Origin of the sequence: Erwinia piriflorinigrans CFBP 5888 (genome assembly GCF_001050515.1) — a bacterium.
GTDB classification, from domain to species: Bacteria; Pseudomonadota; Gammaproteobacteria; order Enterobacterales; family Enterobacteriaceae; genus Erwinia; species Erwinia piriflorinigrans.
The window spans coordinates 1-53,445 of the sequence record NZ_CAHS01000022.1 but is presented as its reverse complement, the minus strand read 5'-3'; the positions used below and the strand labels follow the sequence as shown (position 1 = coordinate 53,445).

Below are 53,445 nucleotides of genomic sequence, written 5' to 3'. Positions count from 1 at the left end.
TAGTACCGGCCACCCAAGAGTTTATGCAGGGACTGCGTCAGCTGTGTGATGAACATCATGCGCTGCTGGTGTTGGACGAAGTGCAGAGCGGTATGGGCCGCAGCGGCAAGCTGTTTGCCTGTGAGCATTACGGCGTGCAGCCGGATATCGTGACCAGTGCGAAGGCGCTCGGCGGCGGCTTCCCGGTCAGCGCAATGTTAACCACCCATGAAATTGCTTCGGTAATGGCACCGGGCGTACATGGTACGACCTACGGTGGTAACCCGCTGGCCTGCGCGGTGGCTGAAGCGGCGCTGGATATTATCAATACGCCGGAAGTGCTCGACGGTGTGGCCGCACGGCGGCAACTGTTTGTTGATGCGCTACAGACGCTAAATGCCCAAAGGGATCTGTTCAGCGAAATCCGTGGCATGGGGCTGCTGATTGGCGCAGCGCTGAAGCCACAGTACGCCGATCGCGCACGCGATATTCTTAACGCGGCGGCAGCCGAAGGGGTGATGGTGCTGGTGGCTGGCAATGGCGTGATGCGTTTCGCGCCTTCGCTGGTGATTGAACCTGCCGATATCGCTGAAGGTATGAAACGCTTCGCGGCAGCCGTCGAGAAGGTGCTGGCGTAAACGCGGCGTTAATCTGACCCGGTGGCGACCCTGGCGGGGGCCGCCGCTATGATCGTTTACCTAAGCGATGTACCAGCCAGTGGCCATGATGCGGGCGCTGACGCCAGGCCAGTGATGAAATGGTGTGCATGGTGTTAAGGTGGTCGAGAATGCGCTCGATATGGCCTTCGAGGATAGTGAGCGGGCCATGCTGAAAATTATCCGGTGCCTCAAGCACGTTGTTTTCTGAACCCGGCCCATCATATTCCAGCCGCTGCTGGCAACGTTGCAGGGCTATCTCGCAGGACTGAAGGTAGCGTTCCGCCAGCGAAGAGGTCAGCATAGTATGCTCCCGCGCCATAATCGTCATCGCATTAATATGTTCAACGATAAGCTGGCTGTGGGTGACCCACAGCTTCATATCGGACAGATAGTGGGAATCGAAACCGGGCTCCTGCATCGCCTGGTTCAGGGAGTTATACAGTGCGTTGTGCGCCTGATTAACCTTGATACGCTGGTTGGCCAGCTTGCTGACATCCTGTTCATTGCCCAACAACATCTGCAACGCTTCCTGATAAGCCTCCAGCGCGTCATGTGCGTTCTGGCGCAGCAGCCCGCTCTGCCACTGCGGCCACAGCCAGATATTGCCGCCAAAAGCGATCAGGCAGCCCATCAACGTATCTATCAGACGCGGTAATAAGAAACCCTCCCCGTTCAGCGACAAAAGCTGAAGAGAATAAACGGTGGTCACCGTAAAGCCCACCGTCGCCCAGCCATAGAAATTGCGCAAAATCAGATAACTCACCAGGGTGATGGCCAGCATCACCAGCAGCGTCATTGATTCAGGGGCATGCAGACGCAGAGCCAGCGCCGCCACCGCCAGCCCGGCCAGGGTGCCGAGCGCTCGGTGCTGAATGCGAACGCGGGTGGCACTGTAGCCGTTGAGACTGACAAACATCACGGTCATCAGTATCCAGTACGGCTTTGGCATATTTAAAAACAGCGCCAGCGTACTGGCAAAGGTGAGCATCACTCCGTAGCGTGCGGCGGTTCGCAAAGCGGTGGATTTGAGCGACAGATAACTCTTCAGCGCTGGCAGCAGCGGCAGACGGCGTTGGCGGTCGGCCATCAGATCGCGGCGGTAGAGCGGGCGTTGGGTGCGCAGCACGCGGCCAATTCGGCTGAAATGATAGTAGCAAAAATTACCCACCGGGTTATCTGGATGCTGGCGGACAATCTTCTCCAGCGCCTCGAGCGGCCGCTCCATCGTGAAGCGTTGGGGGAAGCGGTGATACAGAATATCGTCGGCCAGTTCACGCAGGCGTGCGGCGATGCGTTGTGCGTTCCAGCGGATCACCGCCTCGGCGTGACTCTGGCTCACCAGTTTCTTGACGTCTTCAGGCTGATGCAGGCTAACGGCGATATGTTCCTGCAAATCCAGCGCCACCTGGAAAGCGCGCATCAGGGGCTGATAGTGCTGGTTGCGGTTGGCTGCCAGCATATGGATTTGCTGGTAACAGGTGGTAATGAGGTCGACGGCTTTTTGCTGACGGGCGAACAGCGGCGGCATTGCGGTTGAGGGATCGTTCAACTGGTTTAAATGGCGATATTTTGCCTCGCAGTAGTCCGCCAGCTCGTGATACAGCAGGCTAAGCGTTTCGCGCATCGGCTGCTCTTTCCACAGCCAGAACCAAAACCAGTTAAACACCCCGTACCAGATAGTGCCAAGAATATACAGTAGCGGAGGTTGCCACATCGGCACTCTGCCCGCGAGGCTCAGGGTAAAAATGGCGGCAATCAGCGAAGCGGGCATCAGTCGCCCATGCAGTGGGCTTATCTCACCGGTGACTCCCAGCAGCAGCGCCATCGCCAGCAGGATCAGCGGCAGGGGGGCCCCTTGAACTGCGGCATACTGGATAACAAAACTGCTGCCGGCGAACAGGCTACCGCCAACCACCAGGCGTTTGAAGAAGCGTCTGTGCGGCGTATCCAGCCCGGCATTGTTGCAGCAGGCGGGAACCAGAGAGAACAGCAGACCTTTCTGTAAATCACCCAACAGCCAGCCGAGTGCGACCGGTAAACACAGCACCAGCGTTTGCCGCAGGGCATAGTTCACTTCAGGTTGATAGATGATTCTCCGCCACATCAGCCGCACCAAATAAAAAAAGGCGCGACAGAGGCTGGCGCGCCGTGGGTTCAGAAGCGGTTAACGTGTGCCGTAAACGACGATAGTTTTACCGTGTGCAGAAATCAGATTTTGATCTTCCAGCATTTTCAGAATACGACCCACCGTTTCGCGCGAGCACCCGACGATCTGACCGATCTCCTGACGGGTAATTTTGATCTGCATCCCATCGGGGTGCGTCATCGCGTCAGGCTGTTTCGCCAGGTTCAGCAGGGTCTGGGCGATGCGTCCGGTCACATCAAGGAAAGCTAAATTACCCACTTTCTCTGAGGTCACCTGTAGGCGGCGCGCCATTTGTGAAGAGAGGCGCATCAGGATGTCAGGATTGACCTGAATCAGCTGACGGAATTTTTTGTAAGAGATTTCAGCCACTTCACAGGCTGCTTTAGCACGTACCCAAGCACTGCGCTCCTGTCCCTCTTCAAAGAGGCCCAGCTCGCCGATAAAATCTCCCTGGTTGAGGTAGGAGAGGATCATCTCTTTGCCTTCTTCATCCTTGATCAACACTGCCACAGAGCCTTTGACGATGTAGTAAAGGGTCTCTGCCTTTTCACCCTGATGGATCAGCGTGCTTTTGGACGGATATTTGTGAATATGGCAATGTGACAGGAACCATTCTAGAGTCGGGTCTGTTTGCGGTTTGCCGAGAACCATTCGCTGTTATCCTCTGTTGTTATCGTGCCTGAATACATCCTGTTTTTCACGCTGCAAGGGTGATACCGATCTTGCTGTCGCACGTAATAGTAGAATATACGGGGGCTGAATCCCTGCCAGGCGTTGAAATAGTCAAGCGTTCCCATAAAAAGAGACACTGGCCCTCATTCTGCGCTGGCCGCGTGCTGTTGTTCCGCTTTCACCACGCGATGAGGCAGGTGAAATTTTACAGCTCAGTTTGTAGCACAGCTTGAGATGGCTGTCTTCTGTTGTCTCGCTTCAGCATAGTCAGAAAAAGAGAGCATTGCCGTTTTAATGACTGCGGCGTACCCTGCACTAACCGAATGAATTCGAGGATTTTGTTATGCAGGCACGAGTCAAATGGGTTGAAGGGATGACGTTTTTGGGAGAATCCTCATCTGGTCATCAGGTGCTGATGGATGGAAATTCGGGTGACAAAGCGCCGAGTCCGATGGAGATGGTGCTGATGGCGGCCGGAGGGTGCAGTGCCATTGATGTGGTTTCCATTCTGCAGAAGGGCCGCCATCACGTCGCTGACTGTGAAGTGAAACTAACTTCAGAACGTCGCGAAGAGGCCCCGCGTATTTTCACTCATATTAATCTGCATTTTGTTGTCAGCGGCAAAGCGTTGGCAGATAACGCGGTAGCACGTGCGGTCGATCTCTCTGCGGAAAAATACTGCTCGGTGGCGATCATGCTGGGCAAAGGGGTTGAGATGAGCCACAGCTATGAAGTCATCGAACTGAGCTGATCCACATCCCCGTTTAGCCGTGAAGGAAAGAACGTCAGCCGATTTTCTTTCCTTCGATCAGCCGTTTAACCAGTGGCCCCATAATCAGCTCCATCGCCAGCCCCATTTTGCCGCCCGGCACCACAAGCGTGTTGATATGTGAGATAAACGAACCCTGCAACATCGCCAGCAGGTAAGGGAAATCGATATCTTCCAGCCCCTGAAAGTGGATAACCACAAAACTCTCATCCAGCGAAGGGATACCGCGTGCGGCAAACGGGTTGGAGGTGTCCACCGTCGGTACTCGCTGAAAGTTGATATGTGTGCGTGAAAACTGCGGAGTAATAAAGTTGATGTAATCCTCCATGGAGCGCACCACGGAATCCATCACCGCTTCACGCGAGTGGCCACGCTCGCTGGTATCGCGCACCAGTTTCTGGATCCATTCAAGGTTGACGATGGGCACCACGCCAACCAATAAATCCACGCGGTTCGCCACGTTATGCTGCGGTGTGACAACGCCGCCGTGCAAACCCTCATAAAACAGCACATCGGTCGGTTCCGCCAGCGGCTGCCACGGCGTAAAGGTACCGGGCACCTGTTTCCAGGGGACGGCCTCATCATAGGTATGCAGATACTTGCGCGACTTGCCTTTACCGCTGCGGCCATATTCACTAAAGGTGTGCTCAAGTAGCCCAAAATCGTTGGCTTCCGGGCCAAAATAGCTGATGTGCTTGCCCATATCGCGCGCTTTGCGGATCGCCATATCCATTTCCGGGCGGGTAAAGCGATGGAAGCTGTCTCCCTCAACTTCTGCTGCACGCAGGTTAAGCTGCTGGAAAATCTTCCTGAATGCCAGGCTGGTGGTGGTGGTTCCTGCGCCGCTGGAGCCGGTGACGGCAATAACCGGATGTTGAGTCGACATGGCGTACTACTCCCTGCAAAAAACGGGTGGGGCTGCATTGGTAACATGATTTGGCGATCTGTGTCACCCATGCAGCAGGTACAGCGCTGAAATCCAGGCAAAAGCCGGTTAGCCGTGGAAATGCCCGCGCGGCATGATATTGACCGACTCGTGCAGTTCAGACCACACCAGCACGACTTCGCCGCTGCTGAGTTGACGGCGGACGTCGGCGACTTTCTGTTCCAGCGATCGCTCATGTTCGCCGTAATCGGTGCCCTCACGCAGGACAAAGGCTTCAATCAGGTTATCAAGCGTTGCAGAATCGAGTTCTTTCCAGGGAATAATCATCAGTTTTCCAGCCAGGTAGTGAGCCATTGCGGGATGCGTTGCTCCAGCCACATTTGTGGGCTACGCAGCGTTCCGCCAACAAAACCGACGTGCCCGCCATGCTGTGTCAGCTGATATTCAACATTTGACGGCAGCAGGGCAGGGTCGGGGATCACGTCAGGGGTCATAAAAGGGTCATCCTGTGCGTGAATGATCAGCAGCGGCTTACGTATCTCCGGCAACAGCGGCATAGCGCTGCAACGGCGGTAGTAATCGCTGGCATCAATAAAGCCGTGGGCGCGTGCGGTGATCGCATTATCAAATTCGCGCAGCTGGCGCATGGATTCGAGCTGCACCAGGTCGACGGGCAGCGTTCCGGGCCAGGCGCGCAGTTTACGCCGCGCATTCTGCTTCAGCAGGCCGAGCAGATAACGCTGATAGAGGCGGGAAAAGCCTTGCTCCAGCCGCAGACTACAGGGCTCCAGCATCAGCGGAGCGGATACCACCACCCCGGCATCCAGCAGGCAGTCATTCCCCTGTTTGCCCATCAGGCAGGCCAGCATGTTACCGCCCAGCGAGATGCCCACGGCAGCGGTCGGCACGTCGCCCCATTCAGCGCGCAGCCACTGTAAAAAATAGCTGGCATCGTCAGTTTCGCCAGAGTGATAGATGCGGTTCAGACGATTGGGCACGCCGCTACAACCGCGAAAGTGCATCACCACGCCCAGCCAGCCGCGCGCTTTCCACGCCTGCAACAGGCCGTGCGCATAAGGGCTGTGAAAGCTGCCCTCGAGGCCGTGGAACAGCACCACACGCGGCTTATTGCGCGCCTGGGCCGGGTCTTCGCTCCATGCCAGATCAACAAAATCACCGTCAGGCAGCGTCAGGCGCTGCCAGTGCGGTTTTAGCGTCACGCGGCGGCGTACCAGGCGCGGCAGAAGGGTTTGCAGATGCGCATTGCTGGCACCCGTCATCGGGCGAAACGGATTGCCCGCCGGACTGCCAAAAATCATAAGGTCTGAGCTTGTAGGATCCATAGCGCGCTGTTAGCTTCATCAGGTTGTTTATTTTTCCGGTGGGTGAGGAGCACCCGTTCTATGGAACTGAGTCTGTTTTTATCAATGTTAGGCTTTCTCTGGGTTGCTGCCATTACGCCAGGCCCTAATAATATGTTACTCACCGCCTCTGGCGCGAATTTTGGTTTCTTGCGCTCTCTCAGTTTACTGATTGGCATCATGATCGGGATGCAGGTCATGCTGCTGATGGTGGCGTTTGGCGTCGGCGGACTGATCCTGCTTTATCCCTCTTTGCATCTGTTGCTTAAAGTCGCGGGCAGCGTTTATCTGCTGTGGCTGGCGTGGAAAATCGGCAGCGCCGAATATGAACAGCTGGACACCGATAAGGCTCCGGCAGCGCGGATGCCGTTCTGGCAGGGTGGCCTGTTACAGCTGATCAACCCCAAAGCGTGGCTGATGGCGCTGGGAGCCGTTGCCAGCTTTAGCCTGGCGGGGGAGGCCTATCGCACTTCGGTGGTGGCTATCAGTATCGGTATGGCGCTGGTCAACGTGCTGTCCGGGCTTATCTGGCTGGCTTTTGGCACGCTGATTGGCCGTATTTTACGCAGTCGCCGCGCCTGGACGCTGTTTAACCTGTTTATGGGCTTACTGACCGCAGGCTGCGTCCTGCTGATTTGGCGCTAACGGACGCGTCGACCGCAACGGGTCGACACGGCTTAATCCCCTGAAAGGTCACTGCTTAAAGCCGTCGGTTTTAAGCAGGCTGTTCAGCACGCTGAGATCGGTTTCAAACTCCAGCGTGTCATTTTCCAGCAGGCGAAAATGCTGCTGGGCAAAGGCGGATCGCAGCGCTTGCAATGCCTGGAGGCAGTTTTTTTCCACCTCCGGCAACCCGCCATGCAGCTGTGCCTGGGCCGACAGCACCAGCCCGCGTTTAACCACCTTGCCCACCTGCGGCAGATAGCGTTCTAAAAAGGCACTTCCCGGCTTCACATCCTGCGGATCGTTCTGCATGCAGCCCAGAATCAGTTCAGCGTAGCCGATAAGCTCATCCAGTTCCTTTTGCAGTAATTCCGGCAGCCTGGGCTGTGCACTTAACGCGTGCAGTTCCAGCCAGAAGGCGCTGAATTGCGTTTTCTCTGTGGGTTTTTCTGTTGTGGGCTGTGTGCGCTCAGCGTCGCCAAAGGAACGCTCAACCGGCCCTGGTGAGGGTGCTTTGCTTAATCTGCTAAGGTCAGGCCGCTTTCTTTCCCAAAATATTGCCAGCGCCAATAACACAGCAAAGGGGTATAAAAATGCGCGGTGCGAGACGTCGGAATAGATATCCTTATAGGCAAGGGTAGACAGCATCATTATCAGGATGAGCAAAGTGGTATAAGCTTTAAAACGGACACAAACCGCCAGCAGGTAACCGGAGAGGGCCATCCAGTAGGGTGCGGCGAGGAGGTCGCCAAATGCCAGCCATACAGCGCCTTGCGGCAGAACCCAGTAAAAACAGCGTCGGCGATAGATATACAGGTGCAGCAGCATCCCACCACTGGTCCATGCCATCATAAGAGCCGCGCCCTTAGTACCGACATCAGCGGTGGCCTTACTGACATATTCGGCTGACCAGCTAATATCAAAGGCAAGATCGCTAAACCAGAATGCCAGCAACATCATTGCAATCTGGACACACAGCTTCACCAGTCTGGAAGACTTATAGCTTTTGCTGAACGCGTTATCCTGTGCGTTAATCTGATTGTCAGCGGCGTAGGTGCGGTTGAATTCGGCGATGCTCATCCGTTATTCCACCTTTCCCTGTCTCAGCTGTTCCTGAGCACCGGTTGTCGCCAGCACGCGCTGTTTTAGCTCCTGCTCCATCCCCACCAGTTCTTTTTCGACTTCAAGACGGCGGCTGCGCGCATCCGCCGCGATGGTCAGGGTATCTTCCAGCGTGGTCAGCAGGCGGGTTTGCACATCACGCAGCGTTTCGATATCCACCACCGAACGTTCTACCTGGGTAGCGGTTTCTATGCTGCCGGTTTGTAACAGCTCCGCATTGCGCTTTAGCATCTCATTGGTGGTGTCGGCCACCTGTTTTTGCAGCTGCGCTGCCTGACGCTGTGAGTGCAGCGACATGGCCAGCACTATCTGGCTTTTCCACAGGGGAATGGTGGTGAGAATGCTGCTCTGAATTTTCTCCGCCAGCGCCTGGCTGTTGCTTTGCATCAGACGGATTTGAGGGGCCATCTGCACGGCAATGGTGCGTGATATCAACAGGTCGTGCAGACGGCGTTCAAAGCGCTGTATCGCCCCCACCAGGTCGCGTACCCGCTGGGCTTCCATCGCATCTCCACTGGCCAGCGCACTGGCCTTTGCCTCGGAGAGTTCTCCGCTTTCGATCAGCTGCAACTTCTGTTTACCCGCCAGAATATGCAGGCTGATCTGCTGGAAGAAATCGCGGTTGCGCTGAAACAGCTGCTCAAGCGTGGCGATATTACGCAGCAGACCCATCTGTGCTTGCTCAAGCTTCTGCGTCAGCGTATCGACCTGCTGGGTCAGCGTCTGATATTCCAGCACCGTACGTTCAAGGCGGTTAAACAGCCTGCCGAGCAGCGGAATCGAGGTCAGCAGACTCTTTTTTTGCCCCACCACTTCGGGATCGATACTTTTGACTTTTTGCAGCAGGTCGGTGATTTGCTGTCCGATCTCGCCGGCATCTTTTGCCCGCACTTCACTCATCAGCATTTCAGCGAAGCGCGAGATCGCGTTCATGGTGCTGGCACCATAGCCAATCGCCATCAGCGGATCGTTAATATTAATCTGTTCTGTCAGCTCGGCGAGCTGCTTCTGTTCCGCTTCTGTCAGCGTTTTTGCTACGGCGGTGCTATCGATTGGCTCAATGCCAGTGGAGGTATCCGTCACGTCATAATCCTTATGCGAAGCGTGAAATAAGCAATGCGGCTAAAGGTAACAGGAAAAACACCCCGGCAAAACAGGGTTGGCATGGCGAAAGGGAGAAGATCGCTCAATAGAAAACTGAAATTTGACTTAACTGCGTTTATTGCCATTTCCGGCAATCGAATGCATAAAAAGTACTAAGTCACTTTTGATATAAAGAATAATTTTTAATTACTTTATTACAACGACCCCACCCGGTTACAAAGGAACTATTCAGTAGTCACATTTATTATCGGGGCGGGTTATGACGGCTAAATTTGCGGTTTCAATGTTGGCGGCGGCGCTGTCGCTGACGGCGCTTAGCGTACAGGCGGTGGATGTCACCATTGCCTATCAGACCTCGGCAGAGCCGGCGAAAGTGGCGCAGGCCGATGGCACCTTTGCCAAAGAGAGCGGGGCAAAGGTTGACTGGCGCAAATTCGATAGCGGTTCCGGCGTGGTGCGTGCGCTGGCTTCCGGCGATGTGCAGATTGGCAATATCGGCTCCAGCCCGCTGGCCGTGGCCGCCAGCCAGCAGGTGCCGATTGAAGTATTCCTGCTGGCCTCGCAGCTCGGTAGCTCCGAGGCGCTGGTGGTGAAAAAAGAGATCAATCATCCGCAAGACCTGATCGGCAAACGTATCGCCGTCCCCTTTATCTCCACCACCCATTACAGCCTGCTGGCCGCGCTGAAACACTGGGGCATTAAGCCTGAACAGGTGCAGATCATCAATCTGCAACCTCCGGCTATTACCGCCGCCTGGCAGCGCGGCGATATTGACGCTGCTTACGTCTGGGCACCCGCCGTTAACCAGCTGGAGAAACAGGGCAAGGTACTGACCGACTCATCCCAGGTGGCTAAATGGGGCGCACCAACGCTGGATGTGTGGGTGGTGCGCAAAGATTTCGCCGCAAAACATCCTGACGTGGTGTCCGCTTTTGCCCGCAGTGCGCTGGCTGCGCAGAAAACCTATCTTGATAATCCGCAGCAGTGGCTGAAGCAGGATGACTATCTCGGTAAGCTGTCGCGTCTGAGCGGCGTTCCCAGCGCACAGGTGCCCGCGCTGGTGCAGGGTAACACCTATCTTAGCGCAGCACAGCAGGTTGAACAGCTTAACGGCCCGGTGAATCAGGCGATTGTCGACACGGCTAACTTCCTGAAAGAGCAGGGCAAAGTGCCGCAGGTCGCCAGCGACTACCGCAGCTTTGTTACCGACCGTTTCGTTAAACCTCTCGCACAGTAACAGGAGCACGCTGATGCTGTCAGTCTCTCATCTTCGCGCCAGCTATGCCGGAAGGCTGGCATTACAGGATATCAACCTGTCGATCGACAGTGGTGAGCTGGTGGTGGTTCTCGGCCCGTCTGGCTGTGGCAAAACTACGCTGCTGAACCTGATCGCCGGATTTATCCCGGCTGACGCTGGCAGCATCACGCTGGACGGGCGGCCGGTCACCGGGCCGGGTGCCGATCGCGGTGTGGTCTTTCAGCATGAAGGGCTGCTGCCGTGGCGCAACGTGCTGGATAACGTCGCCTTTGGCCTACAGCTGGCCGGGGTAGAGAAAAGCGAGCGGCGCGCCGTGGCGCAGCAGATGCTGAAAAAAGTCGGGCTGGAAGGAGCAGAGAAACGTTTTATCTGGCAGCTTTCCGGCGGAATGCGCCAGCGCGTGGGTATTGCCAGAGCGCTGGCGGCCGATCCGCGCCTGCTGCTGCTGGACGAACCTTTTGGCGCACTGGACGCTTTTACCCGTGAACAGATGCAGGAACTGCTGCTGCGGCTGTGGCGTGACAGCGGCAAACAGATCCTGCTGATCACCCACGACATTGAAGAAGCGGTATTTCTCGCCAGCGAGCTGATCCTGCTGTCACCGGGGCCGGGACGTATCGTGGAGCGTCTGGCGCTGGATTTTGGCCGCCGCTTTGCGGCCGGAGAAGCCTGCCGGGCGATTAAGTCCGACCCGGCATTTATTGAACGCCGTGAATATGTCCTCAGCCGGGTGTTTCAGCAGCGCGAGGTCTTCGCATGAGTTCACTGATTAATGAAAAAATGGCGCAGGGCAAAAGGCAGCTGCGCTGGCCGCTGTCGCGCCAGCTGACCATCAGCCTGGCGACCCTGTTGGTGCTGCTGGTCGTCTGGTGGGCGGTGACCCGGCTTCAGCTGATCGCTCCGCTGTTTCTGCCAGCGCCGCAGCAGGTGTGGCATCAGCTGCTGACCATCGCCAGCCCGACCGGATTTATGGATGCCACTCTGTGGCAGCATCTTGCCGCCAGCCTGACGCGCATTGTGATTGCCCTGCTGGCTGCGGTGGTGATTGGCGTGCCGGTGGGGATTTTAATGGGCCTGAATGCCACGCTGCGCGGCATCCTCGATCCGCTGATTGAGCTTTACCGCCCGGTGCCGCCGCTGGCCTATCTGCCGCTAATGGTTATCTGGTTCGGCATTGGCGAAACCTCAAAAATCTTACTGATTTACCTGGCGATCTTCGCCCCTGTCGCCATGTCGGCGCTCGCCGGGGTAAAAAGCGCCCAGCAGGTGCGCCTGCGCGCCGCCCGTTCGCTGGGAGCCAGCCGTTGGCAGGTACTGTGGTTTGTGGTGCTGCCCGGAGCGCTGCCGGAGATCCTCACCGGCGTGCGTATTGGCCTCGGCGTTGGCTGGTCGACGCTGGTGGCCGCAGAACTGATCGCCGCCACACGTGGACTGGGTTTTATGGTGCAGTCGGCCGGAGAGTTTCTGGCGACCGACGTGGTGCTGGCCGGTATCACGGTTATCGCCTTGATTGCTTTTGCGCTTGAGCTGGGGCTGCGTGCCTTACAGCGTCGCTTAACCCCTTGGCATGGAGAACAACTATGAACGAACGAATCCGCATTCAGGCGCTGGGACCGCATATCGGTGCACTGGTCAGTGATATCAACCTGAGCCGTCCGCTCAGTGATGCACAGTTTGAACAGCTTTATCACGCCCTGATCCGCCATCAGGTGCTGTTTCTGCGCGATCAGCCGCTGACGCCACAGAAGCAGCGCCAGCTGGCGGCGCGCTTTGGCGATCTGCATATCCATCCGGTCTATCCTCATGCACCGGACGTGGAAGAGATTATCGTGCTGGATACCCACGACGATAATCCGCCGGATAACGACAACTGGCACACCGACGTCACCTTTATCGAAACGCCGCCAGCAGGCGCGATCCTCGCCGCAAAGCAGCTGCCCACTAGCGGGGGAGATACGCTGTGGGCCAGCGGCATTGCCGCCTGGGAGGCGCTATCTGCGCCGTTACAGACGCTGCTTGAGGGCCTACAGGGCGAGCATGATTTCAGGAAGTCGTTCCAGGAGTACAAATATCGCAGCAGTGCAGAGGAGCATCAGCGCTGGCAGCAGGCCGTGGCGAAAAACCCGCCGGTGCTGCATCCGGTGGTGCGCACCCATCCGGTTAGCGGCAAAAAAGCGTTATTCGTCAACGAAGGCTTTACCACGCGCCTGGTCGGGCTAAAGGAGAAGGAGAGCGATGCGCTGCTCAACTTCCTGTTTGCCCATATAACTAAACCCGATTTTCAGGTGCGCTGGCGCTGGCAGCAGGATGATGTGGCGATCTGGGATAATCGGGTGACCCAGCACTACGCGAATGCGGATTATTTGCCGCAGCGCCGAATTATGCATCGGGCTACTATTCTGGGCGATAAACCTTTCTAAACTAAAATGTCCGTGGCGGGCTGCGACGGCGTTACCACGTTGCCTCGCGATGCTCACATACTGGTGTATGCTGCGCTCGCTCAGCGCCTTGCGCCTTGTCTCGCACCACCACGATCATTTTATCCGTGGCGTGGCGAGCTGCGACGGCGTTGCCGCAGAGTAGAAGAGTACCAGCACGGCAGGTAAGCCGTGCTGGCTAAGCATCAGGAAGCCAGCATGGCTTCCAGCTGCTCCTGCGCTTCCAGCCACGCCATCTCGCACTCCTCCAGCGCTGATTTTGCCGTCGCCTGCTGTTGCAGGGCTGCGGTGAGATCGGCTTTACGCGACTGTTCGTAGAGGGTTGCGTCTGACAACTTACCTTCCGCCTCGGCCAGCTGCGCGTTATGCTTTTCCATCTGCTTTTCCAGTTTCTCGAGCTGCTTGCGCAGCGGCTGGGTTTGAGTGCGCAGTTCGGCTTCACGTCGCTTCTGATCTTTACGCGCCTGGGCGCTGTTGGCGCTGTCCGCTTTCGGCGCGGCATCGGCGGCGCTCTGGCGTTGCAGGTCGCTCAGCCACTGCTGGTAATCTTCTAAGTCGCCGGCAAAGGGTTCCACTTTGCCATCATGCACCAGGTAGAGATCGTCAGTGGTGGAACGCAGCAGGTGACGGTCGTGTGATACCACCACCAGCGCGCCTTCAAAGTCGATCAGCGCCTCGGTTAACGCCTGGCGCATATCCAGGTCGAGGTGGTTGGTGGGTTCATCCAGCAGCAGCAGGTTGGGGCGCTGCCAGACGATCAGCGCCAGCACCAGACGCGCTTTTTCACCGCCGGAGAAACGCCGCGTCTCTTCGCTCACCTTGTCGCCCTGGAAGCCAAAACCGCCGAGATAATCGCGTAGCTGCTGCTCCAGCACTTTGGGAGCCAAACGCACCAGATGCTGGATCGGCGACTCATCGGCGCGCAAAAATTCCAGCTGATGCTGCGCGAAGTAGCCCAGCTTGATCCCCTTCGCCAGACCAACCTCACCCTGCAAAGGCGCAAGCTCCCCCGCCAGTAATTTTATCAGCGTTGATTTACCGGCACCGTTACGCCCCAGCAGGCCAATGCGCGATCCCGGAACCAGATTCAACTTGATCGAGTTGAGGATTTTACGCTCGCCGTAACCGGCACTGACTTTCTCCATCTTCAGCAGTGGGTTTGGCAGGCTCTCCGGCTCACGGAAGCTGAAAGTAAAGGGATTATCAACATGCGCCGGGGCGATCAGCTCCATACGCTCCAGCATTTTAATTCGGCTCTGCGCCTGTTTTGCCTTACTGGCTTTGGCTTTAAAGCGGTCGATAAAACCTTGCAGATGCGCCACTTTTTGCTGCTGATGCTCGAACATTGACTGTTGCTGCGACAGCTTGGTGGCGCGCTGAATTTCAAATGAGCTGTAGTTGCCGGTGTATTCGAAAATGGACTGCTGCTCAATGTGTAAAATTTTGTCCACTACCGGATCGAGGAAGTCACGGTCGTGCGAAATCAGGATCAGCGTGCCGCTATAGCTTTTCAGCCAGCGCTCCAGCCAGATCACCGCATCCAGGTCAAGGTGGTTGGTCGGTTCGTCGAGCAATAGCAGGTCAGATCGGCAGATCAGCGCCTGTGCCAGGTTCAGACGCATGCGCCAGCCGCCGGAAAAATCACTGACCGGGCGCTGTAGCTGTTCCTGACTGAAGCCCAGGCCGTCGAGCAGACTGGACGCGCGTGACTGAATAGTCCAGGCCTGTACCGCATCAAGCTTGCCATGCAGCGTGGCAATGGCATGGCCATCGTTTATTTCATTGGCATGGGCTAATTCAGACTCCAGCTGACGAAATTCGCGGTCGCCATCGATAACATACTCAATGGCCGGCATATCCAGCGCCGGGGTTTCCTGATTAACCCACGCCAGCGACCAGCTTGCTGGATAGCTGAAGCTGCCCGCATCGGCGCTTATCTCGTTTTTTAGCAGCGCCAGCAGGGTGGATTTACCGCAGCCGTTTTTACCCACCAGGCCGACTTTCTGGCCGGGGTTGATTGTCGCCGTGGCGTTGTCGAGCAGGACGCGGACACCGCGACGAATTTGTAACGAGGAGAATACAATCATAAGCGCCGTCAGTTCAGAGTATGTTAAATTAAGCCATCATAATCAGTATTTCGGAATCCAGTGTTCCGGTGCGTCGAGCATGGTAGCGGAAATCACCCGCCATGACGACGATTTGGAGGGGAATGATGTCGCAGCCGCCTAAAATCCTGCTGTTGTATGCCCATCCGGAGTCTCAGGATTCAATTGCCAATCGCGTTTTGCTTCAGCCGGCCCGACAGGCTGAACATGTGACGGTGCATGACCTGTATGCACATTATCCGGATTTTTTTATCGATATTCGCCATGAGCAGCAGCTGCTGCGTGAGCATCAAATCATCGTTTTTCAGCATCCACTTTATACCTACAGCTGTCCCGCGTTGCTCAAGGAGTGGCTGGATCGCGTGCTGTCCCGCGGCTTCGCCAGTGGGCCGGACGGTAATGAGCTGGAAGGCAAGTACTGGCGCAGCGTGATCACCACCGGAGAACCGGAAGCGGCTTACCACCAGGAAGGGCTGAATCGTTATCCGATGTCGGAGATTATGCGGCCTTTTGAGCTGACGGCGCAGATGTGCCGCATGCACTGGATGACACCGATGATTATCTATTGGGCGCGGCGTCAGAGCGCTGAAACGATGCAAAATTATGCCCGCGCCTATGGCGACTGGCTGGCAAATCCATTGCCGCATGGGGGAATTTAGATGGAAGGACAAAGCCTGCTGACCGCAGGGCTGTTATACCTTTTCGCAGCGGTGATTGCGGTGCCGATTGCCGCTCGCCTCGGCATTGGCGCGGTTTTAGGCTACTTGCTGGCGGGTATTGCCATCGGTCCCTGGGGTTTGGGCTTTATCAGCGACGTGCAGGAGATCCTGCACTTTTCCGAACTGGGCGTAGTGTTTCTGATGTTTATCATCGGCCTGGAGCTCAAGCCGTCAAAACTGTGGGAGCTGCGGCGCTCGATTTTTGGTGTTGGGGCCGCCCAGGTGCTGCTCAGTGCGGCCGTGCTCGGTGGATTATTGTGGCTGACTGATTTTTCATGGCAGGCGGCGACCATTGGCGGGATTGGCCTGGCGATGTCTTCCACGGCGATGGCGCTGCAACTGATGCGTGATAAGGGGATGAACCGTAATGAGTCCGGTCAGCTGGGCTTCTCGGTGCTGCTGTTCCAGGATCTGGCGGTGATCCCCGCGCTGGCGCTGGTGCCGCTGCTGGCGGGCAGTGACAGCGGCCATACCGACTGGATGAAAGTTGGCATGAAGGTGCTGGCGTTCGCCGGAATGTTGGTGGGTGGTCGTTACCTGCTGCGGCCGATTTTCCGCTTTATTGCGGCTTCCGGCGTGCGCGAAGTGTTTACCGCCGCCGCGCTGCTGCTGGTCTTAGGCTCTGCGCTGTTCATGGATGCCCTCGGACTGTCGATGGCGCTGGGTACCTTTATCGCCGGTATTTTGCTGGCGGAAAGTGAATATCGCCACGAGCTGGAAATCGCCATCGACCCGTTTAAAGGGCTGTTGCTCGGTCTGTTCTTCATTTCGGTCGGCATGGCGCTGAATCTTGGCGTGCTCTATACCCACATTGCTGAAATTCTGATTGGCGTGGTGCTGCTGGTCGCGGTGAAAACCGCCGTGCTGTACCTGTTAGCGCGTATTTACGGTCTGCGCAGCTCGGAGCGTCTGCAATTTTCCGGCGTGCTCAGCCAGGGGGGTGAGTTCGCCTTCGTGCTGTTCTCAGCAGCATCTTCCGCTAACCTGTTTAGCGGCGATCAGATGCCGCTGTTGCTGGTGACGGTCACGCTGTCGATGATGACCACACCGCTGCTGATGCAGGGCGTGGATAAAATCCTCAAGCACCGCTTTAACGAAGTGGATGACAGCCAGGAGAAGCCGTTTGTTGAAGACGACAAACCGCAGGTGATAGTCGTCGGTTTTGGTCGTTTCGGCCAGGTGGTGGCCCGCCTGCTGATGGCGAATGAGAGGCGCATCACGGTGCTGGAGCGCGATATCAGCGCGGTCAGTCTGATGCGCAGCTATGGCTATAAAGTTTATTACGGTGATGCGACCCAGCTGGAACTACTGCGCGCAGCGGGGGCAGAAACCGCCCAGTCGCTGGTGATTGCCTGCAACGGCCCGGAAGATGCGATGGCGATTGTCCACCTGTGCCAGCAGCATTTTCCCCATCTGCAAATTCTGGCACGCGCTCGTGGGCGCGTGGAAGCCCATGAACTGCTACAGGCCGGTGTGACCCAGTTCTCACGCGAAACCTTCAGTAGTGCCCTGGAACTGGGGCGCAAAACGTTAATGTCGTTGGGTATGCATCCCCATCAGGCTTTCCGTGCCCAGCAACATTTCCGTCGTCTGGATATGCGTATGCTGCGTGAGCTGATGCCGAATCATGGCGACAGTCAGCAAATATCGCGCGTTAAAGAAGCGCGCCGCGAGCTGGAGGATATCTTCCAGGCTGAATTGCGTCACGAGAAGCGTCAGTTTGACGGCTGGGATGAGGCTGATTAATTCACTACACGGACGGCAGCGTGTGTCGCTCGCCCGAGCCGTAATCTGGAACTATTATGCGTAAACGTTTTATCGCTGGCGCCGTCTGCCCAAAGTGCCAGGCAAAAGATACCCTCGCCCTGTGGCGGGAAAATAATGTGGATGTCGTCGAGTGCGTTAAGTGCGGTCATCAGATGCGCGAAGCCGATAAACAGGCGCGTGAGCAGGTGCGTAGCCATGAGCAGGTCATTGGCATTTTTCATCCTGAGTAGCGTTAATGCGCAGCTTTTTTTACGCTGTAGCGTACAGCGGCGTTGAAATTCGCTACAATCGGCGCCACTTAGACCCTGTAGGCTGATTTAATACAGCCAATAAATTCAGGGCTCAAGCTCTCAACGGTTAGGAGTAATCATGAAAGTAGCAAAAGACCTCGTGGTCAGCCTGGCATACCAGGTGCGTACAGAAGATGGTGTGTTGGTTGATGAGTCTCCGGTCAGTGCACCGCTCGACTACCTGCACGGTCATGGTTCCCTGATTTCCGGGCTGGAAAAAGCGCTGGAAGATCATGTGGTCGGCGACAAATTTGACGTGAATATCGCTTCAAACGATGCCTACGGCCCTTATGATGACAATCTGGTTCAGCGCGTACCGAAAGACGTCTTTATGGGCGTGGACGAATTGCAGGTTGGCATGCGTTTCCTGGCAGAGACCGATCAGGGTCCGGTGCCGGTTGAAATTACTGAAGTGGAAGATGAGCACGTCGTGGTTGATGGTAACCATATGCTGGCGGGCCAGAATCTGAACTTCAACGTCGAAGTGATGGGGATCCGTGAAGCCACCGAAGAAGAACTGGCTCACGGCCATGTTCACGGTGAAAACGATCACCACCACGATCATGACCACGAACACGGTCAGGATGGTTGTGGCACCGGCGGTTGCGGCTGCACCCACTAATATCTTGCTAAAAATAGATAAGGCCACCTCCGGGTGGCCTTAGATTGCTGACAAAGTCCTGGTCGTAAGACCGGGACTTTGGTCTAATCAGGTCAGTGCAATTAACGGCTGACTGCCATGTTAAAACCACCCACACCACGGCAAGAGCGGTTTGTAAGAGTTACGGGGCCTGATGAAGGTATACAGATGAAGTGCCTGCTGGCGACCCGGCACAGATGCTGTGTCAGTAATGCGGTGGTGGCGTCTCTTCCGACTGGGAAGCAATCATCGACGGTGCGGCGGCTTTCAGCTTATCGGTTAGCAGGCGCATTTGTTCGCGCAGACGGGCCATTTCCAGTTCATGCTGTACGACCGTCAGGTTCAACTCCTCGATGGTATGTTCCTGAAAAGCCAGCTTACTTTCCAACGTCTCCAGCCTTTGTTCCCACTGCGTGTGTTGCATGTTATTTCCTCTTATTACTGCCCGTTCAGTGCCAGACGGTGTGATTTGTCTGATTCTAGCGGTTAATGGCAGGCGAAAGTAGGTGATATGGCGTAGATTTGCTTGCAGAGGTTGAAAACCTGCTTCGCTGACACCATTGTTGGTGGTGAAACTTTCGGGACATCTCGCGGTCTGAAATTAACTTCGCATTTTTATGGCGAGATTGTTTTGTTATCTTGCAACTGTTTATATTACAGGCCGCAGGTCTACACACGATTTCCGGGGTGAGACGCTTCGGTTTTGGAGAAATGGATGAAATCACTGTTTAAAGTCACATTGTTAGCTACCACGATGGCCGTTGCGCTGAATGCTCCGCTGGCAATGGCTGCAGAAGCTACCGCGCCGGCAGCAGCACCGCAGCAGCAGGCTCCGAAGAATGCCGCATTTAAAGATGATAACCAGCAATCTGCTTACGCGCTGGGTGCATCTCTGGGGCGCTATATGGAGAACTCCCTGAAGGAACAGGAAAAGCTGGGCATCGCTTTGGACAAATCTCAGCTTATCTCCGGCGTTCAGGATGCGTTTGCTGGCAAAAGCAAACTGTCTGACAAGGAAGTTGAGCAGACGCTACAATCTTTCGAAGCGCGCGTGAAGGGTGCTGCACAGGCGAAGATGGAAAAAGACGCGGCAGAAAACACCAGCAAAGGTGATGCTTACGCGGCTAAATTCGCCAAAGAGAAAGGCGTGAAGAAAACCGAAACCGGCCTGCTTTACCAGGTAGAGAAGGAAGGTACGGGTGATGTGCCGAAAGACAGTGACACAGTTGTCGTTAACTACAAAGGCACCCTGATTGACGGTAAAGAGTTTGATAACTCTTATACCCGTGGCGAGCCGCTGTCGTTCCGTCTGGATGGTGTTATCCCAGGCTGGACTGAAGGCCTGAAGCACGTTAAGAAAGGGGGTAAGATCAAGCTGGTGATCCCTCCAAACCTGGCTTACGGTAAAAACGGCGTGCCGGGAATTCCGGTTAACTCGACCCTGGTATTTGATGTGGAGCTGCTGGATATCAAACCAGCCGCTAAAAATGATGCCGAGGCACAACCGACTGCACCTGCCGCTACTGGCGACGCGAAAGCGAAGAAATAATGACGCTACCGCCACCTGCGGGTGGCGGTTTTATTCCCCGCTGTTTCTCTGATTACTCCTCTTTTATGCGTTAAGCCGTATTTCCATACAAAGGTCATACACGCTTTTCCGTTATTTGCTAAACTGCCCTGCGTACATTTTAATAATAACGAGTCTGGTCTTGCGCCCCGTGACAGGCTCTTGTCAAAGGGTGGTGTCGTTCATGTCTAATTCACTTCTTTCCGGAGAGATGGCGGAGTCTGAGTTGTTGGAACAGCGCCCGTTCATGCCCGGCGATTTTGAAATCCTTAAATCCTACGAAGCCGTTGTCGATGGTCTTGCCATGCTGATCGGTTCGCACTGTGAAATCGTCCTGCACTCGCTGGAAGACCTCAAGTGCTCTGCGGTGCGTATTGCTAATGGTGAGCACACCGGGCGTAAAATCGGTTCACCGATTACCGATCTGGCTTTGCGTATGCTGCATGATATGACCGGTGCGGACAGTAACGTGTCGAAAACCTACTTCACCCGTGCGAAAAGCGGCGTGCTGATGAAGTCTGTGACGATCGCTATTCGCAATCGCGATCGTCGGGTGATTGGCCTGCTGTGTATCAATATGAACCTTGACGTGCCGTTTTCTCAGATCATGGCCACTTTTATGCCACCGGAAACTCAGGAGGTCGCTTCTGCGGTCAACTTCGCTTCCTCGGTAGAAGATCTGGTGATGCAAGCGATGGAATTTACGATTGAAGAAGTGAGCGCGGATCGTAACGTTTCCAACAATGCCAAGAACCGGCAAATTGTTCTTAATCTGTACGAGAGAGGCATTTTTGATATCAAAGATGCGATCAATCAGGTTGCTGAACGACTCAATATTTCTAAACACACGGTGTATCTCTATATCCGCCAGTTTAAGAATGATGATTTCCACGGGCAGGATAAATAATGCGTTTTTGCCTGATGGTGACTGGCCCTACCTTTGGTACGCAGCATGCCAGCAGCGCCTGGTTGTTTGCCAGTGAGCTGGTGGCGCAGGGGCATACTCTGGAGAGCGTTTTCTTTTATCGTGAAGGCGTACTCAACGCCAGTGAGCTTAATGCTCCCGCCAATGATGAGGTCGACCTGACCCGCAACTGGCAGCAACTGCATCAACAGCATGCCGTGGCACTCAATGTCTGCGTGGCTGCGGCATTGCGTCGCGGCGTGGTCGATAAGCAGGAGGCGGCCAATCTTGGTCTGGCGGCGGCCAACCTCGCTGAGGGTTTTCAGCTAACCGGGCTGGGTGCGCTGGCTGAAGCCGCGCTTAGCTGCGACCGATTGGTACAATTCTGATGACATCTGTCGCGTTTGTTTTTACTCAGGGACCACATGGCTCCAGCGCCGGACGTGAAGGTCTGGATGCCGTGCTGGCAACCTCGGCACTGAGCGATGAGATCGCCCTGTTTTTTGTCAGTGACGGCGTGCTGCAATTAACCAGCGGCCAACAACCGCAGCGTGTCCTCGCGCGCAACTACATCGCCACCTTCGGCGTTTTGCCTCTGTATGACGTTGAGCGCTGTTATATCTGCGCAGCATCGCTTGCCGAGCGGGGTGTGGCCGCCGAGGCACTGCGCGTATTGGCAGCCGAAGTGCTGTCTGCGCAGGCGCTGCGCGTAAAGTTGAATGACTATGACCGGGTGATTACCTTTTGAGGAAAGCATGCTACATACCTTGATGACATCACCATTTCGCTGCGATCTCTCCGCCATACTGCGGCTGCTGGTGACCGGGGATGACGTTTTGCTATTACAGGATGGCGTCATTGCCGCACTGGAAGGGAGTGCAGCCCTTGAAGCGCTGCTGAAAGCCCCCATTAATCTGTATGTGCTGAAGGAAGATCTCGAGGCGCGTGGACTTCTTGCTCAAATTTCATCCAGAGTAACGGTGGTAGGCTATACTGACTTTGTTCAGCTGGCGGTGCGAAATCCACAACAAATGGCCTGGTAACGACGGTAATCCTGGTTATTTCTTGACTCTTTTTCAGCTCAGCCCTAAAATTCTGCGGCCTCGTGATTCTACGAGGCGATTTATTACGTGTTTACGAAGCAAAAGCTAAATCCCAGGAGCTATTTAATGGCAACAGTTAACCAGCTGGTTCGCAAACCACGCGTACGCAAAGTTGCAAAGAGCAACGTGCCTGCGCTGGAAGCCTGCCCGCAGAAACGTGGTGTATGTACTCGTGTATACACTACTACCCCTAAAAAACCGAACTCCGCACTGCGTAAAGTATGTCGTGTTCGTTTAACCAACGGTTTTGAAGTCACCTCCTACATCGGTGGTGAAGGTCACAACCTGCAGGAACACTCCGTGATCCTGATCCGTGGCGGTCGTGTAAAAGACTTGCCAGGTGTGCGTTACCACACCGTTCGTGGCGCGCTGGACTGCTCAGGTGTTAAAGACCGTAAGCAGGCTCGCTCCAAGTACGGCGTGAAGAAGCCAAAGGCTTAATGGTTCTCCGTTAAGTAAGGCCAAACGTTTTAACTTAAATGTCATAATAAACTCATAGAGTTTTGGACAATCCTGAATTAACAACGGAGTATTCCTATGCCACGTCGTCGCGTCATTGGTCAGCGTAAAATTCTGCCAGATCCTAAGTTCGGATCAGAGCTGCTGGCCAAATTCGTAAACATCCTGATGGTAGATGGTAAAAAATCTACTGCTGAAACTATCGTTTATAACGCGCTGGAGACCCTGGCTCAGCGTTCTGGTAAAAACGAGCTGGAAGCATTTGAAGTAGCCCTGGACAATGTCCGCCCAACCGTGGAAGTTAAATCCCGTCGCGTTGGTGGTTCTACTTATCAGGTACCAGTTGAAGTCCGTCCGGTTCGTCGTAATGCCTTGGCAATGCGTTGGATCGTTGAAGCTGCTCGTAAACGCGGTGATAAATCTATGGCTCTGCGCCTGGCGAACGAACTTTCTGATGCTGCAGAAAACAAAGGCACTGCAGTGAAGAAACGTGAAGACGTTCACCGTATGGCCGAAGCCAACAAGGCGTTCGCTCACTACCGCTGGTAACAGCTCTGTAGTTGTTATTAACCCAGCGGGCGTTCAAGTAGCCAACCCGCTGGGATTTGACTGCCTTAGAACGTCCGAGAATCAGAGGAATCAAATGGCTCGTACAACACCCATAACGCGCTACCGTAACATTGGTATCAGCGCACACATCGACGCCGGTAAGACGACCACTACCGAACGTATTCTGTTCTACACCGGTGTAAACCACAAAATCGGTGAAGTTCATGATGGCGCAGCAACCATGGACTGGATGGCGCAGGAGCAGGAGCGTGGTATTACCATTACCTCTGCTGCTACTACCGCTTTCTGGTCTGGTATGGCTAAGCAGTTCGAGCCGCACCGCGTCAACATCATCGACACCCCAGGACACGTTGACTTCACCATCGAAGTAGAGCGCTCCATGCGTGTACTCGATGGCGCAGTGATGGTTTACTGTGCTGTTGGTGGCGTGCAGCCACAGTCTGAAACCGTATGGCGTCAGGCTAACAAATACAAAGTCCCTCGTATCGCGTTCGTTAACAAAATGGACCGTATGGGTGCTAACTTCCTGAAAGTTGTCAGCCAGATTAAATCTCGCCTGGCGGCTAATCCGGTACCCATTCAGTTGGCAATCGGCGCGGAAGAAAAATTCACCGGTGTTGTTGACCTGGTGAAAATGAAAGCCATCAACTGGAATGAAGCTGATGCAGGTGTGACCTTCGAATACGAAGAGATCCCAGCTGATATGCAGGAACTGGCTGAAGAATGGCACCAGAACTTGGTTGAATCCGCAGCTGAAGCTTCTGAAGAGCTGATGGAGAAATACCTGGGCGGTGAAGAACTGACTGAAGAAGAGATCAAAACTGCTCTGCGTCAGCGCGTTCTGAACAACGAAGTTATCCTGGTAACCTGTGGTTCTGCCTTTAAGAACAAAGGTGTGCAGGCGATGCTGGATGCGGTCATTGAATACCTGCCAGCACCAACTGACGTTACCGCGATTAACGGTATCCTGGACGATGGTAAAGACACTCCGGCCGTGCGTCACTCTGACGACAAAGAGCCGTTTGCTGCGCTGGCGTTCAAAATTGCTACCGACCCGTTTGTAGGTAACCTGACCTTCTTCCGCGTGTACTCTGGTGTGGTTAACTCCGGTGACACCGTGATGAACCCGGTTAAATCTCAGCGTGAGCGTCTGGGCCGTATCGTACAGATGCATGCTAACAAACGTGAAGAGATCAAAGAAGTTCGCGCAGGCGACATCGCTGCTGCTATCGGTCTGAAAGACGTGACTACCGGTGACACCCTGTGTGACCCGAACAACGTGATCATTCTGGAGCGCATGGAGTTCCCTGAGCCGGTTATCTCCGTTGCGGTTGAACCAAAAACCAAAGCTGACCAGGAAAAAATGGGTCTGGCTCTGGGCCGTCTGGCGAAAGAAGATCCATCATTCCGCGTATGGACTGACGAAGAATCTGGTCAGACTATCATCGCAGGTATGGGTGAGCTTCACCTGGACATCCTGGTTGACCGTATGAAGCGTGAGTTCAACGTTGAAGCCAACGTTGGTAAGCCTCAGGTAGCCTACCGTGAAACCATCCGTGAGACTATCAAGGATGTTGAAGGTAAGCATGCTAAGCAGTCTGGTGGTCGTGGTCAGTTCGGTCACGTTGTGATCGATATGGGGCCTCTGGAAGCTGGCGGTCCTGGTTACGAGTTCGTCAACGACATCGTGGGTGGTTCGATTCCTAAAGAATTCATCCCAGCCGTTGATAAAGGTATTCAGGAGCAGCTGAAGTCCGGTCCTCTGGCTGGCTACCCTGTTGTTGATATCAAGGTTCGTCTGCATTACGGTTCATACCATGATGTTGACTCCTCCGAGCTGGCGTTTAAACTGGCTGCTTCTCTGGCCTTTAAATCTGCGTTCGGTAAAGCAAAACCTGTGCTCCTTGAGCCGGTGATGAAGGTTGAAGTCGAAACGCCAGAAGACTACATGGGTGACGTAATCGGTGACCTTAACCGTCGTCGCGGCATGATCGAAGGTATGGAAGATACTTCTACCGGTAAGACCGTTCGTGCTCAGGTACCACTGTCTGAAATGTTTGGTTATGCAACTGACCTGCGTTCACAGACTCAGGGCCGCGCTTCATACTCTATGGAGTTCCTGAAGTACGCTGAAGCGCCGAACAACGTCGCTCAGGCCGTTATCGAAGCCCGTGGCAAATAAGTTCTCGGGTTTACACCATTGATCCCGTGCTCACCTCCCACAGGGTGAGCACAGAAAGTAAGGAATATCGCCGTGGCTAAAGAGAAATTTGAACGTTCCAAACCGCACGTCAACGTAGGTACTATCGGCCATGTTGACCACGGTAAAACTACCCTGACTGCTGCTATCACCACCGTTCTGGCTAAAACCTTCGGCGGCTCTGCTCGTGCATTCGACCAGATCGATAACGCACCAGAAGAAAAAGCACGTGGTATCACCATCAACACTTCTCACGTTGAGTATGACACCCCGTCTCGCCACTATGCGCACGTTGACTGCCCAGGCCACGCCGACTATGTGAAAAACATGATCACCGGTGCTGCGCAGATGGACGGCGCGATCCTGGTTGTTGCTGCGACTGACGGCCCAATGCCTCAGACCCGTGAGCACATCCTGCTGGGTCGTCAGGTTGGCGTTCCATTCATCATCGTGTTCCTGAACAAGTGTGACATGGTTGATGATGAAGAGCTGCTGGAGCTGGTTGAGATGGAAGTACGTGACCTGCTGTCACAGTACGACTTCCCTGGCGACGACACCCCAATCGTTCACGGTTCTGCGCTGAAAGCGCTGGAAGGTGAAGCAGAGTGGGAAGCTAAGATCGTCGAACTGGCTGGTCACCTGGATAACTACATCCCAGAGCCAGAGCGCGCGATTGACAAGCCGTTCCTGCTGCCAATCGAAGACGTATTCTCCATCTCCGGCCGTGGTACTGTTGTTACCGGTCGTGTAGAGCGCGGTATCGTTAAAGTTGGTGAAGAAGTTGAAATCGTTGGTATCAAAGATACCGTGAAATCAACCTGTACCGGCGTTGAAATGTTCCGTAAGCTGCTGGACGAAGGCCGTGCGGGTGAGAACTGTGGTATCCTGCTGCGCGGTATCAAGCGCGAAGATATCCAGCGTGGACAGGTTCTGGCTAAGCCAGGCACCATCAAGCCACACACCAAGTTCGAGTCAGAAGTTTATATTCTGTCTAAAGACGAAGGCGGCCGTCATACTCCGTTCTTCAAAGGCTACCGTCCACAGTTCTACTTCCGTACAACTGACGTGACCGGTACTATCGAACTGCCAGAAGGCGTTGAGATGGTAATGCCAGGCGACAACATTCAGATGGTTGTTACCCTGATCCACCCAATCGCGATGGACGACGGTCTGCGTTTCGCCATCCGTGAAGGTGGCCGTACCGTTGGTGCGGGTGTTGTTGCTAAAGTTATCGCTTAATTGCTGATATCTGTCTGACAAGGTTTACCCCTGTCAGAGCAAATAGAAAAGAGCGCCTCGGCGCTCTTTTTTTTTGCCTGTACTAAATCCGTTTCGCGTCATTTTCATAAGAGCAATATTGCTGTTGCTTTACCTCTAAATGTACGTATAATACGCGGGCCTGCCAATATGGTATGGCGCAACTCGATATGAGTTGCAGACCAGTACGAAAGTGCTCGTCAACAATACTCGCGATATGCGGGTTATGTGCTCAACGATTACACTCCTCCATCAATCGTAATGGATGCGAGTAGTAATTCTTTTCGTTTATAAATAATTGGAGCTCTGGTCTCATGCAGAACCAAAGAATCCGTATCCGTCTTAAAGCGTTTGATCATCGTCTGATCGATCAATCAACTGCGGAAATCGTAGAGACTGCCAAGCGCACTGGTGCGCAGGTACGTGGTCCTATCCCGCTGCCGACCCGCAAAGAGCGCTTTACTGTTCTGATCTCCCCGCACGTCAATAAAGATGCGCGCGATCAGTATGAAATTCGCACTCACAAGCGTCTGGTTGACATCGTTGAGCCAACTGAAAAAACGGTTGATGCTCTGATGCGTCTGGATCTGGCTGCCGGTGTAGACGTGCAGATCAGCCTGGGTTAATCAGGTCATTGAGCGATTGAGAGGTTGAAACAATGATTGGTTTAGTCGGTAAAAAAGTGGGTATGACCCGTATCTTCACAGAAGATGGCGTTTCTATCCCTGTAACCGTGATCGAAATTGAAGCAAACCGCGTTACTCAGGTCAAAGGCCTGGAAAACGACGGTTACACTGCTATCCAGGTAACTACCGGTGCTAAAAAAGCAAACCGTGTAACTAAGCCTGCAGCAGGTCATTTTGCTAAAGCTGGCGTTGAAGCTGGCCGTGGTCTGTGGGAATTCCGCACTGCTGAAGGCGCAGAGTTCACCGTAGGTCAGAGCATTAATGTTGACATTTTCGCTGACGTGAAAAAAGTTGACGTGACTGGAACATCTAAAGGTAAAGGTTTTGCCGGTACTGTTAAGCGCTGGAACTTCCGTACTCAGGATGCAACTCACGGTAACTCCTTGTCTCACCGCGTTCCGGGTTCTATCGGTCAGAACCAGACTCCGGGCAAAGTGTTCAAAGGCAAGAAAATGGCAGGCCAGCTGGGTAACGAACGTGTAACCGTTCAGAGCCTGGACGTGGTACGCGTTGACGCTGAGCGCAACCTGCTGCTGGTTAAAGGTGCAGTTCCCGGTGCTACCGGTAGCGACCTTATCGTTAAACCAGCTGTTAAGGCGTAAGGGGATAGCAATGGAATTAGTATTGAAAGACGCGCAAAGCGCGCTGACTGTTTCCGAAACTACCTTCGGTCGTGATTTCAACGAAGCGCTGGTACACCAGGTTGTTGTTGCTTATGCAGCAGGTGCCCGTCAGGGTACTCGTGCTCAGAAGACTCGTGCTGAAGTTACTGGTTCAGGCAAAAAGCCTTGGCGCCAGAAAGGTACCGGCCGTGCGCGTGCAGGTTCTGTAAAGAGCCCAATCTGGCGTTCAGGTGGTGTAACCTTCGCTGCGAAGCCACAGGATCACAGTCAAAAAGTTAACAAAAAGATGTACCGCGGCGCGCTGAAAAGCATTCTGTCCGAACTGGTACGTCAAGATCGTCTGATCGTTGTCGAGCAGTTCTCTCTGGAAGCACCTAAAACTAAGCTGCTGGTAGAGAAACTGAAAGACATGGCTCTGGAAGACGTGCTGATCATCACCGGCGAACTGGAAGAGAACCTGTTCCTGGCCGCACGCAACCTGTACAAGGTTGACGTACGTGATGCAGCGGGTATCGATCCAGTTAGCCTGATCGCCTTCGACAAAGTCGTTATGACTGCTGACGCAGTTAAGCAAGTTGAGGAGATGCTGGCATGATCCGTGAAGAACGTCTGCTGAAAGTACTGCGCGCGCCGCACGTATCTGAAAAAGCATCTGCTGCGATGGAAAAAACCAACACCATCGTTCTCAAAGTTGCGAAAGACGCGACCAAAGCAGAAATCAAAGCCGCTGTACAGAAACTTTTCGAAGTTGAAGTCGAAGTCGTGAACACTTTGCTGGTTAAAGGCAAGTCTAAGCGTCAGGGACAGCGTATTGGTCGTCGTAGCGACTGGAAAAAAGCTTACGTCACCCTGAAGGAAGGCCAGAATCTGGACTTCGCAGGCGGCGCTGAGTAAGTCGGAGGAGAAGAACAATGGCAATTGTAAAATGTAAACCGACATCTCCGGGTCGTCGCCACGTAGTTAAAGTGGTTAACCTAGAGCTGCACAAGGGCAAACCATTTGCCCCGCTGGTAGAAAAAAACAGCAAATCTGGCGGCCGTAACAACAATGGTCGTATCACTACCCGTCATATCGGTGGTGGTCACAAGCAGGCTTACCGTATTGTTGACTTCAAACGCAACAAAGATGGTATCCCAGCGACCGTTGAACGTCTTGAGTACGATCCGAACCGCTCTGCGAACATCGCACTGGTTCTGTACAAAGACGGTGAACGCCGTTACATCTTGGCCCCTAAAGGCCTGAAAGCTGGCGACCAGATTCAGTCTGGCGTTGATGCTGCGATTAAAGCGGGTAACACCCTGCCGATGCGTAACATCCCAGTCGGTTCTACCGTGCATAACGTAGAGATGAAACCAGGTAAAGGCGGCCAGATTGCTCGCTCAGCCGGTACTTACGTGCAGATCGTTGCGCGTGAAGGTTCTTACGTCACCCTGCGTCTGCGTTCAGGTGAAATGCGTAAAGTCGAATCTGACTGCCGCGCAACCCTGGGCGAAGTCGGTAACGCTGAGCATATGCTGCGCGTTCTGGGTAAAGCCGGTGCCGCTCGTTGGCGTGGTGTTCGTCCTACCGTTCGCGGTACTGCGATGAACCCAGTCGATCACCCGCACGGTGGTGGTGAAGGTCGTAACTTTGGTAAGCACCCGGTATCCCCGTGGGGCCTCCAGACCAAAGGTAAGAAGACCCGTAGCAACAAGCGTACTGATAAATTTATCGTACGTCGCCGTAGCAAATAATTTTAGAGGATAAGCCATGCCACGTTCTCTCAAGAAAGGTCCTTTTATTGACCTGCACTTGCTGAAGAAGGTAGAGAAAGCTTTGGAAAGCGGAGACAAGAAGCCACTGCGCACCTGGTCCCGTCGTTCAACGATCTTCCCTAACATGATCGGTTTGACCATCGCTGTCCATAATGGTCGTCAGCACGTTCCTGTCTTTGTTTCCGACGAAATGGTCGGTCACAAACTGGGTGAATTTGCTCCGACTCGTACTTATCGCGGCCACGCGGCTGATAAAAAAGCCAAGAAACGCTAAGGCAGGAGGAAGAGATGGAAACTATCGCTAAACATCGCCACGCTCGTTCTTCTGCACAGAAGGTTCGCTTGGTAGCGGATCTTGTACGCGGTAAGAAAGTGTCGCAGGCTCTGGACATTTTGACCTACACCAATAAGAAAGCGGCTGTACTGGTCAAGAAAGTTCTGGAATCTGCCATTGCTAACGCCGAACACAACGATGGCGCTGACATTGATGATCTGAAAGTCACGAAAATCTTCGTAGACGAAGGCCCAAGCATGAAGCGCATTATGCCGCGTGCAAAAGGTCGTGCAGATCGCATCCTGAAGCGCACCAGCCACATTACTGTGGTTGTGTCCGATCGCTGAGACTCTGGAGACTAGCAATGGGTCAGAAAGTACATCCTAATGGTATTCGCCTGGGTATTGTTAAACCCTGGAACTCTACCTGGTTCGCCAATACCAAAGAATTCGCTGACAACCTGGACAGCGACTTTAAAGTTCGTCAGTTCCTGACTAAAGAACTGGCTAAAGCATCCGTCTCTCGTATCGTTATCGAGCGTCCGGCTAAGAGCATCCGTGTGACTATTCACACCGCTCGTCCCGGCATCGTTATCGGTAAGAAAGGTGAAGATGTAGAAAAACTGCGCAAGGTCGTAGCGGATATCGCTGGCGTTCCTGCACAGATCAATATCGCCGAAGTCCGTAAACCGGAACTGGACGCTAAATTGGTTGCTGACAGCATCACTTCACAGCTGGAGCGTCGTGTGATGTTCCGTCGTGCTATGAAGCGTGCGGTACAGAACGCAATGCGTCTGGGCGCTAAAGGGATCAAAGTTGAAGTCAGTGGCCGTCTGGGCGGTGCAGAAATCGCGCGTACCGAATGGTACCGTGAAGGCCGCGTGCCGTTGCACACCCTGCGTGCTGACATTGACTACAACACCTCTGAAGCGCACACCACTTATGGTGTAATCGGCGTTAAGGTATGGATCTTCAAAGGTGAGATCCTGGGTGGTATGGCTGCTGTTGAACAACCGGAACCGGCTGCTCAACCTAAAAAGCAGCAGCGTAAAGGCCGTAAGTAAGGAGAGTCGCTGATGTTACAACCAAAGCGTACAAAATTCCGTAAAGTGCATAAAGGCCGCAACCGTGGTCTGGCGCAGGGTACGGATGTTAGCTTCGGTACTTTCGGTCTGAAAGCTGTTGGCCGTGGTCGTCTGACTGCACGTCAGATCGAAGCAGCACGTCGTGCTATGACCCGTGCAGTTAAGCGTCAAGGTAAAATTTGGATCCGTGTATTCCCGGACAAACCAATTACCGAGAAGCCGCTGGAAGTGCGTATGGGTAAAGGTAAAGGTAACGTGGAGTATTGGGTTGCCTTGATCCAGCCAGGTAAAGTCCTGTATGAAATGGACGGTGTTCCGGAAGAGCTGGCCCGTGAAGCATTCAAGCTGGCAGCAGCAAAACTGCCTATCAAAACCACCTTTGTAACTAAGACGGTGATGTAATGAAAGCAACAGAGCTGCGTGAAAAAAGCGTTGAAGAGCTGAACACTGAGCTACTTAACCTGCTGCGTGAGCAGTTCAACCTGCGCATGCAGGCAGCATCCGGCCAGCTTCAACAGACTCATGTGTTGAAGCAGGTGCGTCGTGATGTTGCACGCGTTAAGACTTTACTGACTGAGAAGGCGGGTGCGTAATGACCGATAAAATCCGTACTCTGCAAGGTCGTGTGACTAGTGACAAAATGGAGAAATCCATGGTTGTTGCTATCGAACGCTTCGTGAAGCACCCAATCTACGGGAAATTCATCAAGCGTACGACCAAACTGCACGTACACGACGAGAACAACGAATGTGGTATCGGCGACGTGGTGATCATCCGCGAATGCCGTCCACTGTCCAAGACTAAGTCATGGACGTTGGTTCGCGTTGTAGAGAAAGCGATTCTGTAATAGAATTCGCCTCTCTAAAAAATAAAATAAACGGCTCGTCTGAGCCGTTTATTTTTTCTACCCATATGCGAGAAGCAGTGTTATAATGCTGCGCCCTCAATATATGGGGCTATTAAACGACCTGAATCAGGTCCCGAAGTAGTAGTTGACATTAGCGGAGCACTAAAATGATCCAAGAACAGACTATGCTGAACGTCGCCGACAACTCCGGTGCACGTCGCGTAATGTGTATCAAGGTTCTGGGTGGCTCGCACCGTCGCTACGCAGGCGTAGGCGACATCATCAAAATTACCATCAAGGAAGCAATTCCTCGCGGTAAGGTTAAGAAGGGTGATGTGCTGAAAGCGGTAGTGGTGCGCACCAGGAAGGGTGTTCGTCGCCCGGACGGTTCTGTCATTCGCTTCGATGGTAATGCATGCGTTATTTTAAACAATAACAGTGAGCAGCCTATCGGAACGCGTATTTTTGGGCCGGTAACTCGTGAACTTCGTACTGAAAAGTTCATGAAAATTATCTCTCTGGCACCAGAAGTACTCTAAGGAGCGAAAAATGGCAGCTAAAATCCGTCGCGATGACGAAGTTATCGTGCTGACCGGCAAAGATAAAGGTAAGCGCGGTAAAGTAAAAAATGTCCTGTCTTCTGGCAAGGTCATTGTTGAAGGTATCAACCTGGTTAAAAAACATCAGAAGCCGGTTCCGGCCCTGAACCAACCAGGTGGCATCGTTGAAAAAGAAGCTGCTATTCAGGTTTCTAACGTTGCGCTCTTCAACTCGGCAACCGGTAAGGCTGACCGTGTAGGCTTTAGATTCGAAGACGGCAAAAAAGTCCGTTTCTTCAAGTCTAACAGCGAAACTATCAAGTAATTTGGAGTAGTACGATGGCGAAACTGCATGATTACTACAAAGACGAAGTAGTTAAGAAACTCATGACTGAGTTTAGCTACAATTCTGTCATGCAAGTCCCTCGGGTCGAGAAGATCACCCTGAATATGGGTGTGGGTGAAGCGATCGCTGACAAGAAACTGCTGGATAATGCAGCAGCCGATCTGGCAGCAATCTCCGGTCAAAAGCCGTTTATCACCAAAGCACGCAAGTCAGTTGCAGGCTTCAAAATCCGTCAGGGCTATCCGATCGGCTGTAAAGTAACTCTGCGTGGCGAACGCATGTGGGAGTTCTTTGAGCGTCTGATTTCTATTGCTGTTCCACGTATCCGTGACTTCCGTGGCTTGTCCGCTAAGTCATTCGATGGCCGTGGTAACTACAGCATGGGCGTTCGTGAGCAGATCATCTTCCCAGAAATCGACTATGACAAAGTCGACCGCGTTCGTGGTATGGATATTACCATCACCACTACTGCGAAATCTGATGATGAAGGCCGCGCACTGTTGGCTGCTTTTAACTTCCCGTTCCGCAAGTAAGGCAGGGTTACTGATGGCTAAGCAATCGATGAAAGCACGCGAAGTCGTTCGCGTGAAACTGGCTGACAAGTACCGCGCTAAACGCGAGGAACTGAAAGCTATCATTTCTAGCGTGAACTCGTCCGACGAAGATCGTTGGAATGCTGTTCTCAAGCTGCAAACTCTGCCGCGTGATTCCAGCCCGTCCCGTCAGCGCAAGCGCTGCCGCCAAACTGGCCGTCCACATGGTTATGTGGGCAAATTCGGGTTGAGCCGTATCAAGTTGCGTGAAGCCGCCATGCGCGGTGAAGTACCTGGCTTGAAAAAGGCTAGCTGGTAATTACCAATTGAATCACGGGAGTAAAGACAGATGAGCATGCAAGATCCGATCGCGGATATGCTGACCCGTATCCGTAACGGTCAATCCGCAAACAAAGTTGCGGTCTCCATGCCTTCCTCCAAGCTGAAATTGGCTATTGCCAACGTGCTGAAGGAAGAAGGCTATATTGAAGAATTTAAAATCGAAGGCGACACCAAGCCAGAACTGGAACTGACTCTTAAGTATTTCCAGGGCAAGGCAGTGGTAGAGAGCATTCAGCGTGTAAGCCGTCCAGGTCTGCGTATCTACAAACGCAAAGACGAACTGCCAAAAGTAATGGCTGGACTGGGTATCGCTGTTGTTTCTACCTCTAAAGGTGTTATGACCGATCGTGCAGCACGCCAGGCTGGTCTTGGCGGCGAAATTATCTGCTACGTAGCTTAATCGGAGGATAAATGTCTCGTGTTGCTAAAGCACCTGTCGTCATTCCTGCCGGCGTAGAGGTAAAACTCGACGGTCAGGTAATTTCGATTAAAGGTAAGAACGGCGAGCTGACTCGTACGCTCAACAATGCCGTAGAAGTTAAGCATGCTGACAACGCCCTGACTTTCGCTCCGCGCGAAGGTTTTGCGGACGCTTGGGCGCAGGCAGGTACTTCTCGCGCTCTGCTGAACGCTATGGTTATCGGTGTTACCGAAGGCTTCACTAAGAAGCTGCAGCTGGTTGGTGTAGGTTATCGTGCAGCCGTTAAAGGCAACGCAGTGAGTTTAGCCTTGGGCTTCTCTCACCCCGTTGAACACGCGCTGCCAGCGGGAATCACTGCTGAATGTCCAACTCAGACTGAAATCGTGCTGAAAGGCGCTGATAAACAGCTGATTGGTCAGGTTGCAGCCGATATTCGCGCCTACCGTCGTCCTGAGCCTTATAAAGGCAAGGGTGTTCGTTACGCCGACGAAGTCGTGCGTACCAAAGAGGCTAAGAAGAAGTAAGGTAACACTATGGATAAGAAATCTGCTCGTATCCGTCGTGCGACCCGCGCACGTCGCAAGCTCAAAGAGCTGGGTGCTACTCGCCTGGTGGTACATCGTACCCCGCGTCATATTTACGCACAGGTAATCGCACCTAACGGTTCTGAAGTCCTGGTTGCCGCTTCTACTGTAGAAAAAGCAATCGGTGAGCAACTGAAGTACACTGGAAACAAAGACGCTGCTGCTGCTGTTGGTAAAGCAGTTGCTGAACGCGCAATCGAAAAAGGCATCACTGGTGTTTCTTTCGACCGTTCTGGTTTCCAATATCATGGTCGTGTCCAGGCACTGGCAGATGCTGCCCGTGAAGCTGGCCTACAGTTCTAAGGTAGAGGTGTAAGATGGCACACATCGAAAAACAAGCTGGCGAACTGCAGGAAAAGCTGATCGCGGTTAATCGCGTATCTAAAACCGTTAAAGGTGGCCGTATTTTCTCCTTCACAGCTCTGACTGTTGTGGGTGATGGTAATGGTCGCATCGGTTTTGGTTACGGTAAAGCGCGTGAAGTTCCAGCAGCGATCCAGAAAGCGATGGAAAAAGCTCGTCGCAATATGATCAATGTCGCGCTGAACAACGGCACCCTGCAGCACCCTGTTAAAGGCGTGCACACAGGTTCTCGCGTGTTCATGCAGCCAGCTTCAGAAGGTACCGGTATTATCGCCGGTGGTGCAATGCGCGCCGTTCTGGAAGTTGCTGGGGTTCATAACGTTCTGGCTAAAGCCTACGGTTCCACCAACCCGATCAACGTGGTTCGTGCAACTCTGGATGGCCTGGCTAACATGAATTCCCCAGAAATGGTCGCTGCCAAGCGTGGCAAATCCGTTGAAGACATTCTGGGGTAATGACCATGGCTAAGACTATTAAGATTACTCAAACCCGTAGTTCGATCGGTCGTCTGCCTAAACATAAGGCGACACTGCTTGGCCTGGGTCTGCGTCGTATTAACCACACCGTAGAGCGTGAAGACACGCCAGCTGTACGCGGTATGGTTAACGCGATTTCCTACATGGTTAAAGTGGAGGAGTAACAGATGCGTTTAAATACTCTGTCTCCGGCCGACGGCTCAAAGCGCGCTGCGAAACGCGTGGGCCGTGGTATCGGTTCAGGCCTCGGAAAAACCGGCGGTCGTGGTCACAAAGGTCAGAACTCACGTTCTGGCGGTGGCGTACGTCGTGGTTTTGAAGGCGGCCAGATGCCTCTGTACCGCCGTCTGCCGAAATTCGGTTTCACTTCGCGTAAAGCAATGGTTACGGCAGAAGTTCGTCTGTCTGACCTGGCGAAAGTTGAAGGCGGCATCGTCGACCTGAACACGCTGAAAGCGGCTAACATTATCGGTATTCAGATGGAGTTCGCGAAAGTGTTCCTGTCTGGCGAAGTTTCTGTACCGGTAACGGTTCGTGGTCTGCGTGTCACTAAAGGCGCTCGTGCTGCAATCGAAGCTGCTGGCGGTAAAATTGAGGAATAAGTAGCAGATGGCTAAGCAACCGGGATTAGATTTTCAAAGTGCCAAAGGCGGTTTTGGCGAACTAAAACGCAGACTTCTGTTTGTGATTGGTGCGCTGATTGTCTTCCGTATTGGCTCTTTTATTCCAATTCCTGGTATTGATGCCACTGTACTTGCCAAATTGCTTGAGCAACAGCGTGGCACCATCATTGAAATGTTTAACATGTTCTCTGGTGGTGCTCTGAGCCGTGCTTCTATCTTTGCTCTGGGTATCATGCCGTATATTTCGGCATCGATTATTATCCAGCTGCTGACGGTGGTTCATCCCGCGTTAGCTGAAATCAAGAAAGAAGGGGAGGCTGGCCGTCGCAAGATCAGCCAGTACACCCGCTACGGTACTCTGGTATTAGGTATTTTCCAGTCGATCGGTATTGCTACCGGTTTACCGAATATGCCTGGAATGCAGGGCCTGGTGTTAAATCCAGGCTTGGCTTTCTACTTTACCGCTGTTGTTAGCTTGGTTACCGGGACAATGTTCCTGATGTGGCTGGGCGAGCAAATTACTGAACGAGGTATCGGCAACGGTATCTCGATCATTATCTTTGCTGGTATTGTTGCGGGTCTGCCGCCGGCCATTGGCCATACCATCGAGCAAGCGCGGCAAGGCGACCTGCACTTCCTCCTGTTACTGTTGGTTGCAGTTCTCGTATTTGCAGTGACCTTCTTCGTTGTTTTCGTTGAGCGTGGTCAACGCCGCATTGTGGTGAACTATGCGAAACGTCAGCAAGGCCGTCGTGTCTATGCTGCGCAGAGCACACATTTACCGTTGAAAGTGAACATGGCCGGGGTTATCCCTGCTATCTTTGCTTCCAGCATCATTCTGTTCCCAGCGACCATAGCTTCATGGTTCGGGGGCGGAACCGGGTGGAACTGGCTGACGACGATTTCTATGTCATTACAGCCTGGCCAGCCGCTTTATGTGCTACTCTATGCGACTGCAATCATCTTCTTCTGTTTCTTCTACACAGCGTTGGTTTTTAACCCGCGTGAAACAGCAGATAACCTGAAGAAGTCTGGTGCATTTGTACCAGGTATTCGTCCGGGAGAACAGACGGCGAAGTATATCGATAAAGTAATGACTCGCCTGACCTTAATCGGTGCTTTGTACATTACCTTTATCTGCCTGATCCCGGAGTTCATGCGTGATGCGATGAAAGTCCCATTCTACTTCGGCGGTACATCACTGCTGATAGTAGTGGTTGTCATCATGGACTTTATGGCTCAAGTGCAAACTCTGATGATGTCGAGTCAGTATGAGTCTGCATTGAAGAAAGCAAACCTGAAAGGCTATGGCCGTTAATTCAGGCGCTTGAGAAGTTACGGAGAGTAAAAATGAAAGTTCGTGCTTCCGTCAAGAAATTATGTCGTAACTGCAAAATCATTCGCCGCGACGGTGTCGTTCGTGTGATCTGCAGTGCCGAGCCTAAGCATAAACAGCGCCAAGGCTGATTTAATCGCATATTTTTCTTGCAAAGTCGGGTTGAGCTGGCTAGATTAGCCAGCCAATCTTTTGTATGTCTATGCGTTTCCATTTGAGTATCCTGAAAACGGGCTTTTCGGCATGGGACGCATAAGTAATTAAATAGGAGTGCATAGTGGCCCGTATAGCAGGCATTAACATTCCTGATCATAAACATACCGTTATTGCTTTAACTGCGATCTTCGGTATCGGTAAAACCCGTTCACAGTCTATCTGTGCATCCACGGGTATCGCCGAAAATGTTAAGATCAGTGAGCTGTCTGAAGAGCAAATCGACATTCTGCGTGATGCAGTGGCGAAATTTGTTGTTGAAGGCGATCTGCGTCGTGAAGTCACCCTGAGCATCAAGCGTCTTATGGACCTTGGTTGCTATCGTGGTTTGCGTCATCGTCGTGGTCTTCCAGTGCGCGGTCAGCGTACCAAGACCAACGCACGTACCCGTAAGGGTCCGCGTAAACCGATCAAGAAATAATCGGGGTGATTGAATAATGGCAAAGGCACCAGTTCGTGCACGTAAGCGTGTAAGAAAGCAAGTCTCTGATGGCGTGGCTCATGTCCATGCGTCTTTTAACAACACCATCGTTACTATTACCGACCGTCAGGGTAATGCGTTGGGTTGGGCAACAGCCGGTGGCTCCGGTTTCCGTGGTTCTCGTAAGTCTACGCCGTTCGCTGCGCAGGTTGCTGCAGAGCGTTGCGCAGAGGCCGTGAAAGATTACGGTATTAAGAACTTGGAAGTTATGGTTAAGGGTCCTGGTCCAGGCCGCGAATCAACTATTCGTGCTCTGAACGCTGCTGGTTTCCGCATCACTAATATTACTGATGTGACTCCGATCCCTCACAACGGTTGTCGTCCGCCGAAAAAACGTCGCGTATAACGCCCCGTTTTTTAGGAATGTTGGAGAAAGAAAATGGCAAGATATTTGGGTCCTAAGCTCAAGCTGAGCCGTCGTGAAGGCACAGACCTGTTCCTTAAGTCTGGCGTTCGCGCGATTGATACCAAGTGTAAGATTGAACAAGCTCCTGGTCAGCACGGTGCGCGCAAGCCACGTCTGTCTGATTATGGCGTGCAGTTACGTGAAAAGCAGAAAGTTCGCCGTATCTACGGTGTGCTGGAGCGTCAGTTCCGTAACTATTATAAAGAAGCAGCTCGTCTGAAAGGCAATACCGGTGAAAACCTGTTAGCTCTGCTGGAAGGTCGTCTGGATAACGTAGTTTATCGTATGGGCTTTGGCGCCACTCGTGCAGAATCACGTCAGTTGGTTAGCCACAAATCTATCATGGTAAACGGCCGCGTTGTTAGCATCGCTTCTTATCAGGTAACTCCGAATGACGTTGTTAGCATCCGTGAGAAAGCCAAAAAGCAGTCTCGCGTGAAAGCCGCTCTGGAGCTGGCTGAACAGCGTGAAAAGCCAACCTGGCTGGAAGTTGATGCAACTAAGATGGAAGGTGTGTTCAAGCGTATTCCTGAACGTACCGATCTGTCTGCGGACATTAACGAACACCTGATCGTCGAGCTTTACTCCAAGTAAGGCTTAGTACCAAAGAGAGGACACAATGCAGGGTTCTGTGACAGAGTTTCTAAAACCACGCCTGGTAGATATCGAACAAGTGAGTTCGACGCACGCCAAGGTGACCCTTGAGCCTTTAGAGCGTGGCTTTGGCCATACTCTCGGTAACGCGCTGCGCCGTATTTTGCTTTCATCAATGCCGGGTTGCGCGGTGACCGAGGTTGAAATTGATGGTGTACTACATGAGTACAGCACCAAAGAGGGCGTACAGGAAGATATCCTGGAAATCCTGCTCAACCTGAAAGGTTTAGCGGTAAGAGTTCAGGGCAAAGATGAAGTTATTCTTACTCTGAATAAATCTGGCATTGGCCCTGTGACTGCAGCCGATATCACCCATGATGGTGATGTTGAAATCGTCAAGCCGCAGCACGTGATCTGCCATCTGACCGATGAAAACGCTGCTATCAGCATGCGTATCAAAGTTCAGCGTGGTCGTGGTTATGTGCCGGCTTCTGCCCGAATTCATTCGGAAGAAGATGAGCGCCCGATCGGTCGTCTGTTAGTCGACGCCTGCTATAGCCCTGTAGAGCGTATTGCCTACAATGTTGAAGCAGCGCGTGTGGAACAGCGTACCGACCTGGACAAGCTGGTCATCGAAATGGAAACCAACGGCACTATCGATCCTGAAGAAGCGATCCGCCGTGCGGCTACCATCCTGGCAGAACAACTGGAAGCTTTCGTCGACTTACGTGATGTTCGTCAGCCGGAAGTGAAAGAAGAGAAACCAGAATTCGATCCGATCTTGCTGCGCCCTGTTGACGATCTGGAATTGACTGTCCGCTCTGCTAACTGCCTCAAGGCAGAAGCTATCCACTACATCGGTGATCTGGTACAGCGTACCGAGGTTGAGCTGCTTAAAACACCTAACCTTGGTAAAAAATCTCTTACTGAGATTAAAGATGTGCTGGCTTCTCGTGGTCTGTCTCTGGGCATGCGCCTGGAAAACTGGCCGCCAGCTAGCATTGCTGATGAATAACCCGATCACAGGTTAAGGTTTCACTGAGAAGGATAAGGTCATGCGCCATCGTAAGAGTGGTCGTCAACTGAACCGTAACAGCAGCCATCGTCAGGCTATGTTCCGCAACATGGCTGGCTCTTTGGTTCGTCATGAGATCATCAAGACGACCCTGCCAAAAGCGAAAGAGCTGCGTCGCGTAGTTGAGCCGCTGATTACTCTTGCCAAGACCGACAGCGTAGCTAATCGTCGTCTGGCATTCGCCCGTACTCGTGATAACGAGATCGTGGCAAAACTGTTTAACGAGCTGGGCCCGCGTTTCGCGAGCCGTGCCGGTGGTTACACTCGCATTTTGAAGTGTGGCTTCCGCGCTGGTGACAACGCTCCGATGGCTTACATCGAGCTGGTTGATCGTCCAGAAGCTCAAGCAGAAGCTGTAGCAGAGTAATCTGTTACAACATTAAAAAGACCCCGCTTGCGGGGTTTTTTTATATCCCCAATTCCTTCCTCTCGTCACCACGCAATAATTGCTCTATGCTGAAATTTCTACTTTTAGCGAGGCTATCATGTCACTGATCGATCAACTGGCTGAAAAGCATATCCTTGCAGCCCTGCACCAGGGCGATCTTGATAACCTGCCTGGCACCGGACATCCATTGAAACTGGATGATGACTCACATGTTCCAGAAGAGCTGCGTGCGAGTTACCGCATCCTGAAAAATTCAGGCTATCTTCCTCCCGAACTTGAAATGCGTCGTGAAGCGGTTGAACTCGACCAGCTATTAGGCAGCGTTAACCCACTCGATGAACAGTATTTGCCACAGCTAAAACGGCTCAGGCTGCTAGAACTCAAACTTAAACAGGCTGGCATCAGCACTGATTTTCTGCAAGGCGACTATAGTCAGCAAATACATCTTCGTTTTAATGAGGTTGATTAATGTATCGCATTGGACAACTGGCTAAGCTGGCCAACGTCACACCGGACACTATCCGCTTTTATGAAAAGCAGCAGATGATGGATCATGAGGTGAGAACGCAAGGCGGTTTTCGTCTTTATAGTGATAAGGATTTGCAGCGTCTGAAGTTCATTCGTTATGCACGGCATTTGGGTTTCAAGCTGGAGGCAATTCGCGAGCTGTTGTCGATCCGTGTCGATCCTGAACATCATACCTGTCAGGAATCAAAATCAATCGTGCAGAAACGACTTGATGAAGTTTCAGCAATGCTCAAAGAGCTAAAACATATGCAACGCTCATTGAAGAGACTGAATGATGCCTGTTGTGGGAGTGCACACAGCAGCGTCTATTGCTCTATCCTTGATGCTTTGGAGAAAGGGGCATCCACATCTTTAGTTCATACGGATGATTGAATTTTTCTCTTTTCGGGCCTATATTCCTAACCGTCATCATCTAACAGGAAGAGTTCATGACTACCTACCAACACAAAAAGGGCATTATCCGCGATAATGCAATAGAAGCATTGCTACACGATCCTTTGTTTAAACAGCGCATTGAAGTCAATCATAAGGGCAAGGGCAGCTATCGGCGTAAAGAAAAACATGGCAAGAAAGCAGGCTTGGAGGCCAGTGGTAAATTCATCATTAGTGTATTTTCCTCTGGCCTTCCGCTTTTCTCGGCTGAAGTATCCACGTACGCTATCAACTATCTTTCAGTCTTTCGACCGGCGATAAAGGGACTTTTCGATCATGCTTAAATTGTTGTGAGGCTAAAGAGACTATCAGGTTTGAATAATAATCAGTGGCACGATAATTGATATTTTTCCTGAACTGTGGGTAATGATGATAATATTTTAAAAATGTTTTTATCTGATCAGATTTTATTCCTTCAATAGGATAGTTTGGGATACGTACCAGAATATCTTCAATTTGTATTGATACACTATCCCAAGTATGAAAAATATATGATTCAATATCTTTTTTTAAATTCAGTAAACGGTCTTCTGCAAAAATCAGTTGCTCAATAATGGATGTGTGATTAATGGCTGTGGCTGAGGTTTTTTCGCAATCTGGCTCTCTCTTCATTTCAAACAGATCTTTAGTATTGGTAAAGTAGTGGGCTAATTCGTGAATGATAATATTAGAAGCGTCCACTGTACAAAGTTTGAAGAAATCTTCTGTAATGATAATATCGAGTTTATCATATCCTATCTTGGGTAAAGTTTGATCGCCTATTGTTGCTATAAGAGGGGATAGAGAATTTTCTTTTTCAAAAATTTCAGTGTCTTTGTTTTTTTTGACATAAATAAAGTTCAGGAAATTATTGCCGTACCTGTCACTGCCTCTTTCGAGGTAGTTGCGCATTTTTGCCAAATTTATAATTAACTTGTCGATAAAGTCTCTGTCATTATTTATATCCACCAAGAATGGCTTATTAAGTTCATCTTTAATTTGCTTTTCAAATATTTCTCTCACATCAAGGTAATTCTTTAAATCAGATGGCTGCATATTTTCAATATTTACATGGAAAAAGCGTAGTATCGCCCTGCCAAGGTAGTCATTAATGACAGGTTGAACACTGTTATACCTGTTTGATGACCTCAGAAGTGATGTTGTAGCCGAGTCGACAATTTTAACCGTGTTGCTAATAACCAATTGAAGGTAATTAAAATGTCGTTCATTTATCTTTTTTAGAGAAGAAAGGTTTCTCGCCATGATTTTAAAGATAAATGTATCACTTTTTAACCTTAAAAAATCATTCTCCATCGATTGTCGTGTGGCTAAATAGTTTTGATGTATGCCTGATGATTGTCGTGTGGGTCGACTCATGGGGCTGACACCATCATGTTTGTTGTCAGGGTGCAGGTCGACTTTGCTGAACGGGTTGTTCCGCATACCGCTACTGTCATCAAAAGGTATGACCGGATTAATAGGATGCCCCTTTGGGCAATAAAGCTGCGCTAAGTTGGCTTTCCGTCCAGCGATGCTCTTCCTTCCTGCATAACACTGATATCCCAGCACGCCGGATCCGGTCAGTATGCCCGCCCCGACCAGGAAACGTTTAAAAAACCCCCCTTTCCATCCACGGGAAAGGGGGGAGGTAACGCCGGAGTCATGTAATGATTCTGCCTCTAAGCGCAGAGCTTTACCTTTGCTTATTATCTCATTCAGTGAAATAACCCCTGCACCATCTTCTTCACTGGCCACCCGTACCGGGGGCCACCGGGTCTTGCATCTGTTGAAGGGACTCTCTCCTTTGCTGTTATCAACCGTTGTGATTCGGGAAGTAAGAAGTTGAGGATCTTGATTATTGTGGTGAAAGCCATCTTTAACGTTATGCTTGTCAGATGTCAGTGGGAAGGGCATTCGAGGCAAATCATGACGAACATTTACGGGCATGATACTACTCCTTTAGTTTGAGCTTATCGTTGGCAGCAATTCTGTCCTTATGGCGAGACCTGTCCGAAGGCTTCAATACTGAGGCCTATGACGTGGTTGTGGTAATGGGATCGGTTTCGGAATCAATAATGTAATGGAAGATAGCTATTAGAGCCAGACGCTGGGTTTTATTGGCCCGTTTTCTGACAAACTCTTATCTTTGCGAAGTGAAGAACGATTCTGCCATTGCACGATCCTGCGGCCTCCACAACGGTGGATATCCGGTGACGGACGTCTCTGATATGTGAGGACTTATACCGTTATATCGCGTCGTTCAGAATGACAGCGAAGCTGACAATGCGTTTTTTGACGTGACAGGCATAATGCGGGGAAATAAAAAACCCTGTCAGCTAAATGCTCACAGGGATGGAATAATTTATCTTGTTATCACGTTGGCTACTGGCTGCCAAATCATTACTGAGTTTTACCGTTCTGCTCTTTTAGCAAATCACGGATTTCACTCAACAGCGTCTCTTCAGCAGAAGGTTTTGCCACAGGCTTCTCAACCTCTTTCTTCGTATAAAGCCTGTTCATCAGCTTGATGGCCATAAAAATGGCAAACGCGACGATGACAAAATCAAATACCGTCTGCAAAAACACGCCATATTCCATCACTACCGCAGGTGCTGCACCATCAGCGGGCTTTAATATCCAGCTAAATTGTTTGAAATCAACGCCACCAATCAGCAAACCCAAAGGCGGCATAATGATGTTTGCCACCAATGAGGAGACGATTTTGCCAAAAGCAGCACCGATGATAACACCGACTGCCAAATCAACTACGTTGCCGCGCATAGCGAAATCGCGAAACTCTTTGAACATACTCATTTTTATCTCCTTCCCTTAAATTATTCTTAAAGTCTAACAAACGATAGTCGTTTTGCCATGAAGATCACAAATAAATGTGAATTGAGTGCCAATTAGCTTTCCCGTCATGGCAGCCGGGCGTGAAAATGGTAAAACCAGGATTAAAGGAAGAACGGGCTTGGCTGGAAAAGTCTCTCAACATCAGGCACGAACTTCTTGTCGGTGAGGAACATAATGACGTGGTCGCCCTGCTCAATGCGAAGATTGTCATTAGCAATGATAACATCATCACCACGCACCACCGCACCAATGATAGTACCCGGAGGGAGCTTAATATCATCAATCTGGCGACCAACGACTTTTGAGGTGGACTCTTCGCCATGTGCAATCGCTTCAATGGCCTCCGCCACACCACGGCGTAGAGAAGATACGCCAACGATATCAGCTTTACGTACGTGCCCGAGCAGAGCAGAAATCGTCGCCTGCTGTGGGGAAATGGCAATATCGATCACACTACCCTGCACAAGGTCGACATAGGCGCGACGCTGGATTAACACCATCGCTTTTTTCGCCCCCATACGCTTTGCCAGCATCGCGGACATGATATTGGCTTCATCATCATTGGTTATCGCAATAAACAGATCGATCTGATCGACGTGCTCTTCCGCCAGCAGCTCCTGATCGGAAGCATCGCCGTAAAATACAATCGTGTTCTGCAAATTTTCAGCCAGCTCTGCTGCACGCTGTTGATCGCGTTCGATCAGCTTGACGCTATAATGTTTTTCCAGCCGTTGGGCCAGGCCGAATCCAATGTTTCCGCCGCCGACAATCATAATGCGCTTATAAGGTTTTTCCAGGCGTTGATACTCACTCATCACGGCGCGAATGTGCTGACTGGCTGCGATAAAGAAGACTTCATCGCCCGCTTCAATAATGGTTGAACCCTGAGGGCGGATTGGACGATCCTGACGGAAAATGGCGGCAACACGGGTATCTATGTGTGGCATATGTTCACGCATTACCGACAGGGCATTGCCCACCAGCGGGCCGCCGTAATAGGCTTTGACTACCGCGAGACTGACTTTACCTTCGGCAAAATTAACCACCTGTAGCGCTCCCGGGTATTCAATCAGGCGATAAATATTGTCTATTACCAGCTGTTCGGGAGAGATAAGGTGGTCGATGGGCACTGCTTCAGGAATAAATAACCTGTCGGCATCGCGTATGTAATCCGGCGCGCGGATACGAGCAATACGATTAGGCGTATTGAACAGTGAATAGGCGACCTGGCAGGCCACCATATTCGTTTCGTCGGAGCTGGTGACCGCCACCAGCATATCCGCATCCTCCGCGCCGGCTTCCCGCAATACGCGCGGATGAGAGCCGTGCCCATGAACGACGCGCAGATCGAACTTATCTTGTAACTGACGCAGGCGCAGCGTATCGGTATCCACCAGAGTAATATCGTTATTTTCACCGACCAGGTTTTCAGCAAGCGTACCGCCGACCTGTCCTGCACCAAGAATGATAATTTTCATTGAGCTTCAGTCTGTTGGTTTTGCTTCGATTGTGGTGCAGTTTAGCGCACCACCTCTGTTACTGTTTTACCAATTTCGCGTAGTAGAAACCATCACCGCCATCTGCCTGCGGAAACACCTGGATGCCAGGTTGGGTCAGATCGCCTGTTTCAACCAACGATGCATTGGCATGACGTTGCAGAAACTGACCGATCTGCATATGGTTCTCTTCAGGCAGCACCGAGCAGGTTGCGTACAGCAACGTGCCTCCGGGCTTCAGATGTGGCCAGACGGCATCCAAGATTTGCTGTTGTAGCGCTGCCAGCTCCGCGATATCGCGATCGCGGCGTAACCATTTAATATCCGGATGACGGCGGATTACCCCCGTGGCTGAGCAGGGAGCATCCAGCAGGATACGATCGAATTGAGTATCATCGCACCATGCAGCGGGTGTTCGCCCATCACCCAGCTTAACCTCTGCCTGCATATTAAGCCGTTGTAGATTTTCAGTCACTCTTGCCAAACGTTGGGCATCAACGTCTACTGCTAATACCTTTGCCTGCGGTGCAGCCTCCAGAATATGGGTGGTTTTTCCCCCAGGGGCAGCACAAAGATCGAGTATAACCTCGCCGTTTTGGGGAGCGAGCAGCGCCACGCATCCCTGAGCAGAGGCATCCTGCACGGTGACCCAGCCCTGGTCGAATCCCGGAAGCTGGCCGACGGCGCAGGGGAACTCCAGCCGTAGCGCATCGCCGTGCTGAGGGTGAGCAAAAGCCTGTTTGCCGCTCTCCTCCAGCAAAGCCAGCCAGGCATCCCGGCTGTGGTGCTGGCGGTTAACGCGCAGCCACATCGGCGGTCTCTGATTATTAGCCTCCACAATTCGTTGCCACTGGCCCGGCCAGGCGCGCCTCAGGCGTTCCAGCAACCATTTGGGATGTAGATACTGCTGATCACCATCGTTCATTTGTTGCATCAGTTCGTCCTGCTGACGCTGGAACTGGCGCAGAACGCCGTTAATCAGTCCTTTCAGCTGCGGGCGTTTAAGTGCAACGGCACCTTCCACCGTTTCTGCCAGTGCAGCATGGGACGGAATGCGTGTGAACATCAACTGGTAGAGCCCAACCATGATCAGGAAATGGATCGCCCGCTGTTTGCCGGTCATTGGGCGCGACATCAGCCTGCTGATAATCCACTCCAGCTGCGGCAGAGTACGCAATACGCCGTAGCAAAGTTCCTGTAGCAGTGCGGCATCTTTGTCGCCAACGCTTTTTTGCGCAGCAGGCAGAACGTGACTCAGCGACTGCCCCTGTTCGACAACCTTCTCAATAGTCTGAGCGGCGATGCAGCGTAAATTAGTCATTTTTTTCATTGGGATTCACAATTCTGACGATGGCCCGGCATCGTGGCCGGGCAACGTATCAGGCAATAATATTGCCAGGGGTAAACCATTCACGGCGGGAATTAAGCAGGTCTTGAGCCTTCATCGCTTTTTTACCTGCGGGCTGTAACTCTTCAATATTTAGCACGCCGTCGGCAGTGACAACTTGAATACCGTGCTTATCGGCCAGCAAGATCTCGCCCGGCTGATGGCCATTGACAGCAGGCAGCACGGAAGCTTTCCATACTTTCACCGGTTGCTCATCAATCACAAAGTAGCTTACGGGCCAGGGATTAAAGGCACGTATACAGCGTTCCAGCTGCTGTGCGGAAAGCGACCAGTCGAGGCGGGCCTCTTCTTTACTGAGTTTTTCCGCGTAGCTAACCAGGGATTCGTCCTGCACCTGTGGCCGGGCGCTGCCGCTTGCCAGCTGTGCCAGCGTGGTTAGCAGACCAGCGGGGCCGAGATCGGCTAATTTACCGTACAACGTGGCGCTGGTATCAGCGTCTTCGATCGGACAGGACAGCTTGTGCAGCATATCGCCGGTATCCAGCCCGACATCCATCTGCATGATGGTCACTCCCGTCTCGGCGTCACCTGCCCATAGTGAGCGCTGGATCGGTGCGGCACCACGCCAGCGTGGCAGCAGAGAGCCGTGTACGTTGATGCAGCCGAGGCGCGGCATCTCCAGCACGATTTTAGGCAGTATCAGCCCGTAGGCAACCACCACCATCACGTCGGCGTTCAGTGCGGCGACCCGCTGCTGATTTTCTTCAAGACGCAACGATTGAGGTTGAAAGACAGGTATGTTGTGCTGTTCAGCCAGCTGTTTTACCGGGCTTGCGGTAACCTTGTTACCTCGACCCGCAGGGCGATCGGGTTGGGTGAAGACGCCAAGCACCTGATGCCCGGAAGAGAGCAGCGCGTCAAGATGACGCGCTGCAAAGTCGGGGGTGCCGGCAAAAATGATTTTCAATGATTCGGACACGTTTTACCCTTCAGTCAACGAACTTAGTCGCGTGCGCTCTGACGATACAGTTTTTCCAGCTTCTGACGGATGCGCTGACGTTTCATTGGCGACAGATAATCAATGAACAGCTTGCCGACCAGGTGATCCATCTCATGCTGAATACAAATGGCCAGCAGGTCATCTGCTTCAAGCTCGAAGCTGTTCCCTTCACGATCCAGTGCCCGAATTTTAACTTTCTCGGCACGGGGAACCAGCGCACGCTGTTCGGGAATGGACAGGCAGCCTTCTTCGATACCCGTTTCACCGCTCTTTTCCAGCAGTTCCGGGTTGATCAACACCAGGCGCTCATCACGATTCTCTGATACGTCGATAACGATAATGCGCTGATGGATATCGACCTGTGTCGCGGCCAGCCCAATGCCTTCCTCTGCGTACATGGTTTCAAACATATCATCGACGATACGCTGAATATTCGCATTCACTTCTTTAACGGGTTTCGCAACGATGCGCAGGCGCTCGTCAGGAAAATGTAATACCTGCAAAACGGACATAACTTTCCAGATCTGTATTCAAGGGTTGAAAGATTTATACCTCTCATTGTAGACATTTCGCGCGACGATTGACAGCATTCCAGACGTTAACCTTCAGGGAGAAGGGAGGCAAAAACAGGGAGATGATCATGTCGCCAGTCGAGTGTGCGTTGAGGCTTTCAGGGGTGTCCGGAATAAACAGTCAACAGCGTCTTGCTTTAATCAGCAAGCTATTGAGTTTTACCACGCCCGGTATGCGTCATCTTGCATCATTGGGGTTATCTGTTTTACAACAACGGGCATTCTTTAATTACGATGAGCATATCATTGCGCAGACTTTTCGCTGGCTGGAATCACCCCTGCATCATTTCTTAACGCCATATAGCCCCTGCTATCCTGAACAGCTCAAAAACATCAGTCATTTTCCCTTGATGCTTTTTGTCGCGGGCGATCCGACATTACTGGCATCACCGCAGTTGGCGATCGTTGGCAGCCGCCACTGTTCGCACTACGGTCGTGAGTGGGGCAGCTGGTTCAGTCAGGCACTGGCCTTGAGTGGTTTGACCATAACCAGCGGACTGGCATTAGGGATTGATGGCATTGCCCATCGTGCGGCGCTGGAAGTGGAGGGAAAGACCCTTGCGGTACTGGGGAGTGGGCTGGAGGTGATTTACCCACGACAGCATCAAATATTGGCCCAGCAAATCATTGATAGCGGCGGGGCGCTGGTTTCTGAGTTTCCACTATCAGTTAAACCGTTGCCTGCTCATTTCCCCCGTCGCAATCGAATTATCAGCGGCCTGAGCCGTGGCGTTCTGGTGGTAGAAGCGACTTTACGCAGTGGTTCACTGGTGACCGCAAAGTTGGCATTGGAACAGAACCGTGACGTCTACGCATTGCCCGGAGCGCTGGGCAATCCGGGCAGTGAAGGAACGCACTGGCTAATCCAGCAGGGGGCATTATTGGTAGCGCATCCTGATAATATTCTGGAAGAGATGCACAACGACTTTACATGGTTACCTGTTTCCGCCACAGAGACACACAATTCAGCGGTGTATAGCAATCCCTCATTGCCATTTCCCGATGTGTTGGCTAACGTAGGAGATGAGGTTACACCTGTTGACGTCGTCGCTGAACGTGCCGGCCAACCTGTGCCAGCTATCGTAGCTAAGTTGCTTGAGTTGGAGTTAGCAGGATGGATCGCAGCTGTACCCGGCGGCTATGTCCGATTGAGGAGGGCAAGCCATGTTCGACGTACTAATGTACCTATTTGAAACCTATATCCACAATGAGGCAGAAATGCGTGTGGATCAGGATAAGTTAACTGATGATTTATCTGATGCAGGCTTTCATCGTGAAGATATTTATAATGCGTTGAACTGGCTGGAAAAGTTGGCAGACTATCAGGACGGACTGGTTGCCCCGATTCTGCTGACTAGCGATCCGCTGTCCATGCGTATCTATACCGAGGAAGAGAGTCAGCGTTTGGATGCCAACTGTCGTGGATTTATTCTGTTCCTGGAGCAAATTCAGGTCCTGAATCTGGAAACGCGGGAAATGGTTATCGAACGTATCATGGCGCTTGATACCCTTGAGTTCGATCTGGACGATCTGAAATGGGTGGTGTTGATGGTGCTGTTTAACATCCCAGGATGTGAAAATGCCTATCAACAAATGGAAGAACTGCTTTTCGACGCCAATGAAGGAATGCTGCACTGAAGATTGCCTTAGTGTAAACAACGTTATGAATAAAACTGCGCTTTTCGCTGCGCGAAAAAATGAACCCTGCCCCCAGTGTGGGGCAGAACTGGTTATTCGCTCCGGGAAACACGGCGCTTTTCTTGGTTGCCCACAGTATCCCGCATGCGACTTCATTCGACCGCTGAAAAGCCAGGCTGAAGGGCACATTATTAAAGTGCTCGATGGGCAGCTCTGCCCGCAGTGCGGTGGTGGGCTTGTGCTGCGTCAGGGGCGCTACGGTATGTTTGTCGCCTGTGACGATTACCCTGAATGCGATCACACCGAAACTATCGATAAGCCGGATGAAACCACGCTGGCCTGCCCACAATGTCAGAACGGTAAACTGATTCAGCGTCGTTCGCGCTACGGCAAAACGTTTCATGCCTGCGATCGTTACCCTGACTGCCAGTTTGCGGTGAATTTCAACCCGGTGGAAGGCGTCTGCGAATTTTGTCAGTTCCCGCTGCTTATTGAGAAGAAAACGGCGAGAGGAACAAAGCGTTCCTGCGCCAGTAAAGCCTGTGGCAAACCCGTAATATCAGGAAACCGTAGTGAAGAAGAACCCCGTGGTTGATTCATTGGCGCAGTGTGTCGAACAGCTATCTCAGGCGAAAGTGATTGCCTATCCAACCGAAGCGGTTTTTGGCTTGGGCTGCGATCCTGACTGTGAAGTCGCAGTGATGCGGCTGCTGGCGTTAAAGCAGCGCCCCGTCGAGAAAGGATTGATCCTGATTGCTGCCGATTATCAGCAGCTGATCCCCTGGATTGCGGATGAACAGCTTTCAACTGAACAGAAAGCGCGCATGTTCTCTCGCTGGCCTGGCCCGGTAACATGGGTATTGCCTGCACGTAGTACCACACCGGGCTGGTTAACCGGGCGATTCAGTACTCTGGCTGTACGCGTCAGCGATCATCCCGATGTCATCGCTTTGTGCGATGCTTTTGGTAAGCCACTGGTTTCAACCAGCGCCAATTTGACCGGGTTGCCGCCCTGCCGTCATGCCGCAGAGGTGCTGGAACAGTTTGGCAGCGATTTTCCGGTTCTGCTCGGCGAGACCGGTGGTCGTCTCAACCCATCGGAAATCCGCGATGTGTTAACCGGTGAACTGATTCGCCAGGGATAAATAGAGGAAACTATGTCGTCTTTCGTCGTCATCGGTAATCCGATTAGTCACAGTAAATCACCACGTATTCATCAGCTGTTTGCTGATCAAACGGGTATTGCGCATCCTTATGAGAGCCTGTGCGCGCCGCTTGATGAATTTGGACAGGTAGCGCGTTCGTTCTTCGCCAAAGATGGACGGGGGGCCAATGTGACGCTGCCGTTTAAACAGCAGGCCTATGAGCTTGCCGATGAATTGACCGAGCGTGCGGCGCTGTCCGGGGCGGTTAATACGCTCAAGAAGCTGGATGATGGACGATTAGTTGGCGATAACACCGACGGCATCGGCCTGTTGAGCGATCTTGAGCGCTTAGATCTGATCAAGCCTGACGACCGGATCCTGTTGATCGGTGCTGGCGGCGCAGCACGCGGAGTGATTCTTCCGCTGCTTTCCTTTGGTTGCAGCCTGACGGTGACTAATCGCACCCAGGCAAAAGCAGAGGATTTGGCGCAGCTTTTTAAGCACAGCGGGCGTATCGATTCAGTGGCCAAAGAGCAACTCGCTAAAGGGCAGTTTGATCTGGTGATCAATGCCACATCAAGCGGAGTAGGGGGAGGAATACCCGATCTTCCAGACGGACTGGTCAGCGCGCATACCCGCTGCTATGACATGTTCTATCAGATCGGTGACACGCCGTTCCTGCAATGGTGCCGCCGGCAGGGATCTTCCCAAATGGCTGATGGGTTAGGGATGCTGGTGGGGCAGGCTGCACATTCCTTTATGCTATGGCACGGAATAATGCCGGAAATTACGCCAGCGATCGCTGTACTCAAAGCGGAGATGGGGGCGTGAATCAGGCCATTCAGTTCCCGGAGCGCGAATGGTGGGATGAGGCGAGGCAGGCGGTGTGTTTTAGCGCGCAGGCTAATGGTTTTCAGTTGACCTGTGCGATTAACGGCGAAGAGTTACTTCGCCGTTTTCATAAAGAAGGGGATGCTCTGGCCTGTTTTCGCCTTAATCGCTGGGAGCTGGAAGAACTGGCGGAACGGGCGATTCAGCATCAGCAGGAAGATGATCAGGGCTGGGTTTGGCTTTCCTCATACAAATAGTCGTCTTTCCAACGGACATAGTTATTGGCGGAATAGACCAGGCCACTTAATTCAGCCTCCGTCAGCGGACGTACCTTCCTTGCCGGGCTGCCCAAGTAGAGATAGCCACGCTCCAGGCGTTTACCCGGTGATACCAGGCTGCCGGCACCAATCATCACGTCATCTTCTACTATTACTCCATCAAGCAGAACTGAACCCATCCCAACCAGTACCCGGTTACCAACAGTACAGCCGTGTAACATCGCTTTATGGCCAACGGTAACATCTTCGCCAATCACCAGCGGGTGACCTTCAGGACTGTCGGCAGATTTATGGGTAAGATGCAGTACGCTACCATCCTGAATATTGGTACGTTTGCCTATAGTAATCCGGTTAACGTCGCCACGGATCACCACCAAAGGCCAGATGCCGACGTCGTCGGCCAGCGTGACATCGCCGATCACCACGCTGGTGGGATCGATCATCACCCGGTTACCCAGTTGCGGGCGAACGCCTTTGTATGCACGAATATTTTGGCTCATTGCTCTCTCTCTATATATAAACGATCTTTGCAGGATAGCGCCGTGAACGATCAAGGATCAATGAATCGGGAAAAAGCGCATTAAAATTGTACGAATTGCCTTAGTTATCGGCAAAAAGAGTGAAAACCCAGCAGTCAAAAAGAAAGATCGTAAAAAGGCTTGTGCAATAAATTCGGATCCCTATAATGCGCCTCCATCGACACGGAACAACGGCTTACC

The 53,445-nt window shown here is 52.5% G+C and carries 73 protein-coding genes (1 of these 73 only partly in view); 57 read left to right on the top strand and 16 right to left on the bottom strand.

Annotation, left to right across the window (positions count from 1 at the left end; all coding sequences use genetic code 11):
- On the top strand, positions 1–617 hold the 3' portion of the coding sequence (gene argD, locus EPIR_RS16380; protein ID WP_023656589.1) for a bifunctional acetylornithine/succinyldiaminopimelate transaminase. It extends 601 nt beyond the left edge of the window; 617 of the gene's 1,218 nt are visible here — the last part of the coding sequence; its start codon lies beyond the left edge, outside the window; the stop codon is at positions 615–617.
- A gap of 46 nt (positions 618–663) precedes the next feature.
- On the opposite strand, the gene EPIR_RS16375 is transcribed toward argD, so the two are convergent.
- Both EPIR_RS16375 and crp read right to left on the bottom strand, forming a co-directional pair.
- Positions 664–2,742 carry a YccS/YhfK family putative transporter gene (locus tag EPIR_RS16375; protein ID WP_023656588.1) on the bottom strand — a complete coding sequence of 693 codons (2,079 nt, stop codon included), beginning with the start codon at positions 2,740–2,742 and terminating at the stop codon, positions 664–666.
- Between the two features lie 60 nt (positions 2,743–2,802).
- Entirely contained in the window at positions 2,803–3,435 is a 633-nt protein-coding gene (gene crp / locus EPIR_RS16370) for a cAMP-activated global transcriptional regulator CRP (protein ID WP_004160660.1), read from the bottom strand.
- 364 nt (positions 3,436–3,799) lie between these two features.
- On the opposite strand from crp, the gene EPIR_RS16365 reads away from it, so the two are divergent.
- Positions 3,800–4,207, top strand: a complete 408-nt coding sequence (locus tag EPIR_RS16365) for an OsmC family protein (RefSeq protein ID WP_023656587.1) — start codon at positions 3,800–3,802, stop codon at positions 4,205–4,207.
- Positions 4,208–4,241: 34 nt separating this feature from the next.
- On the opposite strand, the gene EPIR_RS16360 is transcribed toward EPIR_RS16365, so the two are convergent.
- The 3 genes from EPIR_RS16360 to EPIR_RS16350 all read right to left on the bottom strand — a co-directional run bounded on the left by EPIR_RS16360 (position 4,242) and on the right by EPIR_RS16350 (position 6,454).
- Positions 4,242–5,111 (bottom strand): phosphoribulokinase, encoded by an 870-nt coding sequence (locus EPIR_RS16360; RefSeq protein WP_023656586.1) that lies wholly within the window; start codon positions 5,109–5,111, stop codon positions 4,242–4,244.
- A gap of 108 nt (positions 5,112–5,219) precedes the next feature.
- Positions 5,220–5,438, bottom strand: coding sequence for a YheU family protein (locus EPIR_RS16355; protein ID WP_048697955.1), 219 nt, complete (start codon positions 5,436–5,438; stop codon positions 5,220–5,222).
- Positions 5,438–6,454, bottom strand: a complete 1,017-nt coding sequence (locus tag EPIR_RS16350) for a hydrolase (RefSeq protein WP_023656584.1) — start codon at positions 6,452–6,454, stop codon at positions 5,438–5,440. The genes EPIR_RS16355 and EPIR_RS16350 overlap by 1 nt, the downstream gene beginning before the upstream one ends.
- A gap of 60 nt (positions 6,455–6,514) precedes the next feature.
- On the opposite strand from EPIR_RS16350, the gene EPIR_RS16345 reads away from it, so the two are divergent.
- Positions 6,515–7,117 carry a LysE family translocator gene (locus EPIR_RS16345; protein ID WP_023656583.1) on the top strand — a complete coding sequence of 201 codons (603 nt, stop codon included), beginning with the start codon at positions 6,515–6,517 and terminating at the stop codon, positions 7,115–7,117.
- 48 nt (positions 7,118–7,165) lie between these two features.
- On the opposite strand, the gene EPIR_RS16340 is transcribed toward EPIR_RS16345, so the two are convergent.
- Entirely contained in the window at positions 7,166–8,215 is a 1,050-nt protein-coding gene (locus EPIR_RS16340; protein WP_023656582.1) for a hypothetical protein, read from the bottom strand.
- A gap of 3 nt (positions 8,216–8,218) precedes the next feature.
- Complete coding sequence (locus EPIR_RS16335; RefSeq protein WP_023656581.1) at positions 8,219–9,340, bottom strand: toxic anion resistance protein; 1,122 nt, start codon at positions 9,338–9,340, stop codon at positions 8,219–8,221.
- Between the two features lie 280 nt (positions 9,341–9,620).
- On the opposite strand from EPIR_RS16335, the gene tauA reads away from it, so the two are divergent.
- From tauA to tauD, 4 genes are read left to right on the top strand one after another with little or no spacing between them, the layout of a single operon-like run.
- Positions 9,621–10,598 (top strand): taurine ABC transporter substrate-binding protein, encoded by a 978-nt coding sequence (gene tauA / locus EPIR_RS16330; protein WP_023656580.1) that lies wholly within the window; start codon positions 9,621–9,623, stop codon positions 10,596–10,598.
- A 13-nt stretch (positions 10,599–10,611) separates the two neighbouring features.
- A complete protein-coding gene (tauB, locus tag EPIR_RS16325) occupies positions 10,612–11,379 on the top strand; it encodes a taurine ABC transporter ATP-binding subunit (protein WP_023656579.1) in 768 nt (255 codons plus the stop codon).
- Positions 11,376–12,203, top strand: a complete 828-nt coding sequence (gene tauC / locus EPIR_RS16320) for a taurine ABC transporter permease TauC (protein WP_023656578.1) — start codon at positions 11,376–11,378, stop codon at positions 12,201–12,203. Before tauB ends, tauC begins: the two co-directional genes overlap by 4 nt.
- On the top strand, positions 12,200–13,039 hold the full coding sequence (gene tauD / locus EPIR_RS16315) for a taurine dioxygenase (RefSeq protein WP_023656577.1): 840 nt from the start codon (positions 12,200–12,202) through the stop codon (positions 13,037–13,039). Before tauC ends, tauD begins: the two co-directional genes overlap by 4 nt.
- Positions 13,040–13,242: 203 nt before the next feature.
- Here the strand turns inward: tauD and EPIR_RS16310 are convergent, their stop codons facing one another.
- On the bottom strand, positions 13,243–15,144 hold the full coding sequence (locus EPIR_RS16310; RefSeq protein ID WP_023656576.1) for an ABC transporter ATP-binding protein: 1,902 nt from the start codon (positions 15,142–15,144) through the stop codon (positions 13,243–13,245).
- A gap of 125 nt (positions 15,145–15,269) precedes the next feature.
- Here EPIR_RS16310 and kefG point away from each other — a divergent pair, with 125 nt between their 5' ends.
- From kefG to slyD, 4 genes are all read left to right on the top strand, one after another.
- Entirely contained in the window at positions 15,270–15,821 is a 552-nt protein-coding gene (gene kefG / locus EPIR_RS16305; RefSeq protein ID WP_023656575.1) for a glutathione-regulated potassium-efflux system ancillary protein KefG, read from the top strand.
- The gene (kefB, locus tag EPIR_RS16300; RefSeq protein WP_023656574.1) at positions 15,822–17,627 is read left to right on the top strand and encodes a glutathione-regulated potassium-efflux system protein KefB; all 1,806 of its coding nucleotides are present in this window, start codon (positions 15,822–15,824) and stop codon (positions 17,625–17,627) included.
- A 56-nt stretch (positions 17,628–17,683) separates the two neighbouring features.
- Positions 17,684–17,878 carry a YheV family putative zinc ribbon protein gene (locus EPIR_RS16295; protein ID WP_012442855.1) on the top strand — a complete coding sequence of 65 codons (195 nt, stop codon included), beginning with the start codon at positions 17,684–17,686 and terminating at the stop codon, positions 17,876–17,878.
- Between the two features lie 139 nt (positions 17,879–18,017).
- A complete protein-coding gene (gene slyD, locus EPIR_RS16290) occupies positions 18,018–18,560 on the top strand; it encodes a peptidylprolyl isomerase (protein ID WP_023656573.1) in 543 nt (180 codons plus the stop codon).
- A gap of 223 nt (positions 18,561–18,783) precedes the next feature.
- Here the strand turns inward: slyD and EPIR_RS16285 are convergent, their stop codons facing one another.
- The gene (locus tag EPIR_RS16285; RefSeq protein WP_023656572.1) at positions 18,784–19,002 is read right to left on the bottom strand and encodes a protein SlyX; all 219 of its coding nucleotides are present in this window, start codon (positions 19,000–19,002) and stop codon (positions 18,784–18,786) included.
- A gap of 291 nt (positions 19,003–19,293) precedes the next feature.
- Between EPIR_RS16285 and fkpA the strand changes: the two genes are divergently transcribed.
- From fkpA to EPIR_RS18450, 40 genes are all read left to right on the top strand, one after another.
- Positions 19,294–20,127 (top strand): FKBP-type peptidyl-prolyl cis-trans isomerase, encoded by an 834-nt coding sequence (fkpA, locus tag EPIR_RS16280; RefSeq protein WP_023656571.1) that lies wholly within the window; start codon positions 19,294–19,296, stop codon positions 20,125–20,127.
- Positions 20,128–20,329: 202 nt separating this feature from the next.
- Positions 20,330–21,052 (top strand): helix-turn-helix transcriptional regulator, encoded by a 723-nt coding sequence (locus EPIR_RS16275; RefSeq protein WP_023656570.1) that lies wholly within the window; start codon positions 20,330–20,332, stop codon positions 21,050–21,052.
- On the top strand, positions 21,052–21,438 hold the full coding sequence (gene tusD / locus EPIR_RS16270) for a sulfurtransferase complex subunit TusD (RefSeq protein WP_023656569.1): 387 nt from the start codon (positions 21,052–21,054) through the stop codon (positions 21,436–21,438). Before EPIR_RS16275 ends, tusD begins: the two co-directional genes overlap by 1 nt.
- Positions 21,438–21,797, top strand: a complete 360-nt coding sequence (tusC, locus tag EPIR_RS16265) for a sulfurtransferase complex subunit TusC (protein WP_023656568.1) — start codon at positions 21,438–21,440, stop codon at positions 21,795–21,797. The genes tusD and tusC overlap by 1 nt, the downstream gene beginning before the upstream one ends.
- 7 nt (positions 21,798–21,804) lie before the next feature.
- Entirely contained in the window at positions 21,805–22,092 is a 288-nt protein-coding gene (tusB, locus tag EPIR_RS16260; RefSeq protein WP_023656567.1) for a sulfurtransferase complex subunit TusB, read from the top strand.
- Positions 22,093–22,218: 126 nt separating this feature from the next.
- Complete coding sequence (gene rpsL, locus EPIR_RS16255; RefSeq protein ID WP_003852912.1) at positions 22,219–22,593, top strand: 30S ribosomal protein S12; 375 nt, start codon at positions 22,219–22,221, stop codon at positions 22,591–22,593.
- A gap of 96 nt (positions 22,594–22,689) precedes the next feature.
- Positions 22,690–23,160: a 30S ribosomal protein S7 gene (gene rpsG, locus EPIR_RS16250; RefSeq protein ID WP_004160604.1), complete on the top strand. Its 471-nt coding sequence runs from the start codon at positions 22,690–22,692 to the stop codon at positions 23,158–23,160.
- 94 nt (positions 23,161–23,254) lie between these two features.
- Positions 23,255–25,363 (top strand): elongation factor G, encoded by a 2,109-nt coding sequence (fusA, locus tag EPIR_RS16245; protein ID WP_023656566.1) that lies wholly within the window; start codon positions 23,255–23,257, stop codon positions 25,361–25,363.
- A gap of 72 nt (positions 25,364–25,435) precedes the next feature.
- The gene (tuf, locus tag EPIR_RS16240) at positions 25,436–26,620 is read left to right on the top strand and encodes an elongation factor Tu (RefSeq protein WP_023656565.1); all 1,185 of its coding nucleotides are present in this window, start codon (positions 25,436–25,438) and stop codon (positions 26,618–26,620) included.
- Positions 26,621–26,952: 332 nt separating this feature from the next.
- Complete coding sequence (gene rpsJ, locus EPIR_RS16235; protein WP_001181005.1) at positions 26,953–27,264, top strand: 30S ribosomal protein S10; 312 nt, start codon at positions 26,953–26,955, stop codon at positions 27,262–27,264.
- Positions 27,265–27,296: 32 nt separating this feature from the next.
- A complete protein-coding gene (gene rplC / locus EPIR_RS16230; protein WP_004160595.1) occupies positions 27,297–27,926 on the top strand; it encodes a 50S ribosomal protein L3 in 630 nt (209 codons plus the stop codon).
- A gap of 10 nt (positions 27,927–27,936) precedes the next feature.
- A complete protein-coding gene (rplD, locus tag EPIR_RS16225) occupies positions 27,937–28,542 on the top strand; it encodes a 50S ribosomal protein L4 (RefSeq protein ID WP_023656564.1) in 606 nt (201 codons plus the stop codon).
- Complete coding sequence (gene rplW / locus EPIR_RS16220; protein ID WP_004160593.1) at positions 28,539–28,841, top strand: 50S ribosomal protein L23; 303 nt, start codon at positions 28,539–28,541, stop codon at positions 28,839–28,841. Before rplD ends, rplW begins: the two co-directional genes overlap by 4 nt.
- Positions 28,842–28,858: 17 nt before the next feature.
- On the top strand, positions 28,859–29,680 hold the full coding sequence (rplB, locus tag EPIR_RS16215) for a 50S ribosomal protein L2 (protein WP_012442842.1): 822 nt from the start codon (positions 28,859–28,861) through the stop codon (positions 29,678–29,680).
- A gap of 16 nt (positions 29,681–29,696) precedes the next feature.
- Positions 29,697–29,975: a 30S ribosomal protein S19 gene (gene rpsS, locus EPIR_RS16210; RefSeq protein ID WP_004160590.1), complete on the top strand. Its 279-nt coding sequence runs from the start codon at positions 29,697–29,699 to the stop codon at positions 29,973–29,975.
- 14 nt (positions 29,976–29,989) lie between these two features.
- Positions 29,990–30,322, top strand: coding sequence for a 50S ribosomal protein L22 (gene rplV, locus EPIR_RS16205; protein ID WP_000447532.1), 333 nt, complete (start codon positions 29,990–29,992; stop codon positions 30,320–30,322).
- 17 nt (positions 30,323–30,339) lie between these two features.
- Positions 30,340–31,038, top strand: coding sequence for a 30S ribosomal protein S3 (gene rpsC, locus EPIR_RS16200; RefSeq protein ID WP_002919766.1), 699 nt, complete (start codon positions 30,340–30,342; stop codon positions 31,036–31,038).
- Between the two features lie 12 nt (positions 31,039–31,050).
- Complete coding sequence (gene rplP, locus EPIR_RS16195; protein ID WP_002438716.1) at positions 31,051–31,461, top strand: 50S ribosomal protein L16; 411 nt, start codon at positions 31,051–31,053, stop codon at positions 31,459–31,461.
- A complete protein-coding gene (gene rpmC, locus EPIR_RS16190; RefSeq protein ID WP_004160585.1) occupies positions 31,461–31,652 on the top strand; it encodes a 50S ribosomal protein L29 in 192 nt (63 codons plus the stop codon). Before rplP ends, rpmC begins: the two co-directional genes overlap by 1 nt.
- Positions 31,652–31,906: a 30S ribosomal protein S17 gene (gene rpsQ / locus EPIR_RS16185; RefSeq protein WP_023656563.1), complete on the top strand. Its 255-nt coding sequence runs from the start codon at positions 31,652–31,654 to the stop codon at positions 31,904–31,906. The genes rpmC and rpsQ overlap by 1 nt, the downstream gene beginning before the upstream one ends.
- 167 nt (positions 31,907–32,073) lie before the next feature.
- Positions 32,074–32,445, top strand: coding sequence for a 50S ribosomal protein L14 (rplN, locus tag EPIR_RS16180; protein ID WP_004160583.1), 372 nt, complete (start codon positions 32,074–32,076; stop codon positions 32,443–32,445).
- Positions 32,446–32,455: 10 nt separating this feature from the next.
- Positions 32,456–32,770: a 50S ribosomal protein L24 gene (gene rplX / locus EPIR_RS16175; RefSeq protein WP_004160582.1), complete on the top strand. Its 315-nt coding sequence runs from the start codon at positions 32,456–32,458 to the stop codon at positions 32,768–32,770.
- A gap of 14 nt (positions 32,771–32,784) precedes the next feature.
- Positions 32,785–33,324 (top strand): 50S ribosomal protein L5, encoded by a 540-nt coding sequence (rplE, locus tag EPIR_RS16170; RefSeq protein WP_004160580.1) that lies wholly within the window; start codon positions 32,785–32,787, stop codon positions 33,322–33,324.
- Positions 33,325–33,337: 13 nt separating this feature from the next.
- On the top strand, positions 33,338–33,643 hold the full coding sequence (gene rpsN / locus EPIR_RS16165) for a 30S ribosomal protein S14 (RefSeq protein ID WP_004160578.1): 306 nt from the start codon (positions 33,338–33,340) through the stop codon (positions 33,641–33,643).
- A 30-nt stretch (positions 33,644–33,673) separates the two neighbouring features.
- The gene (rpsH, locus tag EPIR_RS16160; RefSeq protein WP_023656562.1) at positions 33,674–34,066 is read left to right on the top strand and encodes a 30S ribosomal protein S8; all 393 of its coding nucleotides are present in this window, start codon (positions 33,674–33,676) and stop codon (positions 34,064–34,066) included.
- 11 nt (positions 34,067–34,077) lie between these two features.
- Complete coding sequence (gene rplF / locus EPIR_RS16155; protein WP_023656561.1) at positions 34,078–34,611, top strand: 50S ribosomal protein L6; 534 nt, start codon at positions 34,078–34,080, stop codon at positions 34,609–34,611.
- A 9-nt stretch (positions 34,612–34,620) separates the two neighbouring features.
- Positions 34,621–34,974, top strand: a complete 354-nt coding sequence (rplR, locus tag EPIR_RS16150) for a 50S ribosomal protein L18 (protein ID WP_012442836.1) — start codon at positions 34,621–34,623, stop codon at positions 34,972–34,974.
- 14 nt (positions 34,975–34,988) lie between these two features.
- Entirely contained in the window at positions 34,989–35,489 is a 501-nt protein-coding gene (gene rpsE / locus EPIR_RS16145; protein WP_004160571.1) for a 30S ribosomal protein S5, read from the top strand.
- Between the two features lie 5 nt (positions 35,490–35,494).
- Positions 35,495–35,674 carry a 50S ribosomal protein L30 gene (gene rpmD, locus EPIR_RS16140; protein ID WP_004160569.1) on the top strand — a complete coding sequence of 60 codons (180 nt, stop codon included), beginning with the start codon at positions 35,495–35,497 and terminating at the stop codon, positions 35,672–35,674.
- Positions 35,675–35,677: 3 nt separating this feature from the next.
- Positions 35,678–36,112 (top strand): 50S ribosomal protein L15, encoded by a 435-nt coding sequence (gene rplO, locus EPIR_RS16135; protein ID WP_023656560.1) that lies wholly within the window; start codon positions 35,678–35,680, stop codon positions 36,110–36,112.
- A gap of 7 nt (positions 36,113–36,119) precedes the next feature.
- A complete protein-coding gene (gene secY, locus EPIR_RS16130) occupies positions 36,120–37,451 on the top strand; it encodes a preprotein translocase subunit SecY (RefSeq protein ID WP_023656559.1) in 1,332 nt (443 codons plus the stop codon).
- Positions 37,452–37,483: 32 nt separating this feature from the next.
- Positions 37,484–37,600 (top strand): 50S ribosomal protein L36, encoded by a 117-nt coding sequence (gene rpmJ / locus EPIR_RS16125; RefSeq protein WP_004160566.1) that lies wholly within the window; start codon positions 37,484–37,486, stop codon positions 37,598–37,600.
- Between the two features lie 146 nt (positions 37,601–37,746).
- The gene (gene rpsM, locus EPIR_RS16120) at positions 37,747–38,103 is read left to right on the top strand and encodes a 30S ribosomal protein S13 (RefSeq protein ID WP_012442833.1); all 357 of its coding nucleotides are present in this window, start codon (positions 37,747–37,749) and stop codon (positions 38,101–38,103) included.
- A gap of 16 nt (positions 38,104–38,119) precedes the next feature.
- Positions 38,120–38,509, top strand: a complete 390-nt coding sequence (rpsK, locus tag EPIR_RS16115; protein WP_004160563.1) for a 30S ribosomal protein S11 — start codon at positions 38,120–38,122, stop codon at positions 38,507–38,509.
- Positions 38,510–38,542: 33 nt separating this feature from the next.
- Positions 38,543–39,163, top strand: a complete 621-nt coding sequence (gene rpsD, locus EPIR_RS16110) for a 30S ribosomal protein S4 (protein WP_023656558.1) — start codon at positions 38,543–38,545, stop codon at positions 39,161–39,163.
- A 25-nt stretch (positions 39,164–39,188) separates the two neighbouring features.
- Positions 39,189–40,178: a DNA-directed RNA polymerase subunit alpha gene (locus EPIR_RS16105; RefSeq protein ID WP_002919219.1), complete on the top strand. Its 990-nt coding sequence runs from the start codon at positions 39,189–39,191 to the stop codon at positions 40,176–40,178.
- Positions 40,179–40,218: 40 nt separating this feature from the next.
- Entirely contained in the window at positions 40,219–40,605 is a 387-nt protein-coding gene (gene rplQ / locus EPIR_RS16100; RefSeq protein WP_004160560.1) for a 50S ribosomal protein L17, read from the top strand.
- A gap of 118 nt (positions 40,606–40,723) precedes the next feature.
- Positions 40,724–41,095 (top strand): DnaJ family domain-containing protein, encoded by a 372-nt coding sequence (locus tag EPIR_RS16095; protein WP_023656557.1) that lies wholly within the window; start codon positions 40,724–40,726, stop codon positions 41,093–41,095.
- Positions 41,095–41,526, top strand: a complete 432-nt coding sequence (gene zntR, locus EPIR_RS16090) for a Zn(2+)-responsive transcriptional regulator (protein ID WP_023656556.1) — start codon at positions 41,095–41,097, stop codon at positions 41,524–41,526. Before EPIR_RS16095 ends, zntR begins: the two co-directional genes overlap by 1 nt.
- A gap of 56 nt (positions 41,527–41,582) precedes the next feature.
- Entirely contained in the window at positions 41,583–41,870 is a 288-nt protein-coding gene (locus EPIR_RS18450; protein WP_023656555.1) for an alternative ribosome-rescue factor A, read from the top strand.
- On the opposite strand, the gene EPIR_RS16085 is transcribed toward EPIR_RS18450, so the two are convergent.
- The 6 genes from EPIR_RS16085 to def form a co-directional block, all read right to left on the bottom strand.
- Positions 41,815–43,512 (bottom strand): hypothetical protein, encoded by a 1,698-nt coding sequence (locus tag EPIR_RS16085; protein WP_023656554.1) that lies wholly within the window; start codon positions 43,510–43,512, stop codon positions 41,815–41,817. The two genes, EPIR_RS18450 and EPIR_RS16085, sit on opposite strands and share 56 nt — an antisense overlap.
- A 453-nt stretch (positions 43,513–43,965) precedes the next feature.
- Positions 43,966–44,379, bottom strand: a complete 414-nt coding sequence (gene mscL / locus EPIR_RS16080) for a large-conductance mechanosensitive channel protein MscL (protein WP_023656553.1) — start codon at positions 44,377–44,379, stop codon at positions 43,966–43,968.
- 140 nt (positions 44,380–44,519) lie between these two features.
- A complete protein-coding gene (gene trkA / locus EPIR_RS16075; RefSeq protein WP_023656552.1) occupies positions 44,520–45,896 on the bottom strand; it encodes a Trk system potassium transporter TrkA in 1,377 nt (458 codons plus the stop codon).
- 58 nt (positions 45,897–45,954) lie between these two features.
- Positions 45,955–47,244, bottom strand: a complete 1,290-nt coding sequence (rsmB, locus tag EPIR_RS16070) for a 16S rRNA (cytosine(967)-C(5))-methyltransferase RsmB (protein WP_023656551.1) — start codon at positions 47,242–47,244, stop codon at positions 45,955–45,957.
- 49 nt (positions 47,245–47,293) lie between these two features.
- The gene (fmt, locus tag EPIR_RS16065) at positions 47,294–48,241 is read right to left on the bottom strand and encodes a methionyl-tRNA formyltransferase (protein WP_023656550.1); all 948 of its coding nucleotides are present in this window, start codon (positions 48,239–48,241) and stop codon (positions 47,294–47,296) included.
- Positions 48,242–48,264: 23 nt separating this feature from the next.
- Entirely contained in the window at positions 48,265–48,774 is a 510-nt protein-coding gene (gene def / locus EPIR_RS16060) for a peptide deformylase (RefSeq protein ID WP_023656549.1), read from the bottom strand.
- Between the two features lie 128 nt (positions 48,775–48,902).
- Here def and dprA point away from each other — a divergent pair, with 128 nt between their 5' ends.
- From dprA to EPIR_RS16030, 6 genes are read left to right on the top strand one after another with little or no spacing between them, the layout of a single operon-like run.
- Positions 48,903–50,027: a DNA-protecting protein DprA gene (gene dprA, locus EPIR_RS16055; RefSeq protein ID WP_023656548.1), complete on the top strand. Its 1,125-nt coding sequence runs from the start codon at positions 48,903–48,905 to the stop codon at positions 50,025–50,027.
- Positions 49,999–50,472 (top strand): DUF494 family protein Smg, encoded by a 474-nt coding sequence (gene smg, locus EPIR_RS16050; RefSeq protein WP_048697936.1) that lies wholly within the window; start codon positions 49,999–50,001, stop codon positions 50,470–50,472. Before dprA ends, smg begins: the two co-directional genes overlap by 29 nt.
- Before the next feature lie 25 nt (positions 50,473–50,497).
- On the top strand, positions 50,498–51,067 hold the full coding sequence (locus EPIR_RS16045) for a DNA topoisomerase family protein (protein ID WP_048697935.1): 570 nt from the start codon (positions 50,498–50,500) through the stop codon (positions 51,065–51,067).
- A complete protein-coding gene (gene tsaC, locus EPIR_RS16040) occupies positions 51,045–51,617 on the top strand; it encodes an L-threonylcarbamoyladenylate synthase type 1 TsaC (RefSeq protein WP_023656546.1) in 573 nt (190 codons plus the stop codon). The genes EPIR_RS16045 and tsaC overlap by 23 nt, the downstream gene beginning before the upstream one ends.
- A gap of 12 nt (positions 51,618–51,629) precedes the next feature.
- Complete coding sequence (gene aroE, locus EPIR_RS16035; RefSeq protein ID WP_023656545.1) at positions 51,630–52,448, top strand: shikimate dehydrogenase; 819 nt, start codon at positions 51,630–51,632, stop codon at positions 52,446–52,448.
- Positions 52,445–52,705, top strand: a complete 261-nt coding sequence (locus tag EPIR_RS16030) for a DUF1488 family protein (protein WP_023656544.1) — start codon at positions 52,445–52,447, stop codon at positions 52,703–52,705. Before aroE ends, EPIR_RS16030 begins: the two co-directional genes overlap by 4 nt.
- On the opposite strand, the gene EPIR_RS16025 is transcribed toward EPIR_RS16030, so the two are convergent.
- Positions 52,672–53,226 (bottom strand): gamma carbonic anhydrase family protein, encoded by a 555-nt coding sequence (locus EPIR_RS16025; RefSeq protein WP_023656543.1) that lies wholly within the window; start codon positions 53,224–53,226, stop codon positions 52,672–52,674. The two genes, EPIR_RS16030 and EPIR_RS16025, sit on opposite strands and share 34 nt — an antisense overlap.
- Positions 53,227–53,445 lie beyond the last annotated feature (219 nt).

Bases quoted from the DNA above. Each gene is read 5' to 3' on its own strand.
- EPIR_RS16375 (WP_023656588.1), bottom strand. From the start codon at position 2,742: ATGTGGCGGAGAATCATCTATCAACCTGAAGTGAACTATGCCCTGCGG.
- crp (WP_004160660.1), bottom strand. From the start codon at position 3,435: ATGGTTCTCGGCAAACCGCAAACAGACCCGACTCTAGAATGGTTCCTG.
- EPIR_RS16365 (WP_023656587.1), top strand. From the start codon at position 3,800: ATGCAGGCACGAGTCAAATGGGTTGAAGGGATGACGTTTTTGGGAGAA.
- EPIR_RS16360 (WP_023656586.1), bottom strand. From the start codon at position 5,111: ATGTCGACTCAACATCCGGTTATTGCCGTCACCGGCTCCAGCGGCGCA.
- EPIR_RS16355 (WP_048697955.1), bottom strand. From the start codon at position 5,438: ATGATTATTCCCTGGAAAGAACTCGATTCTGCAACGCTTGATAACCTG.
- EPIR_RS16350 (WP_023656584.1), bottom strand. From the start codon at position 6,454: ATGGATCCTACAAGCTCAGACCTTATGATTTTTGGCAGTCCGGCGGGC.
- EPIR_RS16345 (WP_023656583.1), top strand. From the start codon at position 6,515: ATGGAACTGAGTCTGTTTTTATCAATGTTAGGCTTTCTCTGGGTTGCT.
- EPIR_RS16340 (WP_023656582.1), bottom strand. From the start codon at position 8,215: ATGAGCATCGCCGAATTCAACCGCACCTACGCCGCTGACAATCAGATT.
- tauA (WP_023656580.1), top strand. From the start codon at position 9,621: ATGACGGCTAAATTTGCGGTTTCAATGTTGGCGGCGGCGCTGTCGCTG.
- tauB (WP_023656579.1), top strand. From the start codon at position 10,612: ATGCTGTCAGTCTCTCATCTTCGCGCCAGCTATGCCGGAAGGCTGGCA.
- tauC (WP_023656578.1), top strand. From the start codon at position 11,376: ATGAGTTCACTGATTAATGAAAAAATGGCGCAGGGCAAAAGGCAGCTG.
- tauD (WP_023656577.1), top strand. From the start codon at position 12,200: ATGAACGAACGAATCCGCATTCAGGCGCTGGGACCGCATATCGGTGCA.
- EPIR_RS16310 (WP_023656576.1), bottom strand. From the start codon at position 15,144: ATGATTGTATTCTCCTCGTTACAAATTCGTCGCGGTGTCCGCGTCCTG.
- kefG (WP_023656575.1), top strand. From the start codon at position 15,270: ATGTCGCAGCCGCCTAAAATCCTGCTGTTGTATGCCCATCCGGAGTCT.
- kefB (WP_023656574.1), top strand. From the start codon at position 15,822: ATGGAAGGACAAAGCCTGCTGACCGCAGGGCTGTTATACCTTTTCGCA.
- EPIR_RS16295 (WP_012442855.1), top strand. From the start codon at position 17,684: ATGCGTAAACGTTTTATCGCTGGCGCCGTCTGCCCAAAGTGCCAGGCA.
- slyD (WP_023656573.1), top strand. From the start codon at position 18,018: ATGAAAGTAGCAAAAGACCTCGTGGTCAGCCTGGCATACCAGGTGCGT.
- EPIR_RS16285 (WP_023656572.1), bottom strand. From the start codon at position 19,002: ATGCAACACACGCAGTGGGAACAAAGGCTGGAGACGTTGGAAAGTAAG.
- fkpA (WP_023656571.1), top strand. From the start codon at position 19,294: ATGAAATCACTGTTTAAAGTCACATTGTTAGCTACCACGATGGCCGTT.
- EPIR_RS16275 (WP_023656570.1), top strand. From the start codon at position 20,330: ATGTCTAATTCACTTCTTTCCGGAGAGATGGCGGAGTCTGAGTTGTTG.
- tusD (WP_023656569.1), top strand. From the start codon at position 21,052: ATGCGTTTTTGCCTGATGGTGACTGGCCCTACCTTTGGTACGCAGCAT.
- tusC (WP_023656568.1), top strand. From the start codon at position 21,438: ATGACATCTGTCGCGTTTGTTTTTACTCAGGGACCACATGGCTCCAGC.
- tusB (WP_023656567.1), top strand. From the start codon at position 21,805: ATGCTACATACCTTGATGACATCACCATTTCGCTGCGATCTCTCCGCC.
- rpsL (WP_003852912.1), top strand. From the start codon at position 22,219: ATGGCAACAGTTAACCAGCTGGTTCGCAAACCACGCGTACGCAAAGTT.
- rpsG (WP_004160604.1), top strand. From the start codon at position 22,690: ATGCCACGTCGTCGCGTCATTGGTCAGCGTAAAATTCTGCCAGATCCT.
- fusA (WP_023656566.1), top strand. From the start codon at position 23,255: ATGGCTCGTACAACACCCATAACGCGCTACCGTAACATTGGTATCAGC.
- rpsJ (WP_001181005.1), top strand. From the start codon at position 26,953: ATGCAGAACCAAAGAATCCGTATCCGTCTTAAAGCGTTTGATCATCGT.
- rplC (WP_004160595.1), top strand. From the start codon at position 27,297: ATGATTGGTTTAGTCGGTAAAAAAGTGGGTATGACCCGTATCTTCACA.
- rplD (WP_023656564.1), top strand. From the start codon at position 27,937: ATGGAATTAGTATTGAAAGACGCGCAAAGCGCGCTGACTGTTTCCGAA.
- rplW (WP_004160593.1), top strand. From the start codon at position 28,539: ATGATCCGTGAAGAACGTCTGCTGAAAGTACTGCGCGCGCCGCACGTA.
- rplB (WP_012442842.1), top strand. From the start codon at position 28,859: ATGGCAATTGTAAAATGTAAACCGACATCTCCGGGTCGTCGCCACGTA.
- rpsS (WP_004160590.1), top strand. From the start codon at position 29,697: ATGCCACGTTCTCTCAAGAAAGGTCCTTTTATTGACCTGCACTTGCTG.
- rplV (WP_000447532.1), top strand. From the start codon at position 29,990: ATGGAAACTATCGCTAAACATCGCCACGCTCGTTCTTCTGCACAGAAG.
- rpsC (WP_002919766.1), top strand. From the start codon at position 30,340: ATGGGTCAGAAAGTACATCCTAATGGTATTCGCCTGGGTATTGTTAAA.
- rplP (WP_002438716.1), top strand. From the start codon at position 31,051: ATGTTACAACCAAAGCGTACAAAATTCCGTAAAGTGCATAAAGGCCGC.
- rpmC (WP_004160585.1), top strand. From the start codon at position 31,461: ATGAAAGCAACAGAGCTGCGTGAAAAAAGCGTTGAAGAGCTGAACACT.
- rpsQ (WP_023656563.1), top strand. From the start codon at position 31,652: ATGACCGATAAAATCCGTACTCTGCAAGGTCGTGTGACTAGTGACAAA.
- rplN (WP_004160583.1), top strand. From the start codon at position 32,074: ATGATCCAAGAACAGACTATGCTGAACGTCGCCGACAACTCCGGTGCA.
- rplX (WP_004160582.1), top strand. From the start codon at position 32,456: ATGGCAGCTAAAATCCGTCGCGATGACGAAGTTATCGTGCTGACCGGC.
- rplE (WP_004160580.1), top strand. From the start codon at position 32,785: ATGGCGAAACTGCATGATTACTACAAAGACGAAGTAGTTAAGAAACTC.
- rpsN (WP_004160578.1), top strand. From the start codon at position 33,338: ATGGCTAAGCAATCGATGAAAGCACGCGAAGTCGTTCGCGTGAAACTG.
- rpsH (WP_023656562.1), top strand. From the start codon at position 33,674: ATGAGCATGCAAGATCCGATCGCGGATATGCTGACCCGTATCCGTAAC.
- rplF (WP_023656561.1), top strand. From the start codon at position 34,078: ATGTCTCGTGTTGCTAAAGCACCTGTCGTCATTCCTGCCGGCGTAGAG.
- rplR (WP_012442836.1), top strand. From the start codon at position 34,621: ATGGATAAGAAATCTGCTCGTATCCGTCGTGCGACCCGCGCACGTCGC.
- rpsE (WP_004160571.1), top strand. From the start codon at position 34,989: ATGGCACACATCGAAAAACAAGCTGGCGAACTGCAGGAAAAGCTGATC.
- rpmD (WP_004160569.1), top strand. From the start codon at position 35,495: ATGGCTAAGACTATTAAGATTACTCAAACCCGTAGTTCGATCGGTCGT.
- rplO (WP_023656560.1), top strand. From the start codon at position 35,678: ATGCGTTTAAATACTCTGTCTCCGGCCGACGGCTCAAAGCGCGCTGCG.
- secY (WP_023656559.1), top strand. From the start codon at position 36,120: ATGGCTAAGCAACCGGGATTAGATTTTCAAAGTGCCAAAGGCGGTTTT.
- rpmJ (WP_004160566.1), top strand. From the start codon at position 37,484: ATGAAAGTTCGTGCTTCCGTCAAGAAATTATGTCGTAACTGCAAAATC.
- rpsK (WP_004160563.1), top strand. From the start codon at position 38,120: ATGGCAAAGGCACCAGTTCGTGCACGTAAGCGTGTAAGAAAGCAAGTC.
- rpsD (WP_023656558.1), top strand. From the start codon at position 38,543: ATGGCAAGATATTTGGGTCCTAAGCTCAAGCTGAGCCGTCGTGAAGGC.
- EPIR_RS16105 (WP_002919219.1), top strand. From the start codon at position 39,189: ATGCAGGGTTCTGTGACAGAGTTTCTAAAACCACGCCTGGTAGATATC.
- rplQ (WP_004160560.1), top strand. From the start codon at position 40,219: ATGCGCCATCGTAAGAGTGGTCGTCAACTGAACCGTAACAGCAGCCAT.
- EPIR_RS16095 (WP_023656557.1), top strand. From the start codon at position 40,724: ATGTCACTGATCGATCAACTGGCTGAAAAGCATATCCTTGCAGCCCTG.
- zntR (WP_023656556.1), top strand. From the start codon at position 41,095: ATGTATCGCATTGGACAACTGGCTAAGCTGGCCAACGTCACACCGGAC.
- EPIR_RS18450 (WP_023656555.1), top strand. From the start codon at position 41,583: ATGACTACCTACCAACACAAAAAGGGCATTATCCGCGATAATGCAATA.
- EPIR_RS16085 (WP_023656554.1), bottom strand. From the start codon at position 43,512: ATGCCCGTAAATGTTCGTCATGATTTGCCTCGAATGCCCTTCCCACTG.
- mscL (WP_023656553.1), bottom strand. From the start codon at position 44,379: ATGAGTATGTTCAAAGAGTTTCGCGATTTCGCTATGCGCGGCAACGTA.
- trkA (WP_023656552.1), bottom strand. From the start codon at position 45,896: ATGAAAATTATCATTCTTGGTGCAGGACAGGTCGGCGGTACGCTTGCT.
- rsmB (WP_023656551.1), bottom strand. From the start codon at position 47,244: ATGAAAAAAATGACTAATTTACGCTGCATCGCCGCTCAGACTATTGAG.
- def (WP_023656549.1), bottom strand. From the start codon at position 48,774: ATGTCCGTTTTGCAGGTATTACATTTTCCTGACGAGCGCCTGCGCATC.
- dprA (WP_023656548.1), top strand. From the start codon at position 48,903: ATGTCGCCAGTCGAGTGTGCGTTGAGGCTTTCAGGGGTGTCCGGAATA.
- smg (WP_048697936.1), top strand. From the start codon at position 49,999: ATGTTCGACGTACTAATGTACCTATTTGAAACCTATATCCACAATGAG.
- EPIR_RS16045 (WP_048697935.1), top strand. From the start codon at position 50,498: ATGAATAAAACTGCGCTTTTCGCTGCGCGAAAAAATGAACCCTGCCCC.
- aroE (WP_023656545.1), top strand. From the start codon at position 51,630: ATGTCGTCTTTCGTCGTCATCGGTAATCCGATTAGTCACAGTAAATCA.
- EPIR_RS16025 (WP_023656543.1), bottom strand. From the start codon at position 53,226: ATGAGCCAAAATATTCGTGCATACAAAGGCGTTCGCCCGCAACTGGGT.